The sequence below is a fragment of the Burkholderia ubonensis genome, assembly GCF_001718695.1.
In the GTDB taxonomy this organism is placed as follows: Bacteria; Pseudomonadota; Gammaproteobacteria; order Burkholderiales; family Burkholderiaceae; genus Burkholderia; species Burkholderia ubonensis_B.
In genome coordinates this window covers 167539-219522 of sequence record NZ_CP013421.1, presented here as the reverse complement: position 1 = coordinate 219522, position 51984 = coordinate 167539, and the positions used below count along the sequence as shown (strand labels likewise).

At 67.8% G+C, this 51984-nt stretch carries 71 protein-coding genes (2 of these 71 cut by a window edge); 27 read left to right on the top strand and 44 right to left on the bottom strand.

Annotated features, from left to right (window positions below):
* The 3 genes from cynS to WJ35_RS16065 form a co-directional block, all read left to right on the top strand.
* Positions 1 to 381: the 3' portion of a cyanase gene (gene cynS, locus WJ35_RS16075; protein ID WP_069239504.1), read on the top strand. Its footprint begins 90 nt before the window's first position; only the last 381 of its 471 coding nucleotides appear in the window; the start codon falls outside the window, past its left edge; its stop codon occupies positions 379 to 381.
* Between the two features lie 145 nt (positions 382 to 526).
* Complete coding sequence (locus WJ35_RS16070) at positions 527 to 1006, top strand: DUF1348 family protein (protein ID WP_045579679.1); 480 nt, start codon at positions 527 to 529, stop codon at positions 1004 to 1006.
* A 431-nt stretch (positions 1007 to 1437) separates the two neighbouring features.
* Positions 1438 to 1695 (top strand): hypothetical protein, encoded by a 258-nt coding sequence (locus WJ35_RS16065; RefSeq protein ID WP_011880172.1) that lies wholly within the window; start codon positions 1438 to 1440, stop codon positions 1693 to 1695.
* 422 nt (positions 1696 to 2117) lie between these two features.
* On the opposite strand, the gene cynR is transcribed toward WJ35_RS16065, so the two are convergent.
* The 6 genes from cynR to WJ35_RS30215 all read right to left on the bottom strand — a co-directional run bounded on the left by cynR (position 2118) and on the right by WJ35_RS30215 (position 6271).
* Positions 2118 to 3005: a transcriptional regulator CynR gene (gene cynR, locus WJ35_RS16060; protein WP_043292772.1), complete on the bottom strand. Its 888-nt coding sequence runs from the start codon at positions 3003 to 3005 to the stop codon at positions 2118 to 2120.
* A gap of 985 nt (positions 3006 to 3990) precedes the next feature.
* Positions 3991 to 4479, bottom strand: coding sequence for a GNAT family N-acetyltransferase (locus WJ35_RS16055; protein WP_045579678.1), 489 nt, complete (start codon positions 4477 to 4479; stop codon positions 3991 to 3993).
* The gene (locus WJ35_RS16050; RefSeq protein ID WP_069239503.1) at positions 4476 to 4745 is read right to left on the bottom strand and encodes a DUF1778 domain-containing protein; all 270 of its coding nucleotides are present in this window, start codon (positions 4743 to 4745) and stop codon (positions 4476 to 4478) included. The genes WJ35_RS16055 and WJ35_RS16050 overlap by 4 nt, the downstream gene beginning before the upstream one ends.
* A 101-nt stretch (positions 4746 to 4846) precedes the next feature.
* Positions 4847 to 4990, bottom strand: coding sequence for a hypothetical protein (locus WJ35_RS30220; RefSeq protein WP_155121925.1), 144 nt, complete (start codon positions 4988 to 4990; stop codon positions 4847 to 4849).
* Between the two features lie 167 nt (positions 4991 to 5157).
* Positions 5158 to 5724, bottom strand: a complete 567-nt coding sequence (locus WJ35_RS16045; protein ID WP_011880166.1) for a cupin domain-containing protein — start codon at positions 5722 to 5724, stop codon at positions 5158 to 5160.
* Between the two features lie 103 nt (positions 5725 to 5827).
* Entirely contained in the window at positions 5828 to 6271 is a 444-nt protein-coding gene (locus WJ35_RS30215) for a PhzF family phenazine biosynthesis protein (protein ID WP_230459717.1), read from the bottom strand.
* Between the two features lie 16 nt (positions 6272 to 6287).
* Between WJ35_RS30215 and WJ35_RS16035 the strand changes: the two genes are divergently transcribed.
* Entirely contained in the window at positions 6288 to 6473 is a 186-nt protein-coding gene (locus WJ35_RS16035) for a hypothetical protein (RefSeq protein ID WP_043292632.1), read from the top strand.
* Here WJ35_RS16035 and WJ35_RS16030 read toward each other — a convergent pair.
* The 18 genes from WJ35_RS16030 to nifH form a co-directional block, all read right to left on the bottom strand.
* Positions 6440 to 7255, bottom strand: a complete 816-nt coding sequence (locus WJ35_RS16030) for a TOBE domain-containing protein (protein WP_011880164.1) — start codon at positions 7253 to 7255, stop codon at positions 6440 to 6442. The genes WJ35_RS16035 and WJ35_RS16030 overlap by 34 nt on opposite strands.
* Positions 7256 to 7267: 12 nt before the next feature.
* Positions 7268 to 8047 carry an ATP-binding cassette domain-containing protein gene (locus WJ35_RS16025; RefSeq protein WP_011880163.1) on the bottom strand — a complete coding sequence of 260 codons (780 nt, stop codon included), beginning with the start codon at positions 8045 to 8047 and terminating at the stop codon, positions 7268 to 7270.
* A 12-nt stretch (positions 8048 to 8059) separates the two neighbouring features.
* Positions 8060 to 8812 (bottom strand): molybdate ABC transporter substrate-binding protein, encoded by a 753-nt coding sequence (gene modA / locus WJ35_RS16020; RefSeq protein WP_011880162.1) that lies wholly within the window; start codon positions 8810 to 8812, stop codon positions 8060 to 8062.
* Positions 8813 to 8827: 15 nt separating this feature from the next.
* On the bottom strand, positions 8828 to 9502 hold the full coding sequence (gene modB / locus WJ35_RS16015) for a molybdate ABC transporter permease subunit (RefSeq protein ID WP_011880161.1): 675 nt from the start codon (positions 9500 to 9502) through the stop codon (positions 8828 to 8830).
* A 340-nt stretch (positions 9503 to 9842) separates the two neighbouring features.
* On the bottom strand, positions 9843 to 10385 hold the full coding sequence (locus tag WJ35_RS16010; protein WP_045579677.1) for a DUF2325 domain-containing protein: 543 nt from the start codon (positions 10383 to 10385) through the stop codon (positions 9843 to 9845).
* Positions 10386 to 10387: 2 nt separating this feature from the next.
* Positions 10388 to 11005, bottom strand: a complete 618-nt coding sequence (locus WJ35_RS16005) for a hypothetical protein (protein ID WP_011880158.1) — start codon at positions 11003 to 11005, stop codon at positions 10388 to 10390.
* Positions 11006 to 11104: 99 nt separating this feature from the next.
* Complete coding sequence (locus WJ35_RS16000; RefSeq protein ID WP_011880157.1) at positions 11105 to 11692, bottom strand: nitrogen fixation protein NifQ; 588 nt, start codon at positions 11690 to 11692, stop codon at positions 11105 to 11107.
* Between the two features lie 14 nt (positions 11693 to 11706).
* Positions 11707 to 12015, bottom strand: coding sequence for a ferredoxin III, nif-specific (fdxB, locus tag WJ35_RS15995; RefSeq protein WP_011880156.1), 309 nt, complete (start codon positions 12013 to 12015; stop codon positions 11707 to 11709).
* Between the two features lie 16 nt (positions 12016 to 12031).
* A complete protein-coding gene (locus WJ35_RS15990) occupies positions 12032 to 12223 on the bottom strand; it encodes a CCE_0567 family metalloprotein (protein ID WP_011880155.1) in 192 nt (63 codons plus the stop codon).
* Positions 12224 to 12246: 23 nt separating this feature from the next.
* The gene (locus WJ35_RS15985; protein ID WP_014725872.1) at positions 12247 to 12738 is read right to left on the bottom strand and encodes a NifX-associated nitrogen fixation protein; all 492 of its coding nucleotides are present in this window, start codon (positions 12736 to 12738) and stop codon (positions 12247 to 12249) included.
* Positions 12731 to 13147 (bottom strand): nitrogen fixation protein NifX, encoded by a 417-nt coding sequence (nifX, locus tag WJ35_RS15980; protein WP_011880153.1) that lies wholly within the window; start codon positions 13145 to 13147, stop codon positions 12731 to 12733. The genes WJ35_RS15985 and nifX overlap by 8 nt, the downstream gene beginning before the upstream one ends.
* The gene (gene nifN / locus WJ35_RS15975; protein WP_011880152.1) at positions 13144 to 14556 is read right to left on the bottom strand and encodes a nitrogenase iron-molybdenum cofactor biosynthesis protein NifN; all 1413 of its coding nucleotides are present in this window, start codon (positions 14554 to 14556) and stop codon (positions 13144 to 13146) included. Before nifN ends, nifX begins: the two co-directional genes overlap by 4 nt.
* 20 nt (positions 14557 to 14576) lie before the next feature.
* Positions 14577 to 16070, bottom strand: coding sequence for a nitrogenase iron-molybdenum cofactor biosynthesis protein NifE (gene nifE, locus WJ35_RS15970; protein ID WP_045579672.1), 1494 nt, complete (start codon positions 16068 to 16070; stop codon positions 14577 to 14579).
* Positions 16071 to 16376: 306 nt separating this feature from the next.
* Positions 16377 to 16856, bottom strand: coding sequence for a hypothetical protein (locus tag WJ35_RS15965; protein WP_059475465.1), 480 nt, complete (start codon positions 16854 to 16856; stop codon positions 16377 to 16379).
* Between the two features lie 268 nt (positions 16857 to 17124).
* Complete coding sequence (locus tag WJ35_RS15960; RefSeq protein WP_011880149.1) at positions 17125 to 17445, bottom strand: hypothetical protein; 321 nt, start codon at positions 17443 to 17445, stop codon at positions 17125 to 17127.
* 13 nt (positions 17446 to 17458) lie between these two features.
* Positions 17459 to 19018, bottom strand: coding sequence for a nitrogenase molybdenum-iron protein subunit beta (nifK, locus tag WJ35_RS15955; protein ID WP_011880148.1), 1560 nt, complete (start codon positions 19016 to 19018; stop codon positions 17459 to 17461).
* Between the two features lie 78 nt (positions 19019 to 19096).
* Positions 19097 to 20560, bottom strand: a complete 1464-nt coding sequence (gene nifD, locus WJ35_RS15950) for a nitrogenase molybdenum-iron protein alpha chain (RefSeq protein WP_069239502.1) — start codon at positions 20558 to 20560, stop codon at positions 19097 to 19099.
* Positions 20561 to 20642: 82 nt separating this feature from the next.
* Positions 20643 to 21524 carry a nitrogenase iron protein gene (gene nifH, locus WJ35_RS15945; protein WP_011880146.1) on the bottom strand — a complete coding sequence of 294 codons (882 nt, stop codon included), beginning with the start codon at positions 21522 to 21524 and terminating at the stop codon, positions 20643 to 20645.
* 373 nt (positions 21525 to 21897) lie between these two features.
* On the opposite strand from nifH, the gene WJ35_RS15940 reads away from it, so the two are divergent.
* From WJ35_RS15940 to WJ35_RS15910, 7 genes are all read left to right on the top strand, one after another.
* Positions 21898 to 22317: a group II truncated hemoglobin gene (locus tag WJ35_RS15940; RefSeq protein ID WP_045579671.1), complete on the top strand. Its 420-nt coding sequence runs from the start codon at positions 21898 to 21900 to the stop codon at positions 22315 to 22317.
* 43 nt (positions 22318 to 22360) lie between these two features.
* Positions 22361 to 22969, top strand: coding sequence for a hypothetical protein (locus tag WJ35_RS15935; protein ID WP_011880143.1), 609 nt, complete (start codon positions 22361 to 22363; stop codon positions 22967 to 22969).
* Between the two features lie 144 nt (positions 22970 to 23113).
* Positions 23114 to 23656, top strand: a complete 543-nt coding sequence (locus WJ35_RS15930) for an ankyrin repeat domain-containing protein (RefSeq protein ID WP_045579670.1) — start codon at positions 23114 to 23116, stop codon at positions 23654 to 23656.
* Positions 23653 to 23886: a hypothetical protein gene (locus WJ35_RS15925; protein ID WP_045579669.1), complete on the top strand. Its 234-nt coding sequence runs from the start codon at positions 23653 to 23655 to the stop codon at positions 23884 to 23886. Before WJ35_RS15930 ends, WJ35_RS15925 begins: the two co-directional genes overlap by 4 nt.
* Positions 23883 to 24650, top strand: a complete 768-nt coding sequence (locus WJ35_RS15920) for an ankyrin repeat domain-containing protein (protein WP_045579668.1) — start codon at positions 23883 to 23885, stop codon at positions 24648 to 24650. Before WJ35_RS15925 ends, WJ35_RS15920 begins: the two co-directional genes overlap by 4 nt.
* A 14-nt stretch (positions 24651 to 24664) precedes the next feature.
* Positions 24665 to 25099, top strand: coding sequence for an ArsC/Spx/MgsR family protein (locus WJ35_RS15915; protein ID WP_045579951.1), 435 nt, complete (start codon positions 24665 to 24667; stop codon positions 25097 to 25099).
* A gap of 24 nt (positions 25100 to 25123) precedes the next feature.
* The gene (locus tag WJ35_RS15910) at positions 25124 to 25360 is read left to right on the top strand and encodes an FmdB family zinc ribbon protein (protein WP_059475422.1); all 237 of its coding nucleotides are present in this window, start codon (positions 25124 to 25126) and stop codon (positions 25358 to 25360) included.
* Between the two features lie 114 nt (positions 25361 to 25474).
* On the opposite strand, the gene WJ35_RS15905 is transcribed toward WJ35_RS15910, so the two are convergent.
* The 15 genes from WJ35_RS15905 to nifA form a co-directional block, all read right to left on the bottom strand.
* Positions 25475 to 25771 carry a 2Fe-2S iron-sulfur cluster-binding protein gene (locus WJ35_RS15905; protein WP_011880138.1) on the bottom strand — a complete coding sequence of 99 codons (297 nt, stop codon included), beginning with the start codon at positions 25769 to 25771 and terminating at the stop codon, positions 25475 to 25477.
* A gap of 80 nt (positions 25772 to 25851) precedes the next feature.
* Positions 25852 to 26691, bottom strand: coding sequence for an SIR2 family NAD-dependent protein deacylase (locus tag WJ35_RS15900; RefSeq protein ID WP_011880137.1), 840 nt, complete (start codon positions 26689 to 26691; stop codon positions 25852 to 25854).
* 11 nt (positions 26692 to 26702) lie between these two features.
* Positions 26703 to 27866, bottom strand: coding sequence for a DegT/DnrJ/EryC1/StrS family aminotransferase (locus WJ35_RS15895; RefSeq protein WP_011880136.1), 1164 nt, complete (start codon positions 27864 to 27866; stop codon positions 26703 to 26705).
* Positions 27856 to 28134, bottom strand: a complete 279-nt coding sequence (locus tag WJ35_RS15890) for a hypothetical protein (protein WP_011880135.1) — start codon at positions 28132 to 28134, stop codon at positions 27856 to 27858. The genes WJ35_RS15895 and WJ35_RS15890 overlap by 11 nt, the downstream gene beginning before the upstream one ends.
* A gap of 1 nt (position 28135) precedes the next feature.
* A complete protein-coding gene (gene nifT / locus WJ35_RS15885; protein WP_011880134.1) occupies positions 28136 to 28354 on the bottom strand; it encodes a putative nitrogen fixation protein NifT in 219 nt (72 codons plus the stop codon).
* Between the two features lie 27 nt (positions 28355 to 28381).
* Complete coding sequence (locus WJ35_RS15880; protein ID WP_059475425.1) at positions 28382 to 29536, bottom strand: cysteine desulfurase family protein; 1155 nt, start codon at positions 29534 to 29536, stop codon at positions 28382 to 28384.
* A gap of 19 nt (positions 29537 to 29555) precedes the next feature.
* Complete coding sequence (locus WJ35_RS15875; RefSeq protein WP_011880132.1) at positions 29556 to 29912, bottom strand: hypothetical protein; 357 nt, start codon at positions 29910 to 29912, stop codon at positions 29556 to 29558.
* On the bottom strand, positions 29909 to 30184 hold the full coding sequence (locus tag WJ35_RS15870; protein WP_011880131.1) for a nitrogen fixation protein NifZ: 276 nt from the start codon (positions 30182 to 30184) through the stop codon (positions 29909 to 29911). Before WJ35_RS15870 ends, WJ35_RS15875 begins: the two co-directional genes overlap by 4 nt.
* 5 nt (positions 30185 to 30189) lie before the next feature.
* Positions 30190 to 30585 (bottom strand): nitrogen fixation protein NifZ, encoded by a 396-nt coding sequence (locus WJ35_RS15865; protein ID WP_045579663.1) that lies wholly within the window; start codon positions 30583 to 30585, stop codon positions 30190 to 30192.
* On the bottom strand, positions 30578 to 31522 hold the full coding sequence (locus WJ35_RS15860) for a 4Fe4S-binding leucine-rich repeat protein (RefSeq protein ID WP_080484350.1): 945 nt from the start codon (positions 31520 to 31522) through the stop codon (positions 30578 to 30580). Before WJ35_RS15860 ends, WJ35_RS15865 begins: the two co-directional genes overlap by 8 nt.
* Entirely contained in the window at positions 31519 to 32091 is a 573-nt protein-coding gene (locus WJ35_RS15855; protein ID WP_011880128.1) for a hypothetical protein, read from the bottom strand. The genes WJ35_RS15860 and WJ35_RS15855 overlap by 4 nt, the downstream gene beginning before the upstream one ends.
* Before the next feature lie 16 nt (positions 32092 to 32107).
* Positions 32108 to 32512, bottom strand: coding sequence for a HesB/IscA family protein (locus WJ35_RS15850; protein ID WP_011880127.1), 405 nt, complete (start codon positions 32510 to 32512; stop codon positions 32108 to 32110).
* A 62-nt stretch (positions 32513 to 32574) separates the two neighbouring features.
* The gene (locus WJ35_RS15845) at positions 32575 to 32769 is read right to left on the bottom strand and encodes a 4Fe-4S binding protein (RefSeq protein ID WP_011880126.1); all 195 of its coding nucleotides are present in this window, start codon (positions 32767 to 32769) and stop codon (positions 32575 to 32577) included.
* Positions 32770 to 32811: 42 nt separating this feature from the next.
* The gene (nifB, locus tag WJ35_RS15840; RefSeq protein ID WP_045579661.1) at positions 32812 to 34404 is read right to left on the bottom strand and encodes a nitrogenase cofactor biosynthesis protein NifB; all 1593 of its coding nucleotides are present in this window, start codon (positions 34402 to 34404) and stop codon (positions 32812 to 32814) included.
* Positions 34405 to 34772: 368 nt separating this feature from the next.
* The gene (gene nifA, locus WJ35_RS15835) at positions 34773 to 36482 is read right to left on the bottom strand and encodes a nif-specific transcriptional activator NifA (RefSeq protein ID WP_059461420.1); all 1710 of its coding nucleotides are present in this window, start codon (positions 36480 to 36482) and stop codon (positions 34773 to 34775) included.
* A gap of 307 nt (positions 36483 to 36789) precedes the next feature.
* Between nifA and iscU the strand changes: the two genes are divergently transcribed.
* The 15 genes from iscU to WJ35_RS15760 all read left to right on the top strand — a co-directional run bounded on the left by iscU (position 36790) and on the right by WJ35_RS15760 (position 47804).
* Complete coding sequence (gene iscU, locus WJ35_RS15830) at positions 36790 to 37224, top strand: Fe-S cluster assembly scaffold IscU (RefSeq protein WP_011880123.1); 435 nt, start codon at positions 36790 to 36792, stop codon at positions 37222 to 37224.
* Positions 37225 to 37251: 27 nt separating this feature from the next.
* A complete protein-coding gene (gene erpA, locus WJ35_RS15825; RefSeq protein WP_011880122.1) occupies positions 37252 to 37626 on the top strand; it encodes an iron-sulfur cluster insertion protein ErpA in 375 nt (124 codons plus the stop codon).
* A gap of 7 nt (positions 37627 to 37633) precedes the next feature.
* Entirely contained in the window at positions 37634 to 37957 is a 324-nt protein-coding gene (gene iscA, locus WJ35_RS15820) for an iron-sulfur cluster assembly protein IscA (RefSeq protein WP_069239501.1), read from the top strand.
* Between the two features lie 45 nt (positions 37958 to 38002).
* The gene (gene hscA, locus WJ35_RS15815; protein ID WP_014725851.1) at positions 38003 to 39877 is read left to right on the top strand and encodes a Fe-S protein assembly chaperone HscA; all 1875 of its coding nucleotides are present in this window, start codon (positions 38003 to 38005) and stop codon (positions 39875 to 39877) included.
* A 19-nt stretch (positions 39878 to 39896) separates the two neighbouring features.
* Positions 39897 to 40232: a 2Fe-2S iron-sulfur cluster-binding protein gene (locus WJ35_RS15810; RefSeq protein WP_011880119.1), complete on the top strand. Its 336-nt coding sequence runs from the start codon at positions 39897 to 39899 to the stop codon at positions 40230 to 40232.
* Between the two features lie 307 nt (positions 40233 to 40539).
* A complete protein-coding gene (nifV, locus tag WJ35_RS15805) occupies positions 40540 to 41676 on the top strand; it encodes a homocitrate synthase (protein WP_011880118.1) in 1137 nt (378 codons plus the stop codon).
* Positions 41673 to 42467 (top strand): serine O-acetyltransferase, encoded by a 795-nt coding sequence (cysE, locus tag WJ35_RS15800; protein WP_043292770.1) that lies wholly within the window; start codon positions 41673 to 41675, stop codon positions 42465 to 42467. The genes nifV and cysE overlap by 4 nt, the downstream gene beginning before the upstream one ends.
* A 6-nt stretch (positions 42468 to 42473) precedes the next feature.
* Positions 42474 to 42812: a nitrogenase stabilizing/protective protein NifW gene (gene nifW / locus WJ35_RS15795; RefSeq protein WP_011880116.1), complete on the top strand. Its 339-nt coding sequence runs from the start codon at positions 42474 to 42476 to the stop codon at positions 42810 to 42812.
* Positions 42813 to 42826: 14 nt separating this feature from the next.
* Entirely contained in the window at positions 42827 to 43675 is an 849-nt protein-coding gene (locus WJ35_RS15790; protein ID WP_011880115.1) for an electron transfer flavoprotein subunit beta/FixA family protein, read from the top strand.
* Positions 43672 to 44778 (top strand): electron transfer flavoprotein subunit alpha/FixB family protein, encoded by a 1107-nt coding sequence (locus WJ35_RS15785; RefSeq protein WP_059454637.1) that lies wholly within the window; start codon positions 43672 to 43674, stop codon positions 44776 to 44778. Before WJ35_RS15790 ends, WJ35_RS15785 begins: the two co-directional genes overlap by 4 nt.
* A gap of 11 nt (positions 44779 to 44789) precedes the next feature.
* Positions 44790 to 46100 (top strand): FAD-dependent monooxygenase, encoded by a 1311-nt coding sequence (locus tag WJ35_RS15780; protein ID WP_011880113.1) that lies wholly within the window; start codon positions 44790 to 44792, stop codon positions 46098 to 46100.
* Positions 46097 to 46396, top strand: coding sequence for a ferredoxin family protein (locus tag WJ35_RS15775; RefSeq protein ID WP_011880112.1), 300 nt, complete (start codon positions 46097 to 46099; stop codon positions 46394 to 46396). The genes WJ35_RS15780 and WJ35_RS15775 overlap by 4 nt, the downstream gene beginning before the upstream one ends.
* 15 nt (positions 46397 to 46411) lie before the next feature.
* Positions 46412 to 46738 (top strand): (2Fe-2S) ferredoxin domain-containing protein, encoded by a 327-nt coding sequence (locus WJ35_RS15770; RefSeq protein WP_014725844.1) that lies wholly within the window; start codon positions 46412 to 46414, stop codon positions 46736 to 46738.
* A complete protein-coding gene (locus WJ35_RS15765; RefSeq protein ID WP_069239500.1) occupies positions 46735 to 47220 on the top strand; it encodes a hypothetical protein in 486 nt (161 codons plus the stop codon). The genes WJ35_RS15770 and WJ35_RS15765 overlap by 4 nt, the downstream gene beginning before the upstream one ends.
* 137 nt (positions 47221 to 47357) lie before the next feature.
* Complete coding sequence (locus WJ35_RS15760) at positions 47358 to 47804, top strand: hypothetical protein (RefSeq protein WP_011880109.1); 447 nt, start codon at positions 47358 to 47360, stop codon at positions 47802 to 47804.
* A 58-nt stretch (positions 47805 to 47862) separates the two neighbouring features.
* On the opposite strand, the gene WJ35_RS15755 is transcribed toward WJ35_RS15760, so the two are convergent.
* From WJ35_RS15755 to WJ35_RS15740, 4 genes are read right to left on the bottom strand one after another with little or no spacing between them, the layout of a single operon-like run.
* Positions 47863 to 49239 (bottom strand): sensor histidine kinase, encoded by a 1377-nt coding sequence (locus tag WJ35_RS15755; RefSeq protein ID WP_226092223.1) that lies wholly within the window; start codon positions 49237 to 49239, stop codon positions 47863 to 47865.
* The gene (locus tag WJ35_RS15750; RefSeq protein WP_011880107.1) at positions 49217 to 49942 is read right to left on the bottom strand and encodes a response regulator transcription factor; all 726 of its coding nucleotides are present in this window, start codon (positions 49940 to 49942) and stop codon (positions 49217 to 49219) included. The genes WJ35_RS15755 and WJ35_RS15750 overlap by 23 nt, the downstream gene beginning before the upstream one ends.
* A complete protein-coding gene (locus tag WJ35_RS15745) occupies positions 49917 to 50540 on the bottom strand; it encodes a cytochrome b/b6 domain-containing protein (RefSeq protein WP_011880106.1) in 624 nt (207 codons plus the stop codon). Before WJ35_RS15745 ends, WJ35_RS15750 begins: the two co-directional genes overlap by 26 nt.
* Positions 50541 to 50542: 2 nt before the next feature.
* Positions 50543 to 50827: a PepSY domain-containing protein gene (locus WJ35_RS15740; RefSeq protein ID WP_011880105.1), complete on the bottom strand. Its 285-nt coding sequence runs from the start codon at positions 50825 to 50827 to the stop codon at positions 50543 to 50545.
* Positions 50828 to 51046: 219 nt separating this feature from the next.
* On the opposite strand from WJ35_RS15740, the gene WJ35_RS15735 reads away from it, so the two are divergent.
* Positions 51047 to 51526 carry a rubrerythrin family protein gene (locus WJ35_RS15735; protein ID WP_014725839.1) on the top strand — a complete coding sequence of 160 codons (480 nt, stop codon included), beginning with the start codon at positions 51047 to 51049 and terminating at the stop codon, positions 51524 to 51526.
* A 109-nt stretch (positions 51527 to 51635) separates the two neighbouring features.
* Here WJ35_RS15735 and WJ35_RS15730 read toward each other — a convergent pair whose 3' ends face one another.
* Positions 51636 to 51984, bottom strand: partial view of an NAD(P)/FAD-dependent oxidoreductase gene (locus WJ35_RS15730; RefSeq protein WP_069239499.1) — the end only. Its footprint extends 944 nt past the window's final position; the window shows 349 of its 1293 coding nt (coding positions 945-1293); the start codon falls outside the window, past its right edge; its stop codon occupies positions 51636 to 51638.

Here is a 51984-nt window from a genome sequence, read left to right as displayed (position 1 = left end):
GCCATCAACGAAGGCACGGGCCTGAGCCTCGCATACACGACGGCCGCGCTGCTCGGTCAGCATGCGTTGCCGGAGAATGCGGCGAAGCTCGTCGCCGAACGCCTCGGGCTCGACGACGACGCTGTGCGCCTGCTGCAAACCATTCCCGTGCGCGGCAGCACTCCGGGGGGCGTGCCGACCGACCCGACCATGTACCGCTTCTACGAGATCCTGCAGGTCTACGGCACGACCCTTAAGGCCCTGGTTCACGAGAAGTTCGGCGACGGGATCATCAGCGCGATCAACTTCAAGCTCGACGTGAAGAAGGTCGACGATCCGGAAGGCGGCTCGCGCGCCGTCATCACGCTGGACGGCAAGTACCTGCCGACCAAGCCGTTCTGAACCCATGATGCAAAGACGAAAGTTCTTACTAAGCACCGGTGCCGCGCTTGCTTCGGGCGGCCTTGCCCTCTCGGGTTGCACGATGACGGGGCCGCGCTCCACGTCGAGCACCAACAACGCGCTGTCCCCCACAAGGAGATCCGAAATGACCTCATCCGCAGCAGTTCGTCCGCCGCTTCCGCCGTTCACGCTGGAGTCGGCCATCGAGAAAGTTCGTCTCGCAGAAGACGGTTGGAATTCGCGCGACGCCGCTAAGGTCGCGCTCGCCTATTCGCTCGACACGAAATGGCGCAATCGTGCAGAGTTCGCGAACAATCGCACGGAAGCGCAGGCGTTTCTCGAGCGCAAATGGAAGAAGGAGCACGAGTATCGTCTGATCAAGGAGCTGTGGGCATTCGGCGGCAATCGCATTGCCGTGCGCTACGCCTACGAATGGCATGACGACTCGGGCAACTGGTTCCGCTCCTACGGCAACGAGAACTGGGAGTTCGGCGAGGACGGCCTCATGCAACACCGCTATGCATGTATCAACGACATGCCGATCAAAGAGTCCGAGCGCAAGTATCACTGGCCCTTGGGCCGTCGGCCGGACGATCATCCGGGACTGAGCGAGTTGGGACTTTGACGCCCGGCGCGTTAGAGCCGCAATGAGAGGTTCGCGCCCAACAATCTCGTGGCGAAGCACAATGGATCGTTGGGCGTGTGTTGAAGTTCGCCGGTACTACTGGTTGTGTCGAGTGGTGCGCGAATCTCGTCTGGTGGCTCCGCCACTTCGGGCCGACGAAGGCCTAGCTGAGGAAGTGATCCGCTGCCTCGTGAACCACATCCGACATGAAGGCGCAATAGCAAAACCTTCGCACGGACATCCCCCGTCTGTTACGCGAGCGCATCGCGTGCGGAGACGAGGAGACCGTCGGTCTCAGGGTTTTCTAACGGCGGCGGCGCTGGTTTGCCCGCTAGCTGAATCTATGGTCACTGTTAGCAGAGTCTTCGAGCCGCGACAGCACTACCATTAGTAAAACTTACCTTATATCGAAACAAGGAAATGGAAACATCATGAACAAGAGAATCCGTCACATTTCTTACGTCGTGTCGGCACTCACGCTGGCTGCTTCCACCACGACCGCGCTTGCTGCATCTTCCGCAGAAGCGGCTTCACCGGGTTACCACTCTGCTGCGCCGTTGATTCAGCGGAATGCAGCGCCGGAAGCTCAGCGCGCAATGACCCGCGGCGAGGTGATCAACGACATGATCAAGGCCGGGCAGGACGGTACTCTGCAACGCCTGGACGACACGGTCTTCCACGGCTCGTGACGCCAGACCAAGCGGCTGCGGCGAAGCGAGTCGCCTCGATGTGTCTCTGTCCAGTGGATCGTCAGTTGCAGCACTCAATGCGGCAACGATCACGGCGAATCCGATGGTGAATAATTCTTCAACCAGAGCCCACGTCGGATTTGCTGACGCGGCCGAATCTACAGCCATCAAGCACGCGGTTGACGGTTTGGCTAAGCGCCCTGCGATGAAGGTGTCGCGATCGACGCGCATGCTAACGCAGCGGCGGCGAGGCCGCTCGCCACTGAAATGTTGGATCGTTACCGAGGCCGCGACGGGTCATCAAAAGCGGGTTTCCTGTCGATGATCTCGGCAAAAACCGCTGGCGTAGGCAAATCCGCTCACGCTGCATCAGCTCCGATGCAAGTCTCTCAACTACTCGACACCGTCGATGTCGGAGAAGGTCAGGTCGACTTCCCGAACCGATCAGTGAGCAGCTTTAAGAACGCCCTGCTTGCTGCGGTGCGATACCCACCCTTGCGCTCTAAAACGGCGGCCGTGCGCGTCGGCAGAGGTGGATCGAGCGGCACGGGATGCAGGCCCTCTTGCACGCGTGCGATGTGATCAGGGAGAACCGTCGCCAGCTGCCCGCGACGCACGATCTCAACGATTGCACCGATGGTGTCCACTTCGATTGCGACAAGCGGTCGAATCGCGTGACGCGCGAAATGCTCATCGATGAACCGGCGCGTCGCGAACGTGTCGTTCAGCAAGACCAACGGTTCCTTGCCAAAGTCACGCCCCGCGAGTGCCTTGCGGCGCGACGCACGCGGGTGGCTGTGGCCGACTACCAAGCTCAGTGTCTCCTCGAAAAGCGATTGGCTTTCTATGTCGGCCGAAAAGGCCGGATGGAATGCCACACCGATATCGAGCTTGTCGTCCGCAAGCTGCGCCTCCATCTGGTCCTGCGTGAGTTCGCGAATATCGATTCTGATGCCAGGATGCAGCTGATGGAACTCATCGACGAGCGGCCCGACCAAGGATGCCGTATAGGTCGGCGTTACTGCGAAACGCAGGCTACCCCTGCTCAGCTCCGCCACGTCGTGTATCGCCCTCACCCCTGCGTCAAGGTCCTGCAGCGCGAGTTTGGCGTAACGCATCCACGCTTCTCCCGCGTCGGTCAGGTGAACGGTTCTACCGGAACGGTCGAACAGCGGTGTTCCCAAGGTGTCCTCGAGCTGCCGGATCTGCTGCGATAAGGTCGGCTGCGATACGTGAAGTGCCTCGGCAGCGCGCGTGAAATTCTGCTGTTCTGCCACTGCAAGGAAGTAACGGATGTGACGGAGCAGCACGGGCATCCCCTCATCTATTGGCCATTCCTATCGACTCTATCGTAAACCAGACTTTGACACTATTGAAAGTCGCATCCATCCTTGGTGCATAGAATCAACGCACACATTGAAGCTGATCGTGAAGGAGATCGTCGACGGATTGCGGAGACGCCGAACCGGCCCGTTAGGGCGCGGGCGCTGAATGAAATTATTCTGTGGAAGGCATGATTGTGCGCTATCAGGTGACACATGATTCGACAGTGGTGGATTCCGGCAAGCGTGTACAGGCGAGAATCGAAGAAGGCGCGTCAACAAGGCGCAGGTCCAAAGCTGCGTGACGGTTCCTTTTTGCGTGGGCATCGATAACGTGATATCGCCAGCAGCGCGGCATCGAAATTCGGAGCTCTGGCAAAAATCGATTGCGGAACAGTCTTGAGCAGGCTGTGGTGCATCCGGCAGTACTCGGCTGACGGATCGAGCCACTCCCTCTTCCACCGTGATGCAGTGACATCGGCGTCGTTCAGAACAAGACATCTGAAGCAATACACCAAGTACTTCCGGCTGAAGACCCACGCATGCGGCGTCTGGATCATGCTCAGAATGCCGTCGTTGAGCCGCGCTACGCGAGATAGACGGCTCAGGGTTGGGGATGGAACTGGGGGGAACGAGGATCCAGCCGGCCTTGGTCAGGCTAGGCATCGCTACGCCTGCGCCCGATTCCCAGATCAAGTCCACGCTCGTCTGATACCGCGCCGCGATTCGACCCAACCAGCTACCAAACGCCTCTTCCAGGAAGGGCCGAGGTGCGATGGGCCACGGTCAGGGGGTGTCAAACATGCGCGCGGGCAACTCGTGCAAGGCGAGCGATATCGATGCACTCGTCACCGTTCCTGATCGCCCACTCTGGTGCTTCGTTGAGGATCGTAGATATGGCGCCAGTCAGCCCTCCGCTTATCTCGAGAATAAGCTGGACAAGCTCACGTCGCGGCAGATTCAATGCTCTACCCTACTTGACCGTCGCCAACGGCAAAAACAATGCCAACGGGTCGTGCGTGAGGGGATGGAAGCCGAAGTGGCCATAGAACGCCGCGGCGCCCTCGTCCTTCGCGTCGACGGTCAACGCGACGGCCGGGATTTCCGAGCTGGTCGCGCGCCGGAGCGCATTGACCAGCAAAGCGGCACCCAGGCCCCGGCCCCTATACCGGCGATCAACGGCCAGTCGCCCCATGCGCACCGCCGGGATCGCGGGATAGCGCGGCAGCTTGCGCGCTACCTCATGGGGCAAATCGGCCAACGCGACGCTGGCGGCTGACAGCGTGTAATAGCCAGCAACGAAATTGCCGTCAAGCATCACAAAGCACGCGGCGACGCGACGGCGAACCTCCTGCGTCACCGTTTCGCGCAAGTAGCGGTCAAGCGCCGGCGTGCCACATTCAAAACCGGTTCGATCATGGGCTGCGTCGAGCACGGCCACCGTGAGCTGCGGACCGGTCATTCATTACGCAGCAACTGGTCGTGACGACCGAGCGCCCGCTGCAAGGCGTCCGTGGGCTTGGCGGGCGATAGAATCGCCGCGGCGAAGCGCTCCGAATCCGCCACCGACAGACCAATCAAGTCCGCGTCGGAAATGGCGCGTTGCGCGGCTTCGCGCGCAGCGGACACGACGAAGTCCGACATCGTGCGCCCCTGGATCTCGGCGGCCCGGCGGATCACCGCCAGCACGTCGGTCTCGACGCGTGCTTCAAAGCGAGTAGTAGCCATAAGGTGTTACCTCCTTGCGCTACTGTACGGAAATTTGCCGGGCTCGTCAAATTGTACGGAAAATTGCCGGGGGCATTCGCGAGTATCGAAGCCGGCGCCGGTCAATGCATACTCCCGTGAAACGGCGCTTGGGGCAGCGTCTCCCGATCCAGCGTTCCGGGTACCAGTTGTCTGATCAGTTCCGGGTCCAGGTTCAAGCCCTTGCCCGGTTCAATCGTCACTTCTTCCTTGCGTTTGCGTGGCATAAAGTGGCTCCTTGGTCGCCGGTTTATGCCTCGCACACAAAGATTCGGATAGGCTCCGTCGTGCGGTCCGACACCGGAAATTCAACGACGCCTTCATTTCGTATTGCGGATCCGATATCCCCGGATGCGCCCCCCTGTGCGGCGGCGCCCGCCACCCCACCGATTCGTCAGGCCTTTTTGCTTTTCTGTCTGCCGGACGACTTGCGCTTCCTCGGTGCGGGACCGGCTGTCGTGTGCATCGCGAAGATCTGCGGCATGTTCGCTTCGCCGTCCATGTAATCCGCCGTGTCGATCCGGCCAACCGTCTTAAGGCTGCGGATCATCACCTTGCCGCTGTCGGGATAGGTGCAGACCTCGTGCGGATCGTTCAACCCCATGGCCAGGTAGACCAGATCCTCGTCGAACGGATTCGCCAGCTGGTGTCCGATGCCGCTGCTTGCCGGGCACGAGATGCAATCGCCGGGACCGATTTCGCGCAGCGTATCGCCATAGCGGAACACCCCGCGTCCGGACAGCACGAAGAAGACCTCGTCCTCGCGCGCATGGGTGTGAAACGGACAGGCAGTGCGGCCGGGCGGCACGCGTGAAAGATTCACGCCGATTCTGCCGGGAACCGTGTCGAGCACAGGCGTAAGTGGTTTGTAAGACCCGCCCCAGTGCGTCCCTTCCATGTGATCGACCGCCTCGACATCTTCGACGTTGACGACATTCAGCTGCAGGCGCTTTTTCTTCATCTTGTGTCCTTGCTCGCGGGCGGCTGACCATTCTATCGGGTCAGCCGCGCCCGCACGACTGCAGTGCCCGCGACGCGCACGCGGTCTTCCGCGTCCTCAACGATCAGGCGGCCGCCGCGCGGGGACCCTGCAGCGCCGACAAGCGACGCCGCCCCAGACGCCCGGGCCAGAACGGCGCCAGTTTGCAATGGGCCGACACGCATACCTGAGCCTCGTTCACCCCGAGCGCGGGAAAGAAGGAACGGGACACAAAATCGACGCCGGTGCGCCGGCTGGGCGCCGTGACTACATGGCCGCGGCAGTCGAAGGTCTTCAGCGCGTCGAAGTCGGGCGTGAACCCGCTTACCGTTTCCTCCGAATCAGCAGCACCAGAAAGTCGTCGACCGCGCCCGCGAAATGGTCGATCGTCGCACCCGGCGCCGCGTGGAGGCACGGCGGCAGCGCGGCGGGCTTCGTATGTATGCAGCGGTCCGCAATGGGTATGAAAGCACAGCGGACCGCTTGCCCGAACCTGCTCGACATCGTACAGATACCCCATCGTCGCGATGGTGGCGTGACCGCAGATGTTCAGCTCGGCGCCCGGCGTGAACCAGCGTATTGCGTGGTCGCCCGGCTACCGTTCGATCACGAAGGCCGTGGTCGGCAGCGTGAGTTGCGTAGCGATCGCCTGCATCCGCACGACCGGCGGCAAGGAGCTCTTCACCACGATGACGCCTCAAGCCGCCGCCACCGCCACCATCACCGAATAAGCCTTGAACACCGCCGTCGCCGGCTGCCCCACGACAAGCCCCAACGCATCGACCGCGTCGTTCGTGACGCTCGACGTCACGTTCACACCACCCGCCAGCGTCACGACGACGAGCGACGTCGTCGCGCCGCGCTCGATCCGCGAAATCGTCCCGCTGAACTGGTTGCGCGCGGACAGCACGTAGCCGGCGAAATCGGCGACCAGCACGACGGCCGACGACTTGATCAGCGCGATCGCGTCCTGCCCTATCTTGAGTTCGAGCCGCTTCGCCGCGGCCGTGGTCATCGTCGCAACGATCTCCTGATCGCCCGATATCTTCAACGTCACCTGGGTCGTGACCGGTCCATCGCTGACCGCGGCGATGGTTCCCGAAAACTGATTGCGAGCGGTGGTTTTCACTGCGATTCTCCTGAGTAGTCCGGACAGCGCCGGAGATTGAACCAGCCATGCTTCCTGTTCCCGCAGGAACCGTCGGGTCCTCACCTGCAGCACCCGCCATGCAGACAGCAACTCCCGTGCAACCGGCGTAAGCCGTGTACCGCCGCCGCCCTTGCCTCCCGTCTCCGTCGTGAACAACGGCTGGCTCGCGAGATTCGACGCGCTCTCGAGTACCAGCCACGCGCCCTTGTAGCTGTAACCGGCGACGCGCGCCGCACGGTTGATCGAACCCGTGTTGTCGATCGCCTCCAGCAGCGCGAAAAACCGCGCGTCGAGGCGGCCCGCGAGCTTCAGCTCGCCGATCAACAGCGTCGCATCGTTGCGCGTGCCGCCCGTCTCTCGCATCCGTCCGCCGCGTCAGTCGATCGCGGACGCGCGCAGCAAACCGCGCACACGCTGTTCGTGCGGCGTCGGCGGGCGCGCGTCCGCGCACATGCGTTCCAGCGAAGTCGCCACGCCGCGCTGCATGTCGACCTCGCGCACCGCCCGGCCCTGCTCGATCACGAACGCGACGTCGGCAAGCGCCACCACATCGTCGACGTCGTGCGTGATCATCATCGCGGGGATCTGCCACTCGCGGAGCACCTCGTCCAGATAGCGTCGCAAGTCGCGTCGCAACGGTGGATCGAGCGCGGAAAACGGCTCGTCAAGTAACAGCAGGCCGGGCTGGCACGCGAGCGAGCGCGCCAGCGCGACACGCTGCCGTTGCCCGCCCGACAGCCCATCGGTCCGGCTGCCGGCGAGCGACGCGAGACCGAAGCGCTCCAGCAGCTCGTCCACACGCCCACGCGCGTCGGTCGACAAGCGGCGTCGATACCACGTGGTCAGCCCGAACGCGACGTTCTCGCGCACCGACAAATGCGGAAACAGCGCGTAATGCTGGAACAGGCAGCCGATGCCGCGCCGCTCGGGCGGCACGTCGATTCCGCAGTCCGCGTCGAACAGCGTGCGCCGGTTGACGCGCACGTGCCCTCGTCGCGGCGCAAGCAGCCCGGCGACGGTCTGCAGCGTCAACGACTTGCCGGCGCCCGACGGTCCGTAGAGCGCGATCACGCGCGCGTCGGACGCGAAGCGCATCGCGAGCGCGAAACGCCGTGTGCCGTCCGACACCGCCACATCGAAGTCGACGTCGATCACCGGTGCGCTCCGTCACGCATGCGTGAAGCCGTACCGCTTGAGGATCGCCTGTGCGTCCGGGCCGAACAGATAGGCGATGAACGCCTTCGCGAGCGCAGGCGCGCTGCTCGCGCGAACGGCGACGACCGGATAAACGACGGGATCGTGGTCGTCCACCGTCTGCACGACCGCGACCCGATCCGGCATCAGCATCGCGTCGGTCCGATAGACGAAGCCCGCGTCGGCCTCGGCGCGCGCGACGTAGTCGAGCACCTGCCGCACGCTGTCGGACTCCACGATCTTCGGCGCGAGCGCGCCCCAGAGCTTCGCCCGCTCGAGCGCCTGCTGCGTATACCGGCCGCATGGCACGGTCGCGATCTTGCCGATCGCGATCCGTCGCACGGCCGGGTCCGCTAGCGCGGCGAGCGACTTCACGGGCGACGCGTCGCCGGCCGGCACGACCAGCACCAGCGTGTTCGTCGCGAGCGTGCGCTGCGTCGCGCCGTCGAAGATGCCCGCATCGATGCCGCGCGTGACGGTCGCCGCATCCGCGCTGACGAATACGTCGACCGGCGCGCCCACGCGGATCTGCTGAAGCAGCGTGCCCGACGCGCCGAAGTTAATCCGCACGGTCACGCCGGGATGCGCGGCTTCGAAGCGCGGTACGATCTCCTTGAACGCATCGGTCATGCTGGCCGCGGCCGACACGGTCAGTTGCTGCGCGAGCGCGACGACGGGCGCGAGCACGCACAGCAGGCTCGCGAAGCATCGAATCATTGATTTCATGAAGCCCTCTCCGGCTCAACGTAGTGTGAAAAAGCGCTTGGACAGCACGAGCACCGCGACGGACAGCACCGACGTGACGCACGCGAGAAAGAACGCCGTGCCGTCGCGGCCATCCTGCATCGCGTCGTAAATCGCGAGCGACAGCGTCTGCGTCTCGCGCGGGATGTCGCCCGCGATCATCAAGGTCGCGCCGAACTCGCCCATCGCACGCGCGAACGCGAGCAGCGCGCCCGCCAGAATCGCCGGCCATGCGAGCGGCAGCGTGACGCGCACGAAGGTCGAGAATGGCGACTGCCGCAGCGTGCGCGCGGCCGCTTCGAGCGAGCGGTCGACGCCCGCGAACGCGGCGCTTGCGGACTTCAGCACCAGCGGCAGCGCCACGATCGTCGACGCGAGCACCGCGCCGTGCCAGTTGAACACGAACGTGTAGCCGAACTGTGCATGGAGCCAGCTGCCGAGCGCGCTGCGCCGGCCCGCGACGATCAGAATCCCGTAGCCGATCACGGTCGGTGGCAACACCAGCGGCAACATGCAGGCGGCTTCGACGATCGCGCTCCCCGGAAAGCGACGGCGCGCGAACAGCCAGCCGAGCGCGATGCCGGCGATCGATGCGAGTAGCGTCGCGAGGCTCGCGACTTTCAGCGACAGCAACAGCGGCGGCCAGTCGATGCGTTGTAGGAAACCCGACATTTGCGACACCTTTCGTGATGAACTCGGCTACATCACCGACGTTGCAAGATGCAGGCCATCCTCCATCGCGAGGCGTCGGCCGGCAGGAAAAACTCAATTACGACCGACATGCGCGAGCGCCCTGCGCAGGTTCGAAGTCACGCGCGGCCGGCTCGAGCAGCTGCCGATGCGGGCGGAGCAATGCAACCAGGCGGCGAATCTGCGCCGCGCAGCGTGCAGGCCGCCGAACCCGGCGCTCGTCGCCGCACGCGTTCTCGACATCGAGAAAGACACCGAGGCGACGTAACGAAACCGACATGTCCGATTCCTGACATGACACGAATGCCGTGCACCGCCGGTGTCAGCCATGACGCGGGCACACGCATGCCGCCGCACGCGCCGCGCGCGAGATGCGCTGCGCCTTCAGCACACCGGCGATGAAGCTGGCGACGCTCGACGTGCGCAGCGCGATCCAGCGCACGCGACGGCGCGCGCAGTGTGCGCGCAGCGCGGCGAGCGAGTCGGGATCGATCGTGTCGAGCGGACACAGCACCGCGTCGGCGCGTTGCAGCAGCGCCGCGAACTGCTGCGCGCGCGGACCGCCGTCGTCGTCGATCCGCGCCACGTGATGAACGAATTCGCCGCCCGACGCGCTCGACCATGCGCGCAATACCGCGTTGCTCCCAGGCCGGCCGCCGACGTAGACGAAGCGGCGGCCGACCAGCATCGCCGACAGCAAGTCGCCGTCGAGCATGACCTGCTCGACCGCCTGCAGTTCCCGCGCGAGGCTTGCCGCATGCGCGCGTACCCGCGCGAGACGCGCGAGCGCTTCGTCGTGCTCGCGCATCGATTGCGACGCGCGCTGCGTGCTGCGCTCGAGCGCGCACATCGCCGGCCGCGGCATGATCAGCGCGCGCCGGTACGATCCCGGCCCGGCGGGTCGGGCTGCGCAGGCGGCATCGCGAACCAGCTTTGCACGGTGTCGTACGAATAGCGGGTCAGTCGGTCGTGCCGCGCATGCGGGGCGAGCAGTTGCACCGACAACGGTTCCGCCCAGCGCCAGAAATCCGCGCGCAACGCGCTCGGCAAGCCGACGTCGTCGAATGCATGCCACAAATGCACGAGCCACAGCTCCCGCCCCTCCTCGTCGAGCAGCAGCGGCAGCCCGGCGCCCGCCTGCAGACGCGCGTGACGCTGACTGAAATACAGCGGGCCGCCGCACGATTCGACGACGAAGTCCGCGACGCGCTCGACGATGCAATCGAAGCAGTCGCCGGCACGTGCGAAGAGCGGCGTCGTCTTCAAGCGCGCCATGTGGCACGCCACCAGATCGCGCAGGCCCGCTTCCGTGCAGATCGCGAGCAGCCGGTGCGGCGGAGCGGGCAGCGTCGGGCATACGGTCGGCCCGACGGCGTCGCGCCGCTCGTGTGGAAAAGGCGCGGCCGGCCATTGCAGCGTCCGATAGCAGGCGCGCGTACACGGCGTCCAGCGTGCGCGGGGCGTAGCCCCCGGGTTCGGGTTCATGAGCGTGTCGGCTCCCTGTTCGGTTTGTCGGTTATATATCGCGCTACATAACGATGTCCGAAACGAAGCAGGTTCCGCGCCACGTCGCGCGAAACGCCGCTATTCCGGTCCGAAGCAGTGCGCGTAATCGGCGCACGCGCCGCAGCTCGGCGCCTTGCAGACGAACAGTCCTTCGCGCTCGCACAGCTGCTTGTAAAAGAACTTCTTCCACTTCATGTCGCGCGTGTTCTTCGCGGCGAGCCGTGGAAACCACCGCCCGATCAGCGCGGACAGCTCGCGGCGCGACGGCAGCAGCAAGTCCTGCCACAAATGGTTGTCGCCCGCGCAGGCGGCCGCCAGCACGTGGGCGACGCAGCGCGCTTCGTCGCGCGTGCCCGCATCGGAGTCGGCGTGCGCGACGAAGAGCGCGACCAGATCGTCGAACTCGTCGTCACGCGGCGTGTGCGGTTGCGTGTGCATCGGCGGCAGCGCAGCGCCGGGCGACTCGGCGCACGCCGCGAGTGCGGCCCGTGCGCCCGGAAACCAGCGATCCAGCACGCGACTCGTATCGGTCGAGTCGAGCCCAGCGGTCGTCGCGGCGTCGGCCTCGCCGCGTGCAAACGCCACCGCGAGCGGGCCGACGAACGCGAGCACGGTCGGATCCTGCGCGTCGAGCGCACAACGCATCAGGATCGCGCGCACGTCCATCGCCGCTCGCCCCGTCAAACCTGCGCCGCCGCGTGCGTATAGCACTTCTTCGGGCAGATCTTCGCGCACGCGGTGCAGCCGATGCACAGCTGCCGGTGCGCGATCGTCATCACCTTCTTCTCGTACTCGTCGTCATCGTCGCTGTCGCTGTCGAGCGCGACGTGCTCGCCGTCCTCGTCGACGCCGACCAGCTCGAGCACGCCGCGCGGACACACCTTGAAGCAGCGGCCGCAGCCGATGCATTTGGCCTCGTCGAGCGTGGACACGAACGTCGGCGTCCAAGTCTCCCCGCTCGGCAGTTTCACGTTGAAGGTTTCGCTCATGGTCGAGTGCCTCGCGTCACGCGGCGCTCGCCTTGCGCGCTTCCATCAATGCGGCATGCGCGTCGTGACAGCGCTGCGCGACGGCGAGAATCTGCTCCCAGTTGGTCGGCAGTTCCTCGGACAGGTCGTGCAGATCCATCTTCGCCTGCGTCGCCTGGGCATTGAGCTTCTTCAGGCGCGCTTTCAGTTCGTCGGCTTGGTTGGTCATCGATTTTCTCCGCGTTGCGCCGCTCACGCGCCGTACTGCGCGACGGCCGGGTACGCGCGAATCATTTCGATCGCGTCGTCGAGGAACTTGCCGCCCGCCGCCGCGAGCTTCTCCAGAGACGGAAAGCCGAAGCGGTGCACGTCGCGCAATTGCTTGTTGACGACCACGAGCCGCCCCGCGATCAGCACCATCCGGCCGAAGCCCTCGTGGCTCATCTTCATCATCGGCGACACCATCTGGCGCGTCTCGCGTTCGATCGCGACTGCAACCGCCGCGTAGAACAGCTCGAGCCGCCACAGTGTCTCCGGATCGGGGTCGCCGATGATCGGAATCGCGCGCCGCTCGTCCGCGCTCAGAATGAACGGCTTCAGCAGTTGCAGGTCGCTGCGGTTCTCCCAGGTGCCGTGCAGGTCCTGTGCACGCAGCTGCTTGATCAGCTGCTGCACGAACGGCGTCGCGAGCAGCGCTTCGTCCGCGGCCGCGTCGGGCGTCGTGTCGATGGTGGCGTCAGCCATGTGATACCTCGTCGTCTTCGTCGAAATCGAATGTGCGCCCGCCGTCCTTCGCGAGCGCCTTGCGCAGCCATGGCGGCGGCGTGCCGTTGAGCACCTCCTGCAGCTTCACCAGGATCTCGCCGATCGGTTCGGGCTGCGGCACCTTGATCGGATGGATCTTCAGTGCGACGACGCGCGCCGCGCCCGAGCCGCCGATCGCGGCAACGTACAGGATCGCGCAGTCCCTGATCGCGTCGAGCTTCGGCGCGAGCTTGTCCTCGTCGCCGTCCTCCTCGAGCTTGCCGCCGAACTCGAACGATTCGACGAAGGTGTGCCCGTCCGGCCGCACGTCGTACGTGACGATGCTTTTCGCCCAGCCGAAATGCGCGTCGACGTGCTCTTTGTCCTGGGTCGCGAAGGCGATCTTCATGCGGTGTGCTCCTGGTCGAATATCGGTTGGGCGACGATCGGAATGTCCAATGTGCGCGCGGGATCGCGCGCCGCGAGATCGACCGCGTGCGGCGGCAGCGGCCAGTCGCCCGGGCCGTGATGCGCAATCCGCTCGATCATCAGGTTCGCGATCTCGAAGATCAGGTTCATGGTGCCGCGATAGCCGACCTGGCAGCGGTGCGCGTTACCGATCCGGTCGAACACCGGGAAGCCGACGCGCATCAGCGGCTTGCCGAGCCGCTCGGCCATCTGCCGGCCGTGCGAGTGCGTGATCAGCAGATCGCAATCCGCCGCACGCTGCTCCAGGTCCTCGAGATCGCCGAGCAGCACGTGTGGCGCGGGCAGCAGCGCGTGCGCGGCCGACGCGGTCGTGCTGACGCAGCAGCGCAGCTCCGCGCCCATCTCGTGCAGCAGGCAGCCGAGCGCGAGCAGCAGGTCCGGCTCCGCACCGAGCGCGACCTTGATCCCGCCCGTGTAGAAGTGGCCGTCGAGCATCGCGTCGAGCAACTGGCTGCGTTGCCGCCGATACTTGTCCGGCACCGGCCGCCCGGCGAGCTGCGCGAGCCGCACGAGCAGCCGGTCGTTCGGCTCGAGCCCGGTGAGCCGTTCGAAGATCTCGAACGGCGCGCCGGTCAGCGCATGGAGCGTCTCGGCCGCCATGCGCGTCTGCTCGCCGACGCCGATCGTGAACGCGGACGCGCCCGCCGCCCGGATCTGCTCGAGCGTCGTGCCGCCGAGCGTCGTGCCGCGCCAGTCCGGCGCGATGTGGCCGTCGAGCGAGCCGGACAGGTCCGGCAGCACGATCGCGTCGAGCCCGAACGCCGCGACGATCTCGCGCAGCTCGTCGATGTCGGCCGGCGACAGGTGGCTGCCCGGCAGCAGCGTGACCTGCCGCGCGTTCGCCGGCAGCGGCTTCACGAGCGCGCGCACGATCGCGGCGACCGCAAGCCGGTAGCCGTCCTCGAAGCCGCCGACGTAGTCGGGCGTCGACACGTAGACGATCTCCGTATCGTCGAGCTCCGGCTTGCGCGTGCGTACGGTCCGCAGATAGCCTTCGACGTCGTCGCCCTTGGTTTCGGTGAGCCCCGTCGAGCAGATCGCGATGATCTTCGGCGCCGCGCGCTTGCGGATGTTCAGCAGCGCCGTCTCGATGTTCTCGTAGCCGCCGAGGATCGTGGTGACCTCGTTCATCGCGGTCGTCTGCAGCGGGATCGCCTCCTTGAAGTGACGCACGAGCAGCACCAGGCCGAACGACGTGCAGCCCTGCGAGCCGTGCATCACCGGCATGCACGCGTCGAGGCCCATGAACGCATAGCTCGCCCCGAGCGGCTGGCTCATCTTGAGCGGATTGACCGCGCAAGCCTTTTTCGAATCGACGACTTCCGCCATCGCAGCTCTCCCCGGCCCGCTCAGGCGACGACGCCCGGTTCGAGCCCCATCGCCCACGCATGCACGCCATGCGGAATCGGTGCCGATGCGGCCGCGGCAGCGGCGCGCACCGCGCCGAGCGTCTCGCCGTCGTCGCCCCACGGCGCGGGGATCCGCACCTGCTGCCACACCGGGTTGAAGATCGCGCGATCGATCTCGTGCACGAGCTCGACCATCCCTTCGTAGCCGCCGTACGGATGGTGGCGCTCCTGGTTGATGTCGAGCCACGGCATGCGGGCCTTCAACGCGACGAACTGCGAGCGCCCGCCCGACAGCATGATGTCGGCCTTCGCGTCGCGCAGCATCGCGTACATCTCGCGCGGCGTCATGTCGTCGATCATGTGCGCGTCGTCGCCCATGATCTCCTTGATCTTCTCCTTGTCTTCCTTCGTGCTCTTCTTGACGCTGGTGCCGACGATCTCGAGCCCCGCCTCCTGCAGCGCGGCGACCACCGACCACGACTTCACGCCGCCCGTGATCAGGAGCACGCGCTTGCCGGCGAGGCGCTTCCTGTAGTGCGCGATGCGCGCCCACGCGCGCGCTTCCTCGCTCGCGATCAGACGCTCGGCGCGCTCGACGAGGTCGTCCGGCGCGCCCTGCCGCACGAGCAGCGTCGCGATCTGCCGCAGCGTGTCGCTCATGTCGCCGATCCCGTAGAACGAGCCCTCGAAATACGGAATCCCGTAGCGCTGCTGCATCCGCGTCGCGATGTTGATCATCGACTTCGAGCACACCATCATGTTGACCTTCGCGCGATGCGCGCTCGCCACCGCGTCGTAGCGGCCGTCGCCGGAGATGCACGACAGGATGCGCACGCCGAGCGCATCGAGCAGCGGCCTGACCTGCCACAGCTCGCCGGACAGGTTGTATTCGCCGATGATGTTGATGTCGTAGGGCGTCGTGTAGTCGGGCTCGCGCGTGCCGATCACGTAGTCGAGCAGCGCCTCGCCGCCGAGCTTGTTGCCGAGGTTCTTCGGCCCCGCGAAGCCGGGCGAGTTGACCGGAATCACCGGCTTGCCGAACTTCTCGGTGGCGCGCTTGCAGACGGCCTCGATGTCGTCGCCGATCAGCGCGGTCACGCAGGTCTGGTAGACGAACACGGCGGGCGGATCGTACTTCTCGATGATTTCGCGCACGCTTCGGAACAGCCGCTTCTCGCCGCCGTAGACGACATCGAGCTCGTTGATGTCGGTCGTGAAGCCGGTGCGGTACAACTGCGAGCCCGACGATGCCGAGTGCCGGTTGTCCCACGAGTTGCCTTCGCACGCGATCGGGCCGTGCACGAGATGCGCGACGTCGACGATCGGCTGCAGCGCGATCTTCGCGCCGTCGAACGCGCAGCCGCCGGCCGCCGCGCCGGGCGAAAGCTGCTTCGTGCAGCCCTTCTTGCGTGCCTTCTCGCTCTTGTCCTGGTTCTTGTCGCAACCCGGTTCGTCGAACACTTCGGCAATCTTGGCTTTCAGCGATGCGGACATGACGGGTTCCTCTCAGGTTCGTGCAACGGGATATCCGCAAATTCCATACCATGCGGCTCGGCCCCATGAACACCGTTCGATGCGGTCTGACGGGGCGCGCGCGTTGTCGGGATTCGGACGCGCTTTGGACGGTTTTGAACGGAACCCGACAACGCGCGAGTCGCGCTCGAGCGGCGAACGCTGTAAGGCGCAGCGCCGGTGCGAGCGGGCGATCGCTCGTTCCCGCATCCGGTCGCGAAAGCGTTCGCCGACGCATCGGCCGGGGTTCGTTCGGTTCGCCGTTTCTTCATGTCCTTGCGCCGCCCGTCAGTTGTCGTCGGCCAGTACGTCGAGCGCGACGAGCTGCTCGTACAGCGCCCGCCTCGCCCGCCAGTTTCGCTCGCCGGCAACGCGCGGATCGCCGCCTTCGAACGCGGCGAGCGCGTCGTCGTCGGTCCAGTACACGATGGCTGCGCCGCGTGCGGCGAGCGCGGCCGCCGCCGCGTCGCGCAGCGTGACCGGCTGGTTGCCGCAGACGCCGCGACCGAGCACGTAGTCGGCCCGGTAGAGCATCGCGTCCCAGCCATAGGCGTCGCCGAGCGAGCACAGCGCCGGATACGCGGCGCGCAGCGCCGCGTCGGGTTCGGCGCCGTCGAATGCGAGCAGCTCGCGCACCGTCAGCGTGTCGTGGATTTCGTCGCGTGCGAGCGGGTCGGACGCCGCCACCTTGCGCGCAAAATCGGCGTCGTCATACGCGAACCATGCGTTCGGCGCGCCGGCTTCCGGCAGTTCAAGCACGTAGATCACCGCGTCCTCCTGGTGCCATCCGGCCGCTGCGGCCACGGCGCATGCGTCGGGCCGTGCATCGCGGCCCGGCGATGGCCGATCGCTGCCGCGGCGCACGCCGTCGAATCCTCGTCACGCGCGCCGCTCGCTCGCCGCGCCGAAAAAAAGCCGCCCCATACCGGCGGCGGGCCAAATTTCGCGAGGTAAAACCCTGTTGGACCGACCGACCGACCGCGCCGCGACCGAGCGACGCCACGTCGTAACGCCGCCGCATCGCAACGGCCGGCGCTCATTCGACGCCCTCCGCTGCCGTCTTCGCCCATACGGCCTTCCGGATGCGCTGCGCGATCCCTTGCGGGCTCGCGTCGAACGCACGCTGCGCGGCCGACAGCGCGCCCTGCGCGATCGCGGCCTCGTCGTGCGTGAGCGGCAGGCGCCCCGCCACGTGCGTGGCGCCGCGCACCGTGCGCGCGATCGCCTGGCGGTTCGGATGCTCGCCCAACGGCACCAGATGATCGGTCTCGCGCACGCCTGCGAGGCAGACCCAGCCGTCGATCACCTCGACCTTGCGGCCGTCCTGCGTCGTCTTGACGAGTACCCGTTCCGTCATCGCCGCCTCCGTGTCAACGGATGATGTCGTAGCTGTAGTCGGTCTTCGACGGCACCATCGTGTTCGCGTCGAGCGCTTCGAAGAATTCGTCCAGCAACATGATCAGCGTGCGCAGCGCGCCCGCGTAGCCCCAGGTCGGATAGCGGTGGTAGTGGTGGCGATCGAAGATCGGGAACACCATGCGCACGAGCGGCGTCTTCGTGTCGCGCTCGAGATACTTGCCGTAGGTGTTGCCGATCAGGAAATCCACGGGCTCCGTGAACAGCAGCGAGCGCATGTGCCACAGGTCGCGCTTCGGATACACCTTGCAGCCCGCGCCGTACGGCGACGCGTCGAACATCGCCTGCACCTTCGCCGCCCATGCCTCGTTGCCGTTGGTCGCGAGCACGTGCGCGGGCTCCGCGCCGAGTTCGAGCAGGAACTGCGTATAGCCGAGCATCTGGTCCGGATCGCCGTACAACGCGTAGCGCTTGCCGTGCAGGTGCGCCTGGCTGTCGGCCATCGCGTCGACCAGCTGGCCGCGCTCCTTCTCGAGTTCCGCCGGGATCGGCTTGCCGGTGACGCGCGAGATTTCCATCAGGAAATGATCGGTGCCCGCCACGCCGACCGGCGCGTTCAGCACGACGACTTCCTGGCCGTGCTCGGCGATGAACTTGCTGGTCTTCTCGCAGCAGTACTCCTGGAACACGAAGGTCGCCTTCGCGTGCAGCGCGCGTTCGACCTCCTCCTTCGTCGTGCCGCCCTCGTACATGCGGAACTCGCCGTCGGTCGGCGTGTTCCAGGTCTCGGACGGATCGCAGATCACGTTGACCTTCACGTCGAACAGCGCGAAGATCCGGCGAATTTCGGCCATGTTGCCGACGACGAAGCCGTCGAAGCCGCCGATGAAGTTCACGCTGTCGTCGGGCACGCGCACGAGCGGCGCCGCGCTGCCGGCCTTGCCGTCCCAGAAGTGCTTGAGGATGCCGAGCAGCGAATTGTCGTAACCGGTGACGTGGCTGCCGACGAACGCCGGCGTATGGGCGAACGGCACGTCGTAGTCTTCCGGCACGCTGCCCTTCTGCTTGCTGTTCTTGATGAACGCGTCGAGATCGTCGCCGATCACCTCGGCCATGCAGGTGGTCGACACCGCGATCATCTCGGGCTTGTAGAGGTTGTATGCGTTCGCGAGGCCGTCGATCATGTTGTTCAGGCCGCCGAACACCGCCGCATCCTCGGTCATCGACGAGCTGACGCACGAGGTCGGCTCCTTGAAGTGGCGCGAGAAGTGCGAACGGTAATACGCGACGCAGCCCTGCGAGCCGTGCACGAACGACAGCGTCTTGTGAAAGCCGTTCGCGACGTACACCGCGCCGAGCGGCTGGCACGCCTTGGCGGGATTCACCGTCAGCGAATCGCGCGCGAAGTTCTTTTGCTTGTAGTCCTCGGTCTTGGTCCACTCGACGATCTGCTTGACCGCCTCGTCGGGATGGTTGAACTCGAATTGCTCCTTCTTCGTGCGGAAAATCTCCTGATACTCGGGTTCGCGGAACAGCAACTCGTGATCGAGGATCTTGTCGGCGGATTGTGGCATCACGTACTCCTGATTCAGTCGTCAAATGGGCGGTGGGCGCGGTGCCGGCGGTCTGCAGCGAGCGTCGGCGGGCGTGGGTCAGGCGGCCTTCTTCCACGGCGCCTTCGCGAGGCTCCAGACCGGGCTCGAAATCGCCATGTCCATGTCGCGCGCGAAGATCGCGAAGCCGTCGTAGCCGTGGTACGGGCCCGAGTAGTCCCAGCTGTGCATCTGCCGGAACGGCACGCCCATCTTCTGGAACACGTACTTTTCCTTGATCCCGGAGCCGACGAGGTCCGGCTGCACCTGCTCGACGAACTTCTCGAACTCGTAGCCCGTCACGTCGTCGTAGATCAGCGTGCCGTCCTTCACGTAGTGCGTCGTGCGCTGGTAGTCGTCGTTGTGGCCGAACTCGTAGCCGGTGCCGACCACCTCCATCCGGAGATCCTCGTATGCGCCGATCACGTGGCGCGGACGCAGGCCGCCGACGAACAGCATCACCTTCTTGCCCTGCAGCCGCGGCTTGTACCGTGCGATCACGGCGTCCATCAGCGGGCGGTACTTCGCGATCACCTTCTCGGCGTTCGCCTTGATCGTGTCGTCGAAGTGGCTCGCGATCTCGCGCAGGCTCTTCTCGATCATCGTCGGGCCGAAGAAGTTGTACTCGACCCACGGAATCCCGTACTTCTCCTCCATGTGCCGGCTGATGTAGTTCATCGAGCGGTAGCAGTGCAGCACGTTGAGCTTCGCCTTCGGCGTGTTCTCCAGCTCGGCGATCGTGCCGTCGCCCGACCACTGCGCGATCACGCGCAGCCCGATTTCCTCGAGCAGGATGCGGCTCGACCATGCGTCGCCGCCGATGTTGTAGTCGCCGATGATCGCGACGTCGTACGGCGTCGATTCGAACGCGGGGCGCTTGTCGGGATCGGTCTTGTCGAACACCCAGTCGCGGATCGCGTCGTTCGCGAGGTGGTGGCCGAGCGATTGCGACACGCCGCGAAAGCCTTCGCAGCGCACCGGCACGATCGTGTGACCGGCGTATTCGGTCGCCTTCTTCTTCGACACCGCCTCGATGTCGTCGCCGATCAGGCCGATCGGGCATTCGCTCTGGATCGAGATGCCCTTGTTCAGCGGAAACAGCTGCTGGATCTCGTCGATGATCTTGTCGAGCTTCTTGTCGCCGCCGAACACGATGTCCTTCTCCTGGAAGTCGGACGTGAACTGCATCGTGACGAACGTGTCGATGCCGGTGGTGCCGATGTAGTAGTTGCGGCGCGCCGCCCACGAGTATTGGCCGCAGCCGACCGGACCGTGGCTGATGTGGATCATGTCCTTGATCGGCCCCCAGACGACGCCCTTCGAGCCCGCATACGCGCAGCCGCGGATCGTCATCACGCCGGGCAGCGACTTGATGTTGGATTTCACGCCACAGTCGGGCTTGCCCTCCTCGAAGGTACCCAAATGCTTGGCGCGCCGCTTGGCCATCTTCTCCGGATAGGCCTTCAGCACTTCGTCGATCAGGGCCTTGTTCGCGGCCTTGCGCTCTTCAACCGTGGCGGTCATAGCATGCTCCATATGTGAGGTCGTTCTCCACTGCCCGCCCCGCCGCGCGCGCCGCGCGGCGGGGCATGTCGCGCGACGCGCGTTAGGCGGTCAGTTCCGACGCGGTCTTGCCGACCTGCGACTCGTCGATCGCGCTCATGATCCCGTGCTCCATCAGCAGATCTTCGAGCTGGTCCATCGTGATCGGCGTCGGGATCGTGCCGTTGCCCGCGTTGTTGTGAATCTTGTTGGCGAGCTGGCGATACTCGTTCGCCTGCTTCGAATCCGGCGCGAACTCGATCACCGTCATGCGGCGCAGCTCCGCGTGCTGCACGATGTTGTCGCGCGGCACGAAGTGGATCAGCCGGGTGCCGAGCATGCCCGCCAGCGCTTCGGCGAGCTCGAGCTCCTTGTCGGTCTGACGCTCGTTGCAGACGAGGCCGCCGAGGCGCACGCCGCCGCTGTTGGCGTACTTCAGGATGCCCTTCGAGATGTTGTTGGCCGCGTACATCGCCATCATCTCGCCCGACATCACGATGTAGATCTCCTGTGCCTTGTTCTCGCGAATCGGCATCGCGAAACCGCCGCACACCACGTCGCCGAGCACGTCGTACGACACGTAGTCGACGCCGTCATACGCGCCGTTCTCCTCGAGAAAGTTGATCGACGTGATGACGCCGCGCCCCGCGCAGCCGACGCCCGGCTCCGGGCCGCCCGACTCGACGCAGCGAATGTCCTTGTAGCCGATCTTCATCACGTCCTCGAGCTCGAGATCCTCGACCGAGCCGGCCTCCGCCGCGAGCGACAGGATCGTGTCCTGCGCCTTCGCGTGCAGGATCAGGCGCGTCGAGTCGGCCTTCGGGTCGCAGCCGACGATCAGGATCTTCTGGCCCAGATCGGTCAGCGCCGCGAGCGTGTTCTGCGACGTGGTCGATTTGCCGATGCCGCCTTTGCCATAGAAGGCGATTTGCCGAAGTTGAGACATTGCGTGCTCCACATTGAGAAAAGAGGTTGAAACCAGGGTTGCGAAATCGCGACCATGTCAGCCTGCCGTGTCCGTATCGCCTTTGGTCTTCTTCTGTCGCACCGCGCATCGGCCAGGAGTTGTCCGCAGCCCAGCAATTGCAGCTTCCGTGCCAACCCGCACGACATTCGTTGCAACGCCCGTCGCGACGGGCCGGCTGCGCGCGGCGCGAGGTCGGCGCCGGCTTCCTTCGTCGTGTCGGATTCCCGACAAACGCCGCGCGCAGCGTCGCAAACGACACGCAGTTGTCGCGCATCCAGGCGTGGTTTTGTCCGCTTCGTCCGCTGCGGCCCGGCGCATCTCGCCTGGTACGGTTGTTGCACCAAGCGGCTTCATGAACACGCCCGCCCATTCCGCTCATTCGCTTCACGCGGCGCCGTCGCCTTTGGATCGTCTCGGCGGCGCAGCCGCGCTCGCGCGCATCGTCGATGCGTTCTATCGCCAGATGGACACGCGGCCCGACGCCGCCGGCATCCGCGCGATGCACGGCGCGGATCTCGGCCCGGTGAAGACGGTGCTCGTCACCTATCTGTGCGAGTGGCTCGGCGGCCCGCGTCACTATTCGGCGCAGCGCGGGCACCCGCGTCTGCGGATGCGGCATCGCGCGTTCGCGATCGGCATGGCCGAGCGCGACGCGTGGCTCGCCTGCATGCGCGCGGCGCTCGACGAATGCGGCGTCGAGCCGGCACTGCGGGACGAACTGATGCAGGCGCTCTTCAAGCTGGCCGACTGGTTGCGCAACACCGGGCGATGACGTTCGCCCTCACCTTTGACGACGACACCGAGGATTTTTCATCATGACCGAAGCGCTCACCCGCACCACGCTCGACGACACCGCGTTCGCGCGGCTCGAAGCCGAAGGCCGTCTGCTCAACCCCGTGCTGAAGGGGCTCACGAATACCTTCGGGCGGGTCGGATTCCGCGGCGAACTCGCGCTGCGTTTCGCGGCCAAGCTCGCCGACGAAGCGCGCCCGCCCGAGCTGACCTGCGATCAGGTGATGGCCGTCGCGACCTTCGGTGAGCCGCACCTGCCGTTCTTCGCGGGCTTCCTGCTGAGCTTCGAATATCTGAAGGACGTCGCCGAGGTGCTCGGCGACACGTTGAGCGCCGGCGGCAAGTACTTCCTGTTCTGCGACAACATCGACCTGAGCAAGCGCTACCAGGTGCCGTACAAGGGCGCGATGTTCTACGTGCTGCCGATTCTGGAGAGCACCGTCTACAACGAGATGCTCGAGCTGCTCTATCTCGAGAAGAGCGAGCTGAAGAAGAAGGACACCGCGGGCAAGCTCGACGCCGTCGCCGACGCGGCGCTCAAGTTCGACGTCACGTTCGACACGATCACGTACGAGGAAGGGCTCGAACTGATGGGTCCGGTGCGCAACCCGAACGAGAACCGGCCCGTATGAGCGGCCGCGAAGCTGTCGCTTCTCGCCACGCGCACGAGCGGGCCTGAGCAACGTGGGGCGGCCCGGCGTTTCCCGCGCGCCGGCACCGGCGCCCGCGGGCCGCTTGGCCGAACCCTGTCCGTCAACCGGAGCCGGAGCACGACCATGTCCCTGCACAGTTCCTTCGTCGCACGCCGCGGCGGCAACCTGCGCGCGGTGCGCGACGACGACCCGCCGCGCCCACGGATGCCCGCCGCGCTCGCCACCTGGCTCGCGTGGCACGACTTTCCCGATCTGCACTCGTGCGGCATCGACGGCGTCACGCCGCTGATGCTGGCCGCGCTGCAGGGCGAGGACGGCGTGCTCGACGCGCTGCTCGCGCACGGTGCGCGGCTCGACGCGCTCGACGACGCCGGCAACGGCGCGCTGTGGTATGCGTGCATCGGCGGCGCGCCCGCGCCGATCCTGCGGCTGATCGAGGCGGGCGCCGACGTCGACCACGCGAACGACGACGACGTCACGTGTCTGATGCAGGCGGCCGCGAGCGGCCGGATCGAGGTGATGCAGCTGCTGCTGTCATGCGGCGCGAGCGAGACGCTATGCGCGCCGGACGGCCGCAGCGCGCGCGACATGGCCACCGATCGTGCGCTGCAGTTGCTGCGCGAATCGCACCGGCTCGCGCATGCGACGCAGGACGACGCGGCATGAGCGCGTGTGCTTCGCGTCGCCCGGCTTCGGGTTACACGCGCGCCGATGCGGCGAGCGCGCTCGACCATCTGCTCCGGACCGTATTCCGGCACGAGCGCCATGCAGCCGGACCGAGCCGCGACGCACACCACACCGCGTTCCGGCGCGATGAGGGCGCGCCGCTCGAACCGCTGCCGCTCGCGGACGCGCACGTCGTCGGCAAGCGCATGCAGCGCGAGCGTTCGCAATGAAGGGGCAACGCGTCTTTCGACGTCTCACGGTCAACGAGCTCGGCGCGTGGCGCGGCCGTCATCCCGATGCGCTGGTGCTCGACGCGCGCGATGCCGACAGTCATGCGCGCTCCGGCTGGCCGGACGCCGTGCGGCTGTCGCGCGACAACCAGGACGAGCTGTTGCTGCGCACGCGGCGCGGCCGGCCGATCCTGATCTACTGCCACCGCGGCAACGCGAGTCAGGCCTGGGCGCGCATGTTCGCGGACTTCGGCTTCACGGTCGTCTGCGACCTGATCGGCGGGCACGCGGCATGGGCCGCGAGCGTTGCCGGCGCGAACCCGTCCGGCAGCCCGGTCGAGCCGGCGCTTGCCGCGTGGCTCGCGAGCGTCGGCTTCGTCGGCCCGAGCGCGCGCGACGCGCACGACAACACGCCGCTGATGGTTGCCGCGTGGCGCGGCGCGCACGACGCCGTCGACGCGCTGCTGGCGCACGGCGTGGCGGTCGATGCGATCAACGCGGACGGCAACAACGCGCTGTGGCTCGCCTGCGTGCACGGCGACCCGGCCGGCATCGAACGGCTCGCGCGGGCCGGCGTGCCGCTCGACCATGCGAACGTGACGGGCGCGACCTGCCTGATGTACGCGGCATCGTCGGGCAAGGCCGAGGTCGTCCGTGCGCTGCTCGCGCTGGGGGCCGATCCGGCGATCCGCTCGCGGGACGGCTTCACCGCCCTCGACATGGCCGCGACGGCCGAATGCCTGCAGTTGCTGCGCCGCCTCTGATGAAGGATCTTGCGATGGCTCATGTCACGTTTTACGAAAAACCCGGCTGCGGCGGCAATGCGGCGCAGAAGGCGCTGCTGGTCGCCGCCGGCCACACGCTCGAGGTGCGCAATCTGCTGCGCTGGCCGTGGACGCCGAAGACGCTGTTCGCGTTTCTCGAGCCGCTGCCGGTGCACGAATGGTTCAACCGCGCGGCGCCGGACGTGAAAGCCGGCCGGATCGTCCCCGAGGCGCTCGACGCCGCGGCCGCGCTCGCGCTGCTGCTGGCCGAACCGTTGCTGATTCGCCGGCCGCTGATGGAAGCGGGCGACGGCCGGATGGTCGGCTTCGATGCGGCGCGCGTGCATGCGTGGATCGGCCTCGGTCCGTTGACGGCGGCAGACGTGACGACCGGTTCGCTCGAAGGCTGTGCGGCCGCCACGACGGGCTGCGCCGCCGCGTCCGCCTGAATGCAATTTGACCGGAGAGCCGCCATGCCTCTTTACGACTATCGGTGCCGCGACTGCGGCCGGACCTTCGAAGCGCTGGTGCGGGCGGGCGCGTCGCCCGCGTGTCCGCACTGCGGCAGCACCGCGCTCGACAAGCAGGTCAGCGCGCCCGCGCCGCCCGGACGCTCGCGCGAGGTCGTCAGGAACGCCCGCCGACAGGCAGCCCACGAGGGACATCTGAGCAACTTCTCGGCCGCGGAGCGCGCGAAGCTGCTGAAGTAGCGGAATGACGGGGGGCGCGTCGGTCGGGCGATGAGCGCGATGCGGCTCTCAAGAGCCGCTCGCGACATCGACGCCCGCCTCCGCATGCCGCCTCACGACGGCCTCACGTCTGCCTCACACGAAGCTCAACAGCTCGACGGTCACCGGTTCGTCGCCGAGCACCGCCTGGCACGCAAGCCGCGATTTCGAGCCGACCCCGACGATCGCATCGAGCTTTTCGTTCTCGGTGCGCTGAATCTTCGACAGGCTCTTGCGGCCCTCCTGCACGAACAGATGGCACGACCCGCATTCGGCCTTGCCGTCGCATTTGTGCGCGATGGCCTCGCCGACGCCGAGGAGTGCCTGCAACAGCGTCGCGCCGACGGCGACATCGTAGGATTTACCGGAAGGAAGAACGGTCAGGATGGTCATGGTCAGATACTCACGGGACGAGAAACACAACAAGGAAAACGGCGGCAACCAACGCGTGACGACATGCCGCGCCGCGGCCGTCACGCGGGAAGCGCGTGCCTCAACTCGGCGACCAGCGCGCGAGCAAAGGCATCGAGCGGCATCGCGATCCGCTCGATGCGCTGCTCGTCGAGGAAGCGCGCCTCCATCCGCGTCGGCTCGTCCGGCAGCACGGCCCAGTGCGTATCGGACGAACGCTTCATGATCTGGCGCGCGAAGCTGCGGGCGAGCTGGTCGTCGAAGCGGCAACCGACGAACAGGAAGCTGCGGCCGCTGCGCCACGCCTGCACCGCGGGCGGAATCGGCGTCTGGATATCGATCTCGGTCAGCACTTCGACGAAGTCGCTGTCGGACACCAGATAGTTCGCGGCAGGCGCATGCGCGCCGATCGGCTTGTAGAGCAGCGCGCCGGCGGACGGCACCTCGGGCAGCCGCGCGCCGTGCGCGTCGTAGCCGGCGAACCATTCGCCGAAATGCTCGGACTGCGACAGCCCCTGCACCTGCGCCCAGCCGCCCGGCCGCATGCGCGCGAGCGCCGCCGCGAAGGTGTCGTCGTACCAGGTGTCGACATACAGGCCCGCCCCGCTAGCGGCGAGCGCGCAATGCAGCGCCGACGGCGCCGGCGAGGCCGCGAACGCGTCGTTCATCAGGCTCACCACCGACTTGCGATGCTTGAAGTTCTCGATGAACTGCGCGGCCTGCGTGAGCCGGTGGCGGATCTTGTGCGGCACGCTGACCTTGTCGGTCATCAGCCGCGCCAGCGCCTCCGCGGTGGCCGGCACGCGCACGTCGGCGCACAGCGCGAGCAGGCCCGGGCCGAGATACGGAATGATGCTGCCCGCCTCGATCCGGCGGGCGATGTGCTCGATCGACATGCTCATGAACGGCTTCCTCACAGATAGATCGCGGCTCCCGCGCCCACGTTGGTCGCGGTGTCCTTCAGGGTCGTGACGATGAACTTCACCTGGTCGGCGTCGAGCAAGGTGTGCAGCGGCAGCGCCAGCGCGCGGTCGCCGATGCGCTCGGTGTCCGGCAGCACGCCGCGCTTGCGGCCGATCGAGTCGCCCGCCTGCATGTAGTGGAACTGCTCGTGCAGCGGATGGCTGTATGCGGCGGTCTCGATCCCGCACGACTTCAGGTCGTCGATCATCTGCGCGCGCGCGCTTTGCGTGAAGCGCTTGCCGAGGTGCACGACGTACAGCATCCAGTTCACCTCGTCGACGTCGTCGGCCGTGTACGGCGGCTTGATGCCTTCGAAGCTGCGCATCTGCTCGTGATACCAGCGCTCGACCTGCTTGCGCTGCGCGAGGCGCTCGTCGAGGCTCGCGAGCTGCGCGAGGCCGAGCGCGGCCGTCAGCTCGCTGATGCCGGCCTGCAGCGGCACGCGCGCGCCGACCGACACCGAGCCGCGGTCCGCGACGCGCCGCTCGCGCAGATAACGCAGCTCGTGCACGAGCGCGTCGTCGTCGGTGACGAGCATCGCGCCCTCGCCCGCGCACAGCGCGCTCGGCGCCGAGAACTCGAAAATCGCGACGTCGCCGAACGAGCCGACCGTGCGGCCGCGGTAGCGCGAGCCGAGCGCCTCGGTGCTGTCCTCGATCAGCGCGAGCCCGTGCGCATCGGCCAGCTCACGCAGCGGGCCCCACGCGGCGGGATGGCCGTTCGTGTTGCCGGCGAGGATGGCCCGCGTGCGCGGCCCGATCTTCGAGCCGGCCTTGTCGGCGCTCAGGCAGCCGCTCCAGTAATCGATGTCCGCGAACACCGGCGTCGCCCCCGCCAGCGTGATCGCCTGCGCGACCTGATGCCAGGTGTGCGATGCGCAGATCACCTCGTCGCCGGCCCCGATGCCGAGCGCGCGCAGCGCGAGCCACGCGCCGAGCGTGCCGCTCGCGACCGCGACCGCATGCGCGCGGCCGGCCCAGCCAGCGAACGCGCGCTCGAATGCTTCGCGCATCGGGCCGTCGCTCCAGCGCGACGAGCGCAGCACCGCGCTCACCAGCTCGATTTCACGCGCACCGCACGCCGGCTCGGCGAGCGCAATCTCGTCAAGTTCCATGGCCGCTCCCATCGTCGGTCAGGATCAGCGCGTTCGCTTCACTCGCATGCGCCGTGATCGACAGGCACATCCCGGCGATCCGGACGAAGTAGACGGCCCGCGCGCCGACGCGCAACGCGGGCGTCTCGCCGCACATGTCGGCGGCGCCGAGCTGCATCGTGCGCACGTCCGGAAAGCGCTCGCGCCACCGGCTCGCGGCGGCGTCGAGCGTCGACGCCGAGCCGATCAGCTCGGCCGCGGCCTGGACTTGCTCGGCGGTGAGCGCCATGTCATTCCTCCACGCCGGCGATACGCCGCGCTTCGACCGTCACGGGCAGCGCCGTGGCGGCATCCATCTCGGGCAGCTCGAGCTGCCAGCCATTGCCGAGCGTGACGAGCCCGCCCCACATCTGCGGCCGCGCCATCGACACGATCGGCTCCTCGAGGTCCTTCTTCGGCACGTAGGCGCTCAGCACGCCTTTGCTGTCTCTGCGAATCATCACTTTCACGATAAAGACTCCGGGGATACGACGGGTTCAGGTCGGCTGCACGGCCGCTTCGGCCAGCAACGGCTTCAACAACGGAGGCAGCGCGGCGAGCAGGTAATCGATGTCGCGCGCGGTGGTGGCCGCGCCGAGCGAGAAGCGCACGGCGCCGAGCGCCTCGTCGCGCGGCACGCCCATCGCGCTCAGCACGTGCGACGGCTCGCTGCCGCCGGACGAGCACGCCGAGCCTGACGACGCGCACACGCCGATCTGCTCGCAGCGCTGCAAGACGGTGTCGGCGTCCAGTCGGCCGACGCGCAGGCAGCTCGTGCCGGGCAAGCGCGGCGCGCTCGCGCCGTACACGTGCACGCCGGGCAGCGCCGCGCGCAGGCCGGCCTCGAACGCGTCGCGCAGCGCGGCGATCCGTGCGGCGTCGGCGAGCACATCGGCCAGCCGCTCGAGCGCCGCGGCGAAGCCGACGATCGCGGGCAGGTTTTCGGTGCCGCCGCGCCGGTGCCGCTCCTGGCTGCCGGGAAACTGCGCCGCGAGCGGCACGCCGTCGCGCACGAGCAGCGCGCCGATCCCTTTCGGCCCGTGCAGCTTGTGCGCGGACAGCGACACCGCGTCGGCGCCGAGCGCCGCGAAATCGAACGGCAGCTTGCCGACCAGCTGCGTCGCGTCGACGTGCAGCAGCGCGCCCGCCGCCTGCGCGAGCGCCTTCACGTCGGTGATCGGCATCAGCACGCCGGTCTCGTTGTTCGCCGCCATCACCGACACCAGCGCGACGTCCGGGCCGATCACGCGCGCGGCGCTGTCGAGATCGAGCACGCCGTCCGGCCGCACCGCGATGAAATCGACCGGACGGCCCTGGGCGGCGAGCGCGTGCGCGAGCTTCAGCTGCGCCGCATGCTCCGTCGCGCCGAAGACGAGCCTGCGCCGCACGGCCGAGGCCGTGGCCGACGCCCCGAGCCCGAGCACTGCGAGATGATTCGCCTCGGTCGCGCCGCTCGTGAAGACCACTTCCCTGGCCTTGCAACCGAGCGCGCCGGCGATCGTCGCGCGCGCGGCGGCCAGCGTGCGCTTCGCCTGCTGTCCGGCGCCATGCTGCGACGACGCGTTGGCCCACACGTCGGTCAGCACGGCGAGCATCGCGTCGATCGCCGCCGGCGCGGGCGCCGTCGTCGCGTTGTGGTCGAGATAGATCATCGTCGCTCCCCGTCGTGCGTCACGGCCAGAACACGCGCTCGGCGTCGACGCACAGCAGCTCCAGCAGCAGGTCGAGATCGGCGCTTTCGTACCGCCACGACCAGCGGTGCGCTGCATGATCGCGGGCGTACAGGCTCCAGCGCCCGGCGGGGCCGCGCGCGAGCCGCGCGATGTCGATCACGCCGCCGCCCGGATCGACGTTGCGCGAGCAGCACGGGCTCTCGATCCGGAATCCGTCGGCGTCGCGCATCACGCGCGGGCTCACGTAGCGATAGCGCGCACGCTCGCGCAGCGCGCGTTCGATGCGCCGCTGCGTGAAATCGACGACGCTCGCCGGCTGGCCGCGCCCGGGCGCCGCTCGCCCCTGCGTCATCATCGCGCCGCCCCGTCGTGTTCGGGCAGCAGGCCGGCCGGCGCCGGCGCGATCTCGTCCTCGGTACAACCGATCACCTGCCGGCCGAACTCGACCAGGTAAACCGGCTCGCCCGTGTCGACGACCTGCCCGACGTTGACGATCTCGCCCACCGCGCCCGCGTCGACGAGGCGCGCGCCGGGCGCATGGTCCGGATAGCTGCCGTCGTTGCACAGATCGTCCAGCGCGACGACGCGCATGCCCCACGAATACTCGGGCTCCCGCATGGGCTCCATCATGTTCACGATGACGTCTCCGGTTCTCCGCGCGCCGCGGCGTGCGGCCCGTCGGCTGCAACGGCCCGCCCGAGCTCGCCGAGCCGGCCCGCGTGCGCGCCGAGCTTCGCGAGCACGTCGTCGGGCAGGTTGTCGAGCGTGCACAGCTCCTTCGCGCGCATCCCGACCCGGTGGCCGGTGTCGACGAAGTCGACCGCGTAGATATAGAACTGCTGCAGGAACGTGTTGATGCTCGTCACGTAGCCGACGTCGCCCTTGTTGACGAGCACCTCGCCGATGTCCTTGCCGCTGTAGGTGCCGTCGTTGCGCACCGCCGAGCGCGCGACCACCCGCTCGCCGAACGAAAAACGCGGCGGATGGGCGACCTCGATCACGTCGTCGTCGCGGTTGATGTCAGCCATGGTCGGCTCCACTATCGAGTTCCAGCGGTTGCGACGGATCGTCCGAACGCAGCCTGCGCCTGGCGAGCGCGCACACTTCGTCATCCGCATCGTCGAGCAGCAGCACGACGATGCCCGGCGGCGCGCGCCGCGCGATCTCCCAGCGCACGCGCCAATCCGCGTCGCCGAGCAGGTTGCCGAGCAGCGGCGCCGGCAGCCGCGCGGCGACGCGCCGGCGCACCTCGGCGTCCGCGTCGTCCACCATCCGCAGCAGCGCCGGCATGTCGAGCCGCTCGGCCACGCGCATGCGCACGCCGCGATCGGCGTCCCGCGCCATCGACGGCAGCAGGGCGACCGGCAGGCGGCGCGCGACCCAGTCGCGCACGCCGTAGTCGGGATCGGTCCGCATGCTCGCGAGCACGGCCGGATCGACGCGCTGCGCGACGCGGATCCGCACCTCGCGGTGCGGATCGCCCGCGAGCCGCGACAGATATGCGTGCGGCAGGCGCAGCGCCACCTGCAGCCGCACGGTTTCGTCCGGATCGTCGATCAGCGCGGGCAGCCGGAACACGTCCGCGTAGCGCGCGGCGATCGCGCGCACCTCGAAATACGGGTGCGCGAGCTGTTCGTTGGCGAGTGCCGGATGCCAGCTGAAGAAGCGGTCGATCCGGCGCGCATACGCGTCCTGCATGCAGGCGCGGCCCGGCTCGCAGCCGGCTTCGCCCGCGCGGCCCCGCAGCGCCGCGTACGGGCAGCGCGCACAGTCGAGCGCGCCGCCCTGCCAATCCAGCGGCGGGATGTCGCCGGCGGGCGCCGACGCGCGCGGCGCGGCCGGCGCGTTCGCGTCGGCCTGCGCCGGGACGCTGCGCGCCCGGCCGAGCGCGCTATCGCGAGCCGGCCCGGCGGCGCGCTCGCGCGGCGACCGCCCTGCGTGCGGGGAGCGTGGCGAGCGGTTCATCTCGGCGTCTCCGCCCAGCCGCGCGCCGGATGCGCGTGCAGCGCGTCGTCGTCATCGTCGTCCGCGCGGCGTTCGTCGCGCGTCAGCACGTGCAGCAGCAGTGCGCCGCCCACCCGGTCGTCCGGGTCGAGGCGCCGCAATTCGTCGAGCAGCGAGCGCGCCGCCGCGCGCTCGCCGAGCCGCAGGTTCAGGTATGCGAGCCCCTTCATCACGAACAGCTGGAAGCGCACCGTCGCGTCGTAGCGCACCGCGTCGCCCGTCGGCGGCGCATCGGCGACGCGCGGGCCGAGCGCCGTGCGCACGAGCGCAAGAGCTGCCTCGCCGACTGCACGCGCCTGCGCGAGCCGATGGCCGTAGAAATGGAAGCGGTACAACGCGATCAGCGGCGCCGGATGCGCGGGCAGCGCCGCCCGCGCGCGTTCGAGCAATGCCAGCGCGTCGTCCGGGCGATGCTGCAAGCGCCCGGCGGCGTCGATCCATGCGGCAACGGGCGCCGGCAGGCCACCGCCGAGCGCCGAACACGCGAACGCGGAGAGGGCGTCGTCGAGCGTGCGGGATTCGCCGTACATGGTCCGCTCCCGTCGCTCACGACGCGCGCGACAGCTCGGGCGGCCGGCCGCGGCCGATCGCGTCGATGCCGATCTTCGCGACGCCGGGCTCCGCCGGCGCGGCGCTGCTGCACGCGCACGGCGCCTGGTTCGGGTTCGTGAACGTGAAGCCCGACTGCGTCGCCGTTTCGACGAAATCGATCGTCACGCCGTCGAGCAGCATCCGGCTTTCCGCGGGCAGGAACACGCGCAGGCCGTCGGCGTCGAGCACCGCCTCGCCCGCCTGCGGCGCGGCCTCGGCGCTGAACGCCGCGTTATAGCCCGAGCAGCCGCCGGCGCTGACGACGAGCCGGAAGCCCGCGCCGGCCGGCAAGCCCGAGAAACGCACGATACGGCGCATGAACTTGTCCGCCGCGGCGGTGATGGTGACATTCGGCAGCATGATCGCGATTCACTCCTTGTCGTTGAACGCATTGAACGCGTGGACGGCGGTCGGCACGCGGCTCACGCCGGCACGATGCAGCCGTCGACCGGGCACACCGCGACGCATTGCGGGCTGTCGAAGTGCCCTTCGCATTCGGTGCACTTCTTGGGATCGATCGCGAATACGCCGCCTTTTTCGCCGATCGCGACGTTCGGGCACTCCGGTTCGCACGCCGAGCAGCCGGTGCAGGTCGAAGCGATGATCTTCAGGGACATGGTGACGCTCCTGTTGTGGGTGAGATCCTGATGACGCGCGCGTTACGCCGCCGCGCTGCCGGTGTACGCGCCCTGCCGGATCGCCGCGTCGCCGCGATCCGCATGCACGACCGCGCCGGACGCGACGCGGCTGCGGTAATCGTCGAACCATGCGAGCGCGGCCTTCTCTATGAACTCGCCGGAGAAGCGCTCGACCGGCTCGATGCCGGCGTGCGCCAGCTCGTCGCGCGGGCACGCGCCGATCTTCGCGACCAGCACCGCGTGGCAGTCGTTGATCGCGCGCACGACGGACGGCAATTGCTCGTCGTCGCCGAAACCGCCCTGGCAGTAGAGGTCGACGCGGCGATGGCCGACGAACAGCGCTTCCGACGCGGACACCTCGAAAATCTGGAATTCGCTCACGTGGCCGAAGTGCTCGTTGACGCGCCCGCCGCCCTTCGTCGCGACGGCGACCAGCACCTTGAGATCCGTGGCGACGTCGCTCGCCATCGACGCCGCGAGCGCCTCCTGCTTCGCCGCATGCTGCGCGCTGCGTTCGGCCTCGACGCGGTCCTGATAGGCCCGGCGGCGATCGAGGTCGTAGACCACTTCCATCTCCTCGATCCGGTCGAGCGTGAACTCGTCGCTGCGGTCCTCGCCGAGCAGGCCGACCGCGTCCGCGCGGCATTGCCGGCAGTGCCGCATCAGGTTCGCGCCGCCCATGCACGCGTCCTGCACGGCCTTCAGTTCCTGCGCGCTCGGTCCGCGCTGGCCGTTCAGGCCGAAATAGGTGCCGTGCTCGGGTTCGGAGATCAGCGGCATGATGTTGTGCAGGAAGGCGCCGCGCTTCTTCACCTCGCGGTTGACCTCGATCAGGTGCTCGTCGTTGACGCCGGGGATCAGCACCGAGTTGATCTTGGTCAGCACGCCGCGCGCGGTGAGCATCTCGAGCCCCTTCATCTGCTGCTCGTGGAGGATCTGCGCGGCCTCGTAGCCGGTCACGCGCCGGTGATCCCAGAAGATCCACGGATAGATCTTCGCGCCGACGGCCGGGTCGACCATGTTGATCGTGATCGTCACGTGGTCGATGTTGTAGCGGCAGATCTCGTCGACCAGCGCAGGCAGCGCGAGGCCGTTGGTCGACAGGCACAGCTTGATGTCGGGCGCCTGCTCCTGGAGCATCCGGAACGTGTCGAAGGTCTTCTGCGGGTTCGCGAGCGAATCGCCGGGGCCGGCGATGCCGAGCACCGTCATCTGCGGAATCTCGCTCGCGACCGCGACGACCTTCTTGACCGCCTGCTCGGGCGTGAGCTTCTGCGACACGACGCCGGGGCGCGACTCGTTCGAGCAGTCGTATTTGCGGTTGCAGTAGTTGCACTGGATGTTGCAGGCGGGCGCGACGGCGACGTGCATCCGCGCGTAGTGGTGATGCGCCTCTTCCGAGTAGCACGGGTGGTTCTTGACCTTCTCCCAGATCTCGGCCGGCATGTCGTCGGGGCCGCCCGACGAGCCGCAGCTCGCCTTGCCGTCGCCGCCCTGCGTGCCGCAACCGCCGCCCGCTGCCGGGACGTCCGCTGGCATACCGAGCGGTTTGATCTCGCCGATGCCGATATAGGCCGACGCGGGGGGCATGCCGACGTTCTGTGCGCTGTGCATGGACTTCTCCTGGAATTCGACGGGGACGACGTGCGACGTTAAAAGCCAGAACCGTGCCACGCCGCGACGCACGCAGCGGCGCGCCTGAGCGGCGGATCCGATGTCCGGTTTGTCGGGCCGGCGCGTGTTCCGCGACGAGAACGGCGGCCGCCGCTGTCGCGGTTGCGACAAACGACACAATCGGGAAGCGGCAGAGGGAAGCGCGCCGATGCGTCGGCGGCTGCAGCGGGATGGGACCGCGGGCGTGCGCGTGAGGTCGGTCGGGAAGAAAAGTGGAAGCGGAAGCGGCGTGCGCGCATGCGGCGGCGCAAGCGCGCAGTCAGGCGCCGCGCGTGCAGCTCAGCGCACGCGCGGCATGGCGGCGCCGGTCAGAACCGCCGCACCTCGATGCCGTACTTGTGCAGCGCGTAGCCGATCTGTCGCGGCGTGATCTTCAACAGGCGCGCGGCCTTCGCCTGCACCCAGCCGCAGCGCTCCATCGCCCAGATCAGCCGCTCGCGCTCGCCTTCCGGCTTGCCTTCGTCGTCGCCGTTCATCGCGAACGCGTCGTCGTGGTCGTGCTCGTGTTCATGGAACGCGTCGTCGAACGGGTCGTCCGCGAAGCCGCCGTCGCGCGGCAAGCCGCGGTGATCGCCCGCGCCCGGCGCGGGCACCTCGCAGATCGGAATGTCGAGCAGCCGCGCGGGACGCACCGCGTCCTCGCGCTCGATGTGATGCAGCACCTTCGTCAGGCAGCGGTCCTCCTGGCACAGGAACGCGAGGCGGTCGATCGTGTCGTGATGCGTCATCGTCGCGGTGCGCTCGACGCAGTTCTCGAGCTCGCGCACGTTGCCGGGCCAGTAGCAGCTCGTCAGCACGCGCATCGCGTCCTCGCTGAAGCGCAGCGTGCGGCCGTTGTCGCGGTTGAAGCGATCGAGAAAGTGCTGGGCCATCGCGGGGATGTCGTCGCGCCGCTCGCGCAGCGGCGGCAACTGGATGCTGACGACGTTGATCCGGTAGTAGAGATCGGCGCGGAACTCGCCTTCCTTCACCATCCGCTCGAGATTGCGATTGGTGGCGAGAATCAATCTCACATCGACTTTCACCGGCGCCGCGCCGCCGACCCGCTCGAACTCGCGCTCCTGCAGCACGCGCAGCAGCTTCGCCTGGAACGACGGCGAGATGTCGCCGATCTCGTCGAGGAACAGCGTGCCGCCATGCGCCAGTTCGAAACGCCCCTTGCGCAATCCCTGCGCACCGGTGAACGCGCCCTTCTCGTGCCCGAACAGCTCGCTTTCGAGCAGCGTCTCGGTCAGCGCCGCGCAGTTCACCGAGATGAACGCGTGGTCGTTGCGCGGCGACAGCCGGTGGATCGCGCGCGCGATCACCTCCTTGCCGGTGCCGCTCTCGCCGCGCAGCAGCACCGTCGTGCGAGCCGGCGCGACCTGATGGACCTGCGAGAACACCTGCTGCATCGGCGCCGACACGCCGACCACCTGATCGAGCTGCTGCACCGGCCGGATCGCCTTCTGCATGCGCCGCACCTCGTCCTGCAGGCGGTCGTGCGCGCAGCTGACGCTGCGATGTAGCAGCATCGCCTGCCCCATCAGCGTCGCGACGATCTTCATCAGATACAGGTCGTTCGCGAACACGCGGTTGCGATCGGGGTTCGAACAAAACGCGACCAGCACGCCCAGCGTGCGCTGCTCGTGGCGGATCGGCATGCCGAGCATCGCGACCGAGCCGTCGTCGGGCTCGCCCGCGCCGCCCGTGCGATCGAGGAACAGCGGCTCGTCGCGCACTTCCGGCACGATCACCGGCGAGCCGCTCGTGAAGATGCGTCCGACGATGCCCTCGCCGGGCAGGAAGCGCACGCGCTGGCGCCAGTCGTCGGCGAGGCCGGTGCAGCACAGGCCGCGCAGGTAGCCGTCCGGCTCGACGACGACGACGAACGCCGAGCGCCAGCCCAGCGTGTACGACAGGTAACGCAGCGACGTGAGGAAGGTCTGCGAGACGTCGAGCGACGATATCAGCGTCTTGCCCACTTCATAGACCACGTCGAGATCACGGCGATGCTCGCTTGCATGGGAATTCGGCATGGCTTTCGCTCCTGCGATGGCTCGCCCGCGCGTGTAGCACTCCGGCGCGACGTAATGGCGAAGCAATATCTGCGCCCATCTCGTGCGGCCGGATCGCGACGCCTGCCCGCGGCGACAAAGCCGACACAGGCGAGAAAAGACCAGACAAAGGCGACAAGGTCGCGCGCCGTTCGCCGGGTGCGCGCGACAAACTCGACAATGCGCAGCTCGACATCCACGATATCAAGCGAAAAAAAAGCGTGGCATGGATGTTGCAAATCCGGCGGTCGTCAACCCACCGTCGTCATCCCTCCACGCGGAGCATGCAATGGCCTATAGCGACAAGGTCCTCGACCACTACGAAAACCCGCGCAACGTCGGCTCGTTCGACGCCGGCGCCGACGACGTCGGCACCGGCATGGTCGGCGCGCCCGCATGCGGCGACGTGATGCGGCTGCAGATCCGCGTGAATGCCGACGGCGTGATCGAGGACGCGAGATTCAAGACCTACGGCTGCGGCTCCGCGATCGCGTCGAGCTCGCTCGTCACCGAATGGGTGCGCGGCCGCACGCTCGACGAAGCGCTCGCGATCAAGAACACCGACATCGCCGAAGAACTCGCGCTGCCGCCCGTGAAGATTCACTGCTCGATTCTCGCCGAGGACGCGATCAAGGCCGCCGTCGCCGATTTCCGCTCGCGGCATCCGGGCGCGGGCGGCGAGACGCTCGCCGAGCAGCCGGTCTGCACGTCCACGCCGAACTGAACGCTTCACTCCTTCGAGGATCGCCCCATGGAACTCCTGCAACCGTCCGCCGACGCCGCGCCCGTCCCGCTGCCGGCCTTTCTGGACTTCACGCCCAACGCGGCCGCGAAAGTCGCGGCGCTGATCGACGCGGAAGGCAACCCGCAGCTGAAACTGCGGCTCTACGTGTCGGGCGGCGGCTGCTCGGGCTTTCAATACGGTTTCGCGTTCGACGACCAGGTCGCCGATGACGACCTGCAAGTCGTCACCGACGGCGTCACGCTGCTGATCGACGCGATGAGCCGGCAATACCTCGCGGGCGCCCGCGTCGACTACGAGGACGGGCTCGAAGGCTCGCGCTTCGTGATCCAGAACCCGAACGCGCAGAGCACGTGCGGCTGCGGCAGTTCCTTTTCCGTGTGAGCGCGCGATGGCCATCTCCGTCACTCCAGCGGCCGCGCGCCACATCGAGAAGGAGCTGCAAAAGCGCGGCGCCGGGCTCGGCCTGCGCGTCGCGGTCAAGACGAGCGGCTGCTCCGGCTTCGCCTACGCGCTCGAATTCGTCGACGCGCCGAACGACGACGATCTGTGCTTCGCGACGCACGGCGTGACCGTCGTCGTCGACCCGCGCAGCCTGCCGATGCTCGACGGCACCGAGCTCGACTTCGTCCGCGAGGGCCTGAACGAAGGCTTCAAGTTCCACAACCCGAACGCGACCGCGAACTGCGGCTGCGGCGAGAGCTTCGCCGTCTGAGCACGCCCGCACGCGACATTCGCACCGACCGCACGGAGACCCGCCATGGCCCTGCTGCAGATCGCCGAACCCGGCCGCGCCGCCGCGCCGCATCAGCACCGGCTCGCCGCCGGCATCGACCTCGGCACGACCAACTCGCTCGTCGCGACCGTGCAGAGCGCGCTCGCGCGCGTGCTGCCGGATGCGGACGGCCACGCGCTGCTGCCGTCGATCGTGCGCTATCTGCCGTCCGGCGCAACCGAGATCGGCCGGCTCGCGCAGCTGCGTCAGGTCGACGATCCGCAGAACACGATCGTGTCGGTGAAGCGCCTGATGGGCCGCGGCCTCGCGGATGTCGCGGGCGCCGACGCCCTGCCGTACCGGTTCGTCGAACGGCCCGGCATGGTCGCGCTCGACACGGCCGGCGGCGTTCGCACGCCCGTCGAGGTGTCGGCCGAGATCCTGCGCGCGCTGCGCGTGCGCGCCGAGACGGCGCTCGGCGGCGAGCTGGCCGGCGTCGTCATCACGGTGCCCGCGTATTTCGACGACGCGCAGCGGCAAGCGACCAAGGACGCCGCGCGGCTCGCCGGCCTGACCGTGCTGCGCCTGCTGAACGAGCCGACGGCCGCCGCGGTCGCTTACGGCCTCGACCGCGGCGCGCAAGGCGCGTACGTCGTCTACGATCTCGGCGGCGGCACCTTCGACGTGTCGGTGCTGAAGCTCGCGAACGGCGTGTTCGAGGTGCTCGCGACGGGCGGCGACTCGGCACTCGGCGGCGACGATTTCGATCACGCGATCGCGGCTTGGCTGTGCCGCGCGCACGGCGTCGACACGCTCGCCTCGCACGCGCCGGGCGACCAGCGCGCGATGCTGAGCGCCGCGCGCGCGGCGAAGGAAACGCTGTCGCACGCGGCGAGCGCCGATCTCGCGATCCGGCTGTCGAACGGCGTCGAGCTGCGGCAAACGCTGTCGCGCGCGGCGTTCGCGGGGCTCGCGGAAGCGCTCGTCGCGCGCACGCTGGCGGCGACCAAACGCGCGCTGCGCGACGCGCAGCTGGCGATCGGCGAGCTGGACGGCGTGATCCTCGTCGGCGGATCGACGCGGATGCCGGTCGTGCGCGACGCGGTGCGCAGCCTGTTCGGCCGCGAACCGCTGGCCGACATCGATCCCGATCAGGTGGTCGCGCTCGGCGCCGCGAAACAGGCCGACATCCTCGCCGGCAACGCCGGCAGCGACGCGTGGCTGCTGCTCGACGTGTGCCCGCTGTCGCTCGGCATCGAGACGATGGGCGGCCTCGTCGAGAAGATCATTCCGCGCAACTCGACGATTCCGGTCGCACGCGCGCAGGAATTCACGACGTTCAAGGACGGCCAGACCGCGATGTCGATTCACGTCGTGCAGGGCGAGCGCGAATCGGTGGGCGACTGCCGCTCGCTCGCGCGCTTCACGCTGCGCGGAATTCCGCCCGCGGTGGCCGGCGCCGCGCGCATCCGCGTCACGTTCCAGATCGACGCCGACGGGCTGCTGGCCGTCACCGCGCGCGAGCAGCGCAGCGGCGTGGATGCGCACGTCGAAGTGAAGCCGTCTTACGGACTGAGCGACGACCAGGTCGCCTCGATGCTGCGCGATGCGATCGACACGTCCGTGGCGGACATGCAGCTGCGCGCGTGGCGCGAAGCGCAGGTCGATGCGCGCCGGATGCTCGACGCGACCGAAGCCGCGCTGACGGAGCATGCATCGCTGCTGTCGGCCGACGAACTCGCGGCGGTCCGGCAGGCGCTGTTCCGCGTCGCCGATGCGCTCGGCACGGCCGCGCCGCTCGACGCGCTACGCGAGGCCGCCGACGCGCTGTCCCGCGCCACCGAGCAGTTCGCCGCGCGCCGGATGGATGCGTCGATCCGCAGCGCGCTCGCCGGGCGCGCACTCGACAGCCTCGCGTAACGGATATCGAGGAGCGCGTATGCCCTGCGTCCGGGTTCTGCCCCATCCTGCGCTGTGTCCCAACGGCCATGCATTCGATGCGCCGCGCGGCACGTCGTTGTGCGAGAGCCTGCTCGCCAGCGGCATCGCGCTCGAGCACGCATGCGAGATGGTCGCCGCATGCGCGACCTGCCATGTGTACGTGCGAGAAGGCGGCGCGTCGCTCCCGCCGCCGGACGACGAAGAGAACGACCAGCTCGATCGCGCGTGGGGGCTCGACGCGCAGTCGCGGCTCGCGTGCTGCGTGAGCCTCGGCAACGACGACCTGACGATCGAACTCCCGCGCCACACGCGCAATCTCGCACGCGAACGCTGAGCGCGCGGGCCGTCCTCGGGCCGCCGTTCGTCACTCCGTCACGCGCCTGCCGCTCATCCCGCCCGTACGTCCTCCTGCGCGACACGTTGCACGCGCAACGTCGCGCGCACCGCGCGCCAACGACCCGACATCCAGCCGACGCACCGCTGTCCGAAACAGCACATTCGCGACACGCGTCGGCGGCAAGCCGCCATCCGCACGCTGCGCGATTCGCGCAAACCCGCGTCGCGACGGCCTCTCGCGCACCCATGCGCAATTGGCACGACCTTTGCAAATACGTATCGCAACGCCCTCTGGAATCGCAACCATGTCCATTCCGATCATCAACGACACGACACTGCGCGACGGCGAACAGACCGCCGGCGTCGCGTTCACCGTCGAGGAGAAATGCGCGATCGCGACCGCGTTGTCGAACGCCGGCGTGCCCGAACTCGAAATCGGCATCCCGTCGATGGGCGCCGACGAGATTGCGGACATCCGCTCGATCGTCGACCTGAATCTCGACGCGAGCGTCATGGTATGGGGACGCCTGACGCCGGGCGACCTCGCCGCGGCGCTGCGCTGCCGGCCCGACATCATCCACCTGTCCGTGCCGGTGTCGGACATTCATCTGCAATACAAGCTGCGCCAGCCGCGCGCCTGGGTGTTCGCGCAGATCAGGCGCGTGATCGGCGAGGCCGTGCGCAGCGATCTGAAGATCTCGCTCGGCGCCGAGGACGCGTCGCGCGCGGACCCGGCGTTCCTCGCCGACGTCGCGCGGCTCGCGCAGCAATGCGGCGCGCAGCGCATCCGTTTCGCCGACACGCTCGGCGTGCTCGATCCGTTCTCGACCTACGAAGCCGTCGCGCGCCTGCGCGACGCCATCGACATCGAGATCGAGATGCACGCGCACAACGATCTCGGGCTCGCCACCGCCAACACGCTCGCGGCGCTGCGGGCTGGCGCGACGCATGCGAACACGACGGTCAACGGCCTCGGCGAGCGCGCGGGCAACGCGGCGCTCGAGGAGGTCGTGATGTGCTCGCGCCATCTGCTCGGCCGCGACACCGGCGTCGACACCACCGCGCTCGTCGGCATTTCGCGGCTCGTCGAGCATGCGTCCGGGCGGCAGGTCGCGCTCAACAAGAGCATCGTCGGCGGCGGCGTGTTCACGCACGAGTCGGGCATCCACACCGACGGCCTCGCGAAGAATCCGACGACCTACGAGAGCTTCGATCCGGCCGAGCTCGGCCGCGCGCGCTCGCTCGTGCTCGGCAAGCATTCCGGCTCGCACGGCGTGCGCCATGCGTACGAGGCGCTCGGGCTGCCGGTCGCCGACCAGCTCGTGCCGCTGCTGCTCGCGCGCATCCGCCAGCATGCGACCCAGACGAAGCAGGCGCCGAACGCGGCCGATCTGTACCGGTTCCTGGTCGAGACGCGCGAACTCATCGAGGAATGGTCATGAGCGCCGTGCCGCGCACCGCATCCGCGGCGGCGGCGGCCGAGCGCGCCGCCGGCCGCTCATGGTGGGCCTTGCTGCGCGGCGACGCACGCTGCGTGCTCGAGCGCGATCCGGCCGCGCGCAGCAGGCTCGAGGTCTGGACCATCTATCCGGGGCTGCACGCGCTCGCCGCGCACCGCGTCGCGCATGCGCTGTGGCGGCGCGGCTGGCGCTACCTGCCGCGCGTGCTGTCGTTCGTCGCGCGCATGGTCACGCAGGTCGACATCCATCCCGGCGCGACGATCGGCCCGCGCCTGTTCATCGATCACGGCTCGGGCGTCGTGATCGGCGAGACGGCCGAGATCGGCGCCGACTGCACGCTCTATCACGGCGTCACGCTCGGCGGCACCAGCCTGCACGCAGGCAAGCGCCATCCGACGCTCGGCGAGCGCGTGATCGTCGGCGCGGGCGCGACGATCCTCGGCCCGATCGCGGTCGGCGATGGCGCGCGGATCGCGGCGAACTCGGTCGTGATCGACGCGGTGCCGGACCACGCGACCGTCGTCGGGATTCCGGCGCGCGTCGTCGCGCCGCGCGACCGGCGCACCGCGCACGGCTACGACCTGAACCATCACCTGATTCCCGACCCGGTCGGCAAGGCGCTCGCGTGCCTGCTCGATCGCGTCGCCCGGCTCGAGCAGTCCAGCCAAGGCGGCCCGCTGCCGCCGCGTCCCGGCGCACCCGGCGAACCATGCTGCGGCGACGGCTGCATGGACGCCGTGCACGCGCCATCCCCGTCCCGCCGTCCGGAGTGATTCGCCATGACGCCCCTCGCCGAACGATTGAAACACCTGTCCTCCGCGGAGGACTTCCTGCAGTTCTTTGGCGTGCCGTTCGACCAGAAGGTGGTCGACGTCTGCCGTCTGCACATCCTCAAGCGCTTCTTCCAGTACATCCGGCAGCAGGCGTCGATCCCGCAGGACACCGAAGCCGCGCTGTTCGCCACCTACCGCGACCAGCTCGCACGGGCCTACCGCGACTTCGTCGCGTCGACGCCCGCCGAGGAAAAGGTCTTCAAGGTATTCCAGGACGTCGACGGCCGCCAGCACGTGTCCGTCGACACTCTCCGCGCGTCGCTGCCGGCGCGCGGCACCGCATGACGGAGAAACCCACCATGCACATCGTCGTCTGCATCAAGCAGGTTCCGGATTCGGCGCAGATCCGGGTTCATCCGGTCACCAACACGATCATGCGGCAGGGCGTGCCCGCGATCCCCAATCCGTACGACCTGTTCTCGCTCGAAGAGGCGCTGCGCCTGAAGGACCGCTTCGGCGGCATGGTCACCGCCCTCTGCATGGGGCCGCCGCAGGCCGAGGACGCGCTGCGCAAATGCGTGAGCTACGGCGCCGACGACGCGATCCTCGTGACCGACCGCGCGTTCGCGGGCGCCGACACGCTCGCGACCTCCTATGCGCTCGCGGCCGGCATCCGCCAGATCGCGCGCGAACAGGCGGTCGACATCGTGTTCACCGGCAAGCAGACGATCGACGGCGACACCGCCCAGGTCGGCCCCGGCATCGCGAAGCGGCTCGGGATGCAGTTGCTGACCTACGTGTCGCGGATCGTCGAGATCGATCCCGACGCGCGCACGATCGTCGTCGAGCGTCGCGCGGAAGGCGGCGTGCAGGTGCTGAAGACCGCGCTGCCGTGTCTCGTCACGATGCTCGAGAACACCAACGAGCTGCGCTTCGCGACGATGCCCGCGATGATCCACGCGGCCGGTTTCCCGGTGCGCAGATGGAACAAGGAGGACGCCGGCATCGAGGACGTGACGAAGATCGGCCTGAAGGGATCGCCGACCGTCGTCAGCAAGGTGTTCGGCCCGACCCCGCGCAGCGAGAAGGCCGACCTGCTCGAACTCGACACGTCGACGCTGCGCGACGTGTCGCTGACCTTGCTGCAGAAGATCTTCACGCGTCATCCGACGCTCGAAACCGACCTGCTGATGAAGGAGTCGACATGACGACCGCCGCCAACCCGCCCGCCGCGCCCGTCAGGAAGGCCGGCGGCCGCAATCTGGAGCTGCCCGAGCACCTGAAGGCGTACAAGGGCGTCTGGGTGTTCGTCGAGCACGACCGCGGCCACGTGCACGGCGTGTCGTGGGAACTCGTCGGCGAGGCGCGCAAGCTCGCCGACAAGCTCGGCAGCGACGTGTCCGTCGTGCTGCTCGGCGGCCCCGACGAAGCGCTCGAGACGTTCGCCGCCGACGCGTTCGGCTACGGCGCCGACAAGGCCTACGTGATTCACGCGCCGGTGCTGCACGGCTACCGGAACGAGCCGTTCACGAAGGCGCTCACCGAGCTCGTCAATCGCTACCAGCCCGAAATCCTGCTGCTCGGCGCGACGTCGATGGGCCGCGACCTCGCCGGCTCGGTTGCGACCACGCTGTTGACTGGACTGACCGCGGACTGCACCGCGCTCAACATCGACCCGGCCACGCGTGCGCTGGCCGCGACGCGGCCGACCTTCGGCGGCTCGCTGCTGTGCACGATCATGACGCTCGCGTACCGGCCGCAGATGGCGACCGTGCGCCCGCGCGTGATGGCGATGCCGCGCGCCGAGCCCGGCCGCGGCGGCGAGATCGTGCAGGAAACGTTCGGCATGGTCGAAACCGACATCGTCACGAAGCTGCTCGACTTCATCGCCGACGCGAACAGCAACCGCATCAACCTGCCCTATGCCGACGTGATCGTGAGCGGCGGCAAGGGGCTGAAGAATCCGGAGAACTTCCGCCTCGTGTTCGAGCTCGCGCGCGTGCTCGGCGGCGAGGTGGGCGCGACGCGCCCGTGCGTGCAGGCCGGCTGGGTCGAGGCCGACCGGCAGGTCGGCCAGACCGGCAAGACCGTGCGGCCGAAGCTCTACATCGCGGCCGGCATTTCCGGCGCGATCCAGCATCGCGTCGGGATGGAGAGCGCGGACGTGATCGTCGCGATCAACACCGACCCGAACGCGCCGATCTTCGACTTCGCGCACTTCGGCATCGTCGGCAATGCGATGCAGGTGCTGCCCGCGCTCACGCAAGCGTTCGCGGAACACCTGTCGGTTCGCGGCAAGCAGGTCGCATAAGGAGCAGCGAAATGAAAAAACCGTCGCAATTCGACGCGATCGTCGTCGGCGCGGGGCCGTCGGGCAATGCCGCGGCCTACACGATGGCGAAAGCCGGCCTCAAGGTGCTGCAGATCGAGCGCGGCGAGTATCCGGGCAGCAAGAACGTGCAAGGCGCGATCCTCTACGCGAAGGCGCTCGAGGAGATCATCCCCGACTTTCGCGACGACGCGCCGCTCGAGCGTCACATCATCGAGCAGCGCCTGTGGATGCTCGACGAGACGTCGTTCGTCGGCACGCACGTGCGCAGCGACGACTACAACAAGCCGCCGTACAACCGCTACACGATCATCCGCGCGCAGTTCGACAAGTGGTTCTCGTCGAAGGTGCGCGAGGCCGGCGCGCTGGTCATCTGCGAGACGACCGTCAACCATCTGATCCTCGACGGCGACCAGGTGGTCGGCGTGCAGTGCGATCGCGAGCAGGGCGACGTGTACGCCGACGTCGTGATCCTCGCCGACGGCGTGAATTCGACGCTTGCGCGCAAGGCCGGTTTCCACGACGAGATCGACGCCGGCAACGTCGCGCTCGCCGTCAAGGAAATCCTGTTCATGCCGGAGGAGACGATCCGTCAGCGCTTCAACATCGGCGAGGACGAAGGCGTCGTGATCGAGATGGTCGGCCGGATCACCGACGGCATGATGGGCACGGGCTTCCTGTACACGAACCGCGAATCGCTGACGATCGGCGTCGGCTGCATGCTGTCCGATTTCAAGCAGAACGCGAACCGCACGAGCCCGTACGTGCTGATCGAGCAGATGAAGCGCCATCCGGCGATCGCGCCGCTGATCGAGGGCGGCGAGATGAAGGAGTACTGCGCGCACCTGATCCCGGAAGGCGGCTTCCACGCGGTGCCGCGCGTGTACGGCAACGGCTGGATGATCGTCGGCGACTCGGGCGGCTTCGTCAACGCCGCGCACCGCGAAGGCTCGAACCTCGCGATGACGACCGGGCGCCTCGCGGCCGAGACGGTGATCGCGGCGAAGGCGGCCGGCCGCGGCTATCGCGCGGGCGAGCTGAAGGCGTACAAGGCGAAGCTCGACGACAGCTTCGTGATGAAGGATCTGTACAAGTACCGCGACATGCCGGACACGCTGCACCGCAATCCGCAATTCTTCACGACCTATCCGGATCTGGTCGCGAACGCCGCGCGCACGATGATCACCGTCGACGGCGTCGACAAGAAGACCAAGGAGCGCGCGATCGTGTCGAGCTTCCGCAAGAGCCGTTCGTTCGCCGGCCTGGTCGGCGACGCGTTCAAAATCTGGAGGGCATTCCGATGAGCACCGTGACAGTCAACGTCGAGGAAAAGCTGTTTCAGAACCGCTACCGCGTCGACGCGGGCCGGCCGCACATCCGCATCAAGAGCACGGACGTCTGCCTGAACGACTGCAGGCAGAAGAGCTGCACGTTCGTCTGCCCGGCGTCGTGCTACAAGGCCGAAGGCAACGGCGCGGTGACGCTGATCACCGACGGCTGCCTCGAGTGCGGGAGCTGCCGGATCCTGTGCAGCGAACATCAGAACATCGAATGGGAGTACCCGCGGGGCGGCCACGGGATCCTGTTCAAGTTCGGTTGAAGGAGGGATACCGCGATGCCACGTCCGACACGACACGTCTTCGTCTGCACGCAGAACCGGCCGCCGAACCATCCGCGCGGCTCCTGCGGCGGCGGCCACGGCTCGGCCGCGCTGTTGCAGGCGTTCTGGGCCGAGCAGCAGAAGCGCCAGGCCTACGACACGGTCGCCATCACCTACGCGGGCTGCCTCGGCCCGTGCGAGCGCGGCGCGAATGTCGTCGTCTATCCGGAAGCCGTGCTGTACAGCGGCGTCACGCCGGCCGACGTCGACGAGATTTTCTCCAGCCACCTCGAACGCGGCGAGCCGGTCGCACGTCTGCTCGCGCCGAGGGAGATCTGGTGAACCTGATGACGGGATCCGAGTCCGCCGAGCTGTTCGGCGGCGACGTGCCCGCGTCGATCCGGCATATGATCGACTCGGCGCGCGGGGCGACGCGCGACGAGACCGGCGCGGCGCTGTGGGCGGCCGTGCTCAGCGCGCCGCGCAGCCTGCCCGCGTACTACCTGCTCTACAAGTTCCATGCGGCGGCCGGCGAGCTCGCGCACGCGCAACAGGTCGCGATCAAGGCGCTCGCGGTCGCGGCCGAGCAGGCGTCGCTCGCCCGCGACTGGCGCATGGTGCGCGCGAGCGACGCCGATTTTTCGGTGCCCGGCCCCGCCCGCTTCTGGCTGTTCACGCTGAAGGCACTCGCGTTCATCAGCGTGCGGCTGGGCGAGTACCGCGTCGCGCGCGCGCTGGTCGAGAAATTGCGCGCGCTCGATCCGGCCGATCGCGTCGGGTACGGCGTCGTCGATGCGCTGCTCGCCCAGATTCCGGAACGGTGACGGGCCGCGCATGAAGGAGGTCGAGATGGTTCGCAGTGGAACGCAGCGGAACCGGTCGCCCGGCCGGTCCGCATACGCGGCATGCGCCGGTGCATGGCCATTCGAAGTCCGATGTTCCACCTGAAGGATCACGCACGATGACGCTTCGACGTTCGCCGGTTCGCTCGCGCAACAAGGCCATGCTGCTGCCGACGCCACGTGCGACGGTCGACCGGCAATCGCTCGAGTACCACCTCGTGCTGGCCGCGATCCGTGCGGGCCACGGCAACGAGCGGCAGCTCTCGCGGCTCGTCGAGATCCTGTTCCTGGCCGAGTTTCTTCACGAAGCCGGCTATGGGGACGGCGACCAGGCCGCGTTCGCGGAGATGGAAGCGGCGCTGCGCCGATGCACCGACCGCGGCCACACCACGGGCGAATGGCGCATGGATGCACAGGACCACGGGCACGTCGCGCAATTGCTGACGCTGCACGATCGGCAACTGGCGCGCGCGCCGCTTCACGCGGTCGCGACCGCCACCGAGCGTTTGCGTCGGCTGCTCGCCAAGGCGGCGCTCGCACTCGGCGTCGCGCGACAGGCGGCGTGAATGCAAGCGAGCGTGCATGTCGTCGGCATCCCCGCTACGCCGCGCCCGCATGGCCGCCCTAAAACCGCAGACGCATCAACGCGCCGCCGTCAGCCGCATCGTCGACTTCGATCCAGCCGCCGTGCGCCTCCATGATCGTCGCGACGATCGCGAGTCCGAGCCCCGCGCCTGCGTTGCGACTCCGGTCGACCCGATAAAAGCGATCGAATATTCTCGCGCGCTCGCGCGCCGGAACCCCCGGGCCGTGGTCGCGGACCGAGCAACACCTGCCCGGCCCGCTCACCACCTCGACCGTCGTTCCCCTCGGCGTATGCTCGAGCGCGTTCTCGATCACGTTGCGCAGCGCCCGGCCGAGCGCTTCCGTGTGACCGCGGATCGTCGCGCCGCCTGCATCGACGAACGTGATCGAACGGCCGCGCGCCACCGCGAGCGGCAGCAGGTCGGTGGAAACGTCACGCGCCAGCGCACCGAGGTCGACGCGATCGTCCGCGGCAATTTCGACCGTGCTCGCCTGCGCCATGTCGAGCATCTGGTCCACGAGCCGCTTCATTCGCTGCGCGTCGCGCGTGAGCTTCGTCTTCGTCTCTCCGTCGGGCAGGCTTCCGATGCCGAGCATCAGGATCGCCAGCGGCGTGCGCAACTCGTGCGCAGCGTCGCCCGCGAACTCGCGCAGCGTTTCCACCGACAGCTGCAGCCGGTCGAGCATGCGGTTCACCGATCCGACCAGCGCCTGCACCTCCCACAGCGGCGTCGCATCCGTTATGCGCGTGGCGATCTGCGCCGGATCGATGCGATCCACCGCGGCAATCGTTTCATCGAGCGGCTTCAGCGTGCTGCGCACCACGCTGAAGTTGAACAGCAGCAGCAAGCCCGACAGCAGCGCGAGCGGAAGCAAGACATGGAAGCGGATCTCGTCGAAGATCACTGGAACGAACGGCTTGAAGCCGCGGCCGGCGATCGCCACCGTCACCCAGTACGGGCGGTCGGCCACCGTCACGCGCCGCGTGCCCGTGAGCAGAAAGCGGTCGCCCCATGTTTCGCGCTGCGTGCGGATCACCAGGAACGACATGGGCGCCTCCTGTTCGATCCGCACCTCGCCGTCGTCATGTCGCGCGACGATCGCGCCGCCCTTCTCGTGAACGACGAACGCGCGGCGCGTGTCGGGCGCGAGCGGCTGCGCGAGATCCGCGGATCGCGCGAGGCCGGCATCCGCGCCGTCGGCGGCGATGGCGCGCGCGATGCGGGTCGCCTCGGCCGAGATCAGCAACTGATCGAGCTCGTTGGGGTTGCGCACGTACATCCACATGACGGCGAGCAACTGCACCAGCATGAAGATGCAACCGACGACGGCCAGCCGCACGGAGATCGTGAAGAACAGCGTGCGGCGTCGCCGCACCCGCGTGCCCGCCCCGTCAACCATTGCGCTGCGCTTCATCGCCGTCGCCGTCGCCATCCGACGCGGACGCGGATGTGCCGGTCAGCATGTAGCCGATCCCGTGCGCGGTGTGCAACGCGACCTGCGCATGCGCGGCGGCGAGCCGGCGCCGCAAGCGCGACACCACTGCCTCCAGCGCGTTCGGCGTGACCTCGGCTTCGAGCGCGTACAGCGAATCCTCGAGCGCGCCTTTCGTGACGACGTGCCCCACTCGCCGCATCAGGCATTCGAGCAGCCCGAGCTCGCGCGGCGGCACGGGCACGACGCGCCCCGCGACGCGCACTTCCCGCCCCGCCGTATCGAGTTCGAGATTGGCCACCGCAAGCGTGGTGCCGAGGCACGCGCCCGGCCGGCGCAGCAGCGCACGACACCGCGCCGTCAGCTCGCGCAGCTCGAACGGCTTGACCAGGTAGTCGTCACCGCCCGAGTCGAGCCCGATCACGCGGTCGTCCAGACTGCTACGCGCCGTGATGATCAGCACCGGCACCGTATGGCCGCCGCGGCGCAGCGCCTTCACGAAGGTCACGCCGTTGCCGTCCGGCATGCCGAGATCGAGCAGCACCAGGTCGTAGGGGGTCGACGCGAACGCACGCGTCGCGAGATCGAGTGTCGCGCACCAGTCCACCGCGAAGCCTTCCTTCGCCAGCCCGTCGGCGAGCAGCGACGCGAGCCTGGCGTTATCTTCGACGAGCAGCAGCCGCATGATCGACGTCCGTTTCAGATGCTGCCCGTTTGCGCCCGGTCACCATCGCAAGCACGAGGTTCTCGTGATGTCGGCGGCTCTCCACTACCGCGGCCGTCACGTGCAGCGCCGCCATGACCAGCACGGCGTCGACGAGCAACGCATGCGTGGTCTGCAGCCATTGCTCGCCCCAGAAGCGGTCGAGGCCCTGCATCCAGCCCGTGATGCAGACGGCGGCGAGCAGCGCCATCAGCGCGAGCATCATGAGGCCGCCCGCCGGGTTGTGGCCGACATAGCGGCGATCGCGCCCGGTTGCAGCGCTCGCGATGTGCATCACCGCCGCGCGCGGCGTCGTGACGAAGTCCGCGAAGCGCGCGTGCGTGCTGCCGACGAAGCCCCACACGACGCGCACGGCGAGCGCGCCGGCCACCGCGTAGCCGACGTAACGGTGCGGCGCCTTGCCGGCTTCGAGAAACACGTAGTTCGCGAGCACGCCGGCCACGACGCTCCAGTGAAAGATGCGCACGACGAGGTCCCACACCGGGATCGACCGCGCGTTCGCGTCATGTCCGGCGGCGGCGGGAGTGATCTGCGTGTCGTGACGATGCAACGGCAGCATGGCTAGTCCACGTTGCTTTCGACGACCGCGCCCGTCACCGGATTGAAATAGACCTCGGCCTTGCGGCCGTCGGCCGTGCGACCGTAGATCTCGTAGCAACCGGACGTGGTTTTCTTGAACACCTTGATTTCCTTGTAGCCCATCTGACTGATCTTCTTCTGCATCTCCGTCTCGCTCAGCCATTGCGATTCGGGCTGACGCGTGCAGGTCGGGCTGGCGACGGCCTGGCCGGCGATGCTGCCCAGCAGGATGATAGCGACGATGCTGCCGATGCGGTTGCGATTCATGTTGCGGCTCCTCTTGCCTGAAACGGCGAGCGCAAGGCGCGCTCATCGCCAAGCTTAGAGACGCCTTCTGACCATGTCCTGACAAACCCGCGCCGAAGCGCGTCGTCACACACCGATGGTCGTTGCACGTCGTGGCGCACGTCAGGACATTGTCAATCCTGCACGACAACATGGTCGGTGTCGCCACGGTCGGCGACGTTCCCGAAAAGGATACCGATCATGAAACGCTTCAAGCAACAGATGCCCGTCGCCGCGCTGGCGGCGCTTTCGTTCGTCGCGGCTCCCGCGTTCGCCGACGGTCCGTTGAAAGACCAGACGAAGCAGAACCTCGAGGCCGCGATGCACGGCGAGGCCTACGCGCACCTGAAGTACCTGGCCTACGCCGAGCATGCGCGCAAGAGCGGCCACCCGGAGATCGCGAAGCTGTTCGACGAGAGCGCGAACGTGGAAGCCAACGAGCACTTCGCGCGCGAGGCGGAAGCGCTGAATCTGGCGAAGTCCGACGAGGCCAACCTCGCCGACGGCATGGCCGGCGAGCACTACGAGAACACCAAGATGTACGTCAAGTTCGCGGAGCAGGCCGATGCGGCCGGCGACAAGAAAGTGGCCGCGATGTTCCGGCAGATCGCCGCCGACGAGGGCGATCACTACGCCGCGTTCCGCGCGGCGAGCGAGAAACTGCGGACGGCCAGCAAGTAACGCCCGCGCATTCGCGCCGGTCCGCTTTGCGTCCTGCTCCTCGCGGGAAGATTGCGACGCTTCGGGGAGCGGAAACGCCGTGCTTGTGCGAGCTGGAACGCCGTCGGATTCAACGGCGTCGCGCCCCGTCCGGCGTCGCCGCTTGAGCGGCGTTGCCGGACGCCCCCGTCGGGCAACACAATTGCGCGAGGATATCGAGGCCGCGCGCCGGCTCCCGAACGAATGGATTCGTCTCGTCCCACGCGTACCCTGCCAGGATCGCGCAGACCATGCGCTTCACTTCCGGCGCCTTGTCGTCGTGGAAGACGATGTCCTGCAGGTCGCCCGAATACCATTTCTCGACGAACGCGCGGAACGTATCGATGCCCTTGCGCAGCGCGACGTCGTAATCCCGCTGCCAGTCCACCGCCTCGCCGCGCCACTGCCGTTCGAGCGCCTGCACCGCCAGATGCGACGAG

Bases quoted from the DNA above. Each gene is read 5' to 3' on its own strand.
- nifD (WP_069239502.1), bottom strand. From the start codon at position 20,560: ATGACCGCCACGGTTGAAGAGCGCAAGGCCGCGAACAAGGCCCTGATC.
- WJ35_RS15940 (WP_045579671.1), top strand. From the start codon at position 21,898: ATGAACACGCCCGCCCATTCCGCTCATTCGCTTCACGCGGCGCCGTCG.
- WJ35_RS15910 (WP_059475422.1), top strand. From the start codon at position 25,124: ATGCCTCTTTACGACTATCGGTGCCGCGACTGCGGCCGGACCTTCGAA.
- WJ35_RS15860 (WP_080484350.1), bottom strand. From the start codon at position 31,522: ATGAACCGCTCGCCACGCTCCCCGCACGCAGGGCGGTCGCCGCGCGAG.
- WJ35_RS15845 (WP_011880126.1), bottom strand. From the start codon at position 32,769: ATGTCCCTGAAGATCATCGCTTCGACCTGCACCGGCTGCTCGGCGTGC.
- WJ35_RS15930 (WP_045579670.1), top strand. From the start codon at position 23,114: ATGTCCCTGCACAGTTCCTTCGTCGCACGCCGCGGCGGCAACCTGCGC.
- WJ35_RS15905 (WP_011880138.1), bottom strand. From the start codon at position 25,771: ATGACCATCCTGACCGTTCTTCCTTCCGGTAAATCCTACGATGTCGCC.
- nifX (WP_011880153.1), bottom strand. From the start codon at position 13,147: ATGAAGATCGCCTTCGCGACCCAGGACAAAGAGCACGTCGACGCGCAT.
- modB (WP_011880161.1), bottom strand. From the start codon at position 9,502: ATGTCGGGTTTCCTACAACGCATCGACTGGCCGCCGCTGTTGCTGTCG.
- WJ35_RS15790 (WP_011880115.1), top strand. From the start codon at position 42,827: ATGCACATCGTCGTCTGCATCAAGCAGGTTCCGGATTCGGCGCAGATC.
- WJ35_RS15915 (WP_045579951.1), top strand. From the start codon at position 24,665: ATGGCTCATGTCACGTTTTACGAAAAACCCGGCTGCGGCGGCAATGCG.
- WJ35_RS15925 (WP_045579669.1), top strand. From the start codon at position 23,653: ATGAGCGCGTGTGCTTCGCGTCGCCCGGCTTCGGGTTACACGCGCGCC.
- WJ35_RS15880 (WP_059475425.1), bottom strand. From the start codon at position 29,536: ATGATCTATCTCGACCACAACGCGACGACGGCGCCCGCGCCGGCGGCG.
- erpA (WP_011880122.1), top strand. From the start codon at position 37,252: ATGGAACTCCTGCAACCGTCCGCCGACGCCGCGCCCGTCCCGCTGCCG.
- WJ35_RS15855 (WP_011880128.1), bottom strand. From the start codon at position 32,091: ATGTACGGCGAATCCCGCACGCTCGACGACGCCCTCTCCGCGTTCGCG.
- WJ35_RS15770 (WP_014725844.1), top strand. From the start codon at position 46,412: ATGCCACGTCCGACACGACACGTCTTCGTCTGCACGCAGAACCGGCCG.
- WJ35_RS16050 (WP_069239503.1), bottom strand. From the start codon at position 4,745: ATGGCTACTACTCGCTTTGAAGCACGCGTCGAGACCGACGTGCTGGCG.
- WJ35_RS15865 (WP_045579663.1), bottom strand. From the start codon at position 30,585: ATGGCTGACATCAACCGCGACGACGACGTGATCGAGGTCGCCCATCCG.
- fdxB (WP_011880156.1), bottom strand. From the start codon at position 12,015: ATGAGCGAAACCTTCAACGTGAAACTGCCGAGCGGGGAGACTTGGACG.
- WJ35_RS15960 (WP_011880149.1), bottom strand. From the start codon at position 17,445: ATGACGGAACGGGTACTCGTCAAGACGACGCAGGACGGCCGCAAGGTC.
- WJ35_RS15890 (WP_011880135.1), bottom strand. From the start codon at position 28,134: ATGGCGCTCACCGCCGAGCAAGTCCAGGCCGCGGCCGAGCTGATCGGC.
- nifA (WP_059461420.1), bottom strand. From the start codon at position 36,482: ATGCCGAATTCCCATGCAAGCGAGCATCGCCGTGATCTCGACGTGGTC.
- nifH (WP_011880146.1), bottom strand. From the start codon at position 21,524: ATGTCTCAACTTCGGCAAATCGCCTTCTATGGCAAAGGCGGCATCGGC.
- iscA (WP_069239501.1), top strand. From the start codon at position 37,634: ATGGCCATCTCCGTCACTCCAGCGGCCGCGCGCCACATCGAGAAGGAG.
- iscU (WP_011880123.1), top strand. From the start codon at position 36,790: ATGGCCTATAGCGACAAGGTCCTCGACCACTACGAAAACCCGCGCAAC.
- nifW (WP_011880116.1), top strand. From the start codon at position 42,474: ATGACGCCCCTCGCCGAACGATTGAAACACCTGTCCTCCGCGGAGGAC.
- WJ35_RS15735 (WP_014725839.1), top strand. From the start codon at position 51,047: ATGAAACGCTTCAAGCAACAGATGCCCGTCGCCGCGCTGGCGGCGCTT.
- WJ35_RS15760 (WP_011880109.1), top strand. From the start codon at position 47,358: ATGACGCTTCGACGTTCGCCGGTTCGCTCGCGCAACAAGGCCATGCTG.
- modA (WP_011880162.1), bottom strand. From the start codon at position 8,812: ATGAAATCAATGATTCGATGCTTCGCGAGCCTGCTGTGCGTGCTCGCG.
- hscA (WP_014725851.1), top strand. From the start codon at position 38,003: ATGGCCCTGCTGCAGATCGCCGAACCCGGCCGCGCCGCCGCGCCGCAT.
- nifK (WP_011880148.1), bottom strand. From the start codon at position 19,018: ATGCCACAATCCGCCGACAAGATCCTCGATCACGAGTTGCTGTTCCGC.
- WJ35_RS15810 (WP_011880119.1), top strand. From the start codon at position 39,897: ATGCCCTGCGTCCGGGTTCTGCCCCATCCTGCGCTGTGTCCCAACGGC.
- WJ35_RS30220 (WP_155121925.1), bottom strand. From the start codon at position 4,990: ATGCCACGCAAACGCAAGGAAGAAGTGACGATTGAACCGGGCAAGGGC.
- WJ35_RS15745 (WP_011880106.1), bottom strand. From the start codon at position 50,540: ATGCTGCCGTTGCATCGTCACGACACGCAGATCACTCCCGCCGCCGCC.
- WJ35_RS15755 (WP_226092223.1), bottom strand. From the start codon at position 49,239: ATGAAGCGCAGCGCAATGGTTGACGGGGCGGGCACGCGGGTGCGGCGA.
- nifB (WP_045579661.1), bottom strand. From the start codon at position 34,404: ATGCACAGCGCACAGAACGTCGGCATGCCCCCCGCGTCGGCCTATATC.
- WJ35_RS15750 (WP_011880107.1), bottom strand. From the start codon at position 49,942: ATGCGGCTGCTGCTCGTCGAAGATAACGCCAGGCTCGCGTCGCTGCTC.
- cysE (WP_043292770.1), top strand. From the start codon at position 41,673: ATGAGCGCCGTGCCGCGCACCGCATCCGCGGCGGCGGCGGCCGAGCGC.
- WJ35_RS16065 (WP_011880172.1), top strand. From the start codon at position 1,438: ATGAACAAGAGAATCCGTCACATTTCTTACGTCGTGTCGGCACTCACG.
- WJ35_RS16055 (WP_045579678.1), bottom strand. From the start codon at position 4,479: ATGACCGGTCCGCAGCTCACGGTGGCCGTGCTCGACGCAGCCCATGAT.
- WJ35_RS15875 (WP_011880132.1), bottom strand. From the start codon at position 29,912: ATGATGACGCAGGGGCGAGCGGCGCCCGGGCGCGGCCAGCCGGCGAGC.
- WJ35_RS16010 (WP_045579677.1), bottom strand. From the start codon at position 10,385: ATGCCGCGGCCGGCGATGTGCGCGCTCGAGCGCAGCACGCAGCGCGCG.
- WJ35_RS15920 (WP_045579668.1), top strand. From the start codon at position 23,883: ATGAAGGGGCAACGCGTCTTTCGACGTCTCACGGTCAACGAGCTCGGC.
- nifE (WP_045579672.1), bottom strand. From the start codon at position 16,070: ATGTCCGCATCGCTGAAAGCCAAGATTGCCGAAGTGTTCGACGAACCG.
- WJ35_RS15935 (WP_011880143.1), top strand. From the start codon at position 22,361: ATGACCGAAGCGCTCACCCGCACCACGCTCGACGACACCGCGTTCGCG.
- WJ35_RS16070 (WP_045579679.1), top strand. From the start codon at position 527: ATGACCTCATCCGCAGCAGTTCGTCCGCCGCTTCCGCCGTTCACGCTG.
- WJ35_RS16000 (WP_011880157.1), bottom strand. From the start codon at position 11,692: ATGGACGTGCGCGCGATCCTGATGCGTTGTGCGCTCGACGCGCAGGAT.
- WJ35_RS15850 (WP_011880127.1), bottom strand. From the start codon at position 32,512: ATGCTGCCGAATGTCACCATCACCGCCGCGGCGGACAAGTTCATGCGC.
- WJ35_RS15870 (WP_011880131.1), bottom strand. From the start codon at position 30,184: ATGGAGCCCATGCGGGAGCCCGAGTATTCGTGGGGCATGCGCGTCGTC.
- WJ35_RS16045 (WP_011880166.1), bottom strand. From the start codon at position 5,724: ATGAAGAAAAAGCGCCTGCAGCTGAATGTCGTCAACGTCGAAGATGTC.
- WJ35_RS15775 (WP_011880112.1), top strand. From the start codon at position 46,097: ATGAGCACCGTGACAGTCAACGTCGAGGAAAAGCTGTTTCAGAACCGC.
- WJ35_RS16005 (WP_011880158.1), bottom strand. From the start codon at position 11,005: ATGAACCCGAACCCGGGGGCTACGCCCCGCGCACGCTGGACGCCGTGT.
- nifN (WP_011880152.1), bottom strand. From the start codon at position 14,556: ATGGCGGAAGTCGTCGATTCGAAAAAGGCTTGCGCGGTCAATCCGCTC.
- WJ35_RS16030 (WP_011880164.1), bottom strand. From the start codon at position 7,255: ATGCGAGAGACGGGCGGCACGCGCAACGATGCGACGCTGTTGATCGGC.
- WJ35_RS15740 (WP_011880105.1), bottom strand. From the start codon at position 50,827: ATGAATCGCAACCGCATCGGCAGCATCGTCGCTATCATCCTGCTGGGC.
- WJ35_RS15895 (WP_011880136.1), bottom strand. From the start codon at position 27,866: ATGGAACTTGACGAGATTGCGCTCGCCGAGCCGGCGTGCGGTGCGCGT.
- WJ35_RS15780 (WP_011880113.1), top strand. From the start codon at position 44,790: ATGAAAAAACCGTCGCAATTCGACGCGATCGTCGTCGGCGCGGGGCCG.
- WJ35_RS15900 (WP_011880137.1), bottom strand. From the start codon at position 26,691: ATGAGCATGTCGATCGAGCACATCGCCCGCCGGATCGAGGCGGGCAGC.
- WJ35_RS15985 (WP_014725872.1), bottom strand. From the start codon at position 12,738: ATGGCTGACGCCACCATCGACACGACGCCCGACGCGGCCGCGGACGAA.
- WJ35_RS15990 (WP_011880155.1), bottom strand. From the start codon at position 12,223: ATGACCAACCAAGCCGACGAACTGAAAGCGCGCCTGAAGAAGCTCAAT.
- WJ35_RS16035 (WP_043292632.1), top strand. From the start codon at position 6,288: ATGTTCAGCTCGGCGCCCGGCGTGAACCAGCGTATTGCGTGGTCGCCC.
- nifV (WP_011880118.1), top strand. From the start codon at position 40,540: ATGTCCATTCCGATCATCAACGACACGACACTGCGCGACGGCGAACAG.
- WJ35_RS15785 (WP_059454637.1), top strand. From the start codon at position 43,672: ATGACGACCGCCGCCAACCCGCCCGCCGCGCCCGTCAGGAAGGCCGGC.